46 protein-coding genes and 4 pseudogenes (2 of these 50 running past the window's edge) are annotated in these 57,671 nt (G+C 41.4%); 9 read left to right on the top strand and 41 right to left on the bottom strand.

Annotated elements, in window-relative coordinates:
- A protein-coding gene (locus tag GA520_RS09085; protein ID WP_304511313.1) for a discoidin domain-containing protein crosses the window boundary here: on the top strand, positions 1-7,109 show its 3' portion. 3,205 nt of this gene lie to the left of the window's left edge; only the last 7,109 of its 10,314 coding nucleotides appear in the window; the start codon falls outside the window, past its left edge; it ends in the stop codon at positions 7,107-7,109.
- Between the two features lie 115 nt (positions 7,110-7,224).
- Here the strand turns inward: GA520_RS09085 and GA520_RS09080 are convergent.
- Positions 7,225-7,378: pseudogene (locus tag GA520_RS09080) on the bottom strand (DDE-type integrase/transposase/recombinase); the annotation flags it as partial.
- Between the two features lie 69 nt (positions 7,379-7,447).
- Between GA520_RS09080 and GA520_RS09075 the strand changes: the two are divergent.
- Both GA520_RS09075 and GA520_RS09070 read left to right on the top strand, forming a co-directional pair.
- Positions 7,448-9,007 (top strand): annotated as a pseudogene (locus tag GA520_RS09075) (IS3 family transposase).
- A 37-nt stretch (positions 9,008-9,044) separates the two neighbouring features.
- On the top strand, positions 9,045-9,236 hold the full coding sequence (locus tag GA520_RS09070; RefSeq protein ID WP_163340988.1) for a hypothetical protein: 192 nt from the start codon (positions 9,045-9,047) through the stop codon (positions 9,234-9,236).
- A 304-nt stretch (positions 9,237-9,540) separates the two neighbouring features.
- Here GA520_RS09070 and GA520_RS09065 read toward each other — a convergent pair whose 3' ends face one another.
- The 11 genes from GA520_RS09065 to GA520_RS09015 all read right to left on the bottom strand — a co-directional run bounded on the left by GA520_RS09065 (position 9,541) and on the right by GA520_RS09015 (position 21,805).
- Positions 9,541-11,229: a hypothetical protein gene (locus GA520_RS09065; protein ID WP_163340990.1), complete on the bottom strand. Its 1,689-nt coding sequence runs from the start codon at positions 11,227-11,229 to the stop codon at positions 9,541-9,543.
- Between the two features lie 1,185 nt (positions 11,230-12,414).
- The gene (locus tag GA520_RS09060; RefSeq protein WP_163340991.1) at positions 12,415-13,383 is read right to left on the bottom strand and encodes a glycosyltransferase family 2 protein; all 969 of its coding nucleotides are present in this window, start codon (positions 13,381-13,383) and stop codon (positions 12,415-12,417) included.
- Positions 13,355-13,600, bottom strand: a complete 246-nt coding sequence (locus GA520_RS09055; protein ID WP_163340993.1) for a phosphopantetheine-binding protein — start codon at positions 13,598-13,600, stop codon at positions 13,355-13,357. The genes GA520_RS09060 and GA520_RS09055 overlap by 29 nt, the downstream gene beginning before the upstream one ends.
- Positions 13,600-14,550, bottom strand: coding sequence for a ketoacyl-ACP synthase III (locus GA520_RS09050; RefSeq protein WP_205749423.1), 951 nt, complete (start codon positions 14,548-14,550; stop codon positions 13,600-13,602). Before GA520_RS09050 ends, GA520_RS09055 begins: the two co-directional genes overlap by 1 nt.
- The gene (locus tag GA520_RS09045; protein ID WP_163340995.1) at positions 14,543-15,106 is read right to left on the bottom strand and encodes a hypothetical protein; all 564 of its coding nucleotides are present in this window, start codon (positions 15,104-15,106) and stop codon (positions 14,543-14,545) included. Before GA520_RS09045 ends, GA520_RS09050 begins: the two co-directional genes overlap by 8 nt.
- Complete coding sequence (locus tag GA520_RS09040; RefSeq protein WP_163340997.1) at positions 15,103-16,026, bottom strand: DapH/DapD/GlmU-related protein; 924 nt, start codon at positions 16,024-16,026, stop codon at positions 15,103-15,105. The genes GA520_RS09045 and GA520_RS09040 overlap by 4 nt, the downstream gene beginning before the upstream one ends.
- A 50-nt stretch (positions 16,027-16,076) precedes the next feature.
- A complete protein-coding gene (gene rffA / locus GA520_RS09035; RefSeq protein ID WP_163340999.1) occupies positions 16,077-17,219 on the bottom strand; it encodes a dTDP-4-amino-4,6-dideoxygalactose transaminase in 1,143 nt (380 codons plus the stop codon).
- 275 nt (positions 17,220-17,494) lie between these two features.
- On the bottom strand, positions 17,495-17,740 hold the full coding sequence (locus tag GA520_RS09030; protein WP_163341001.1) for a hypothetical protein: 246 nt from the start codon (positions 17,738-17,740) through the stop codon (positions 17,495-17,497).
- 464 nt (positions 17,741-18,204) lie between these two features.
- Positions 18,205-19,782: an IS66 family transposase gene (locus tag GA520_RS09025; protein ID WP_163341003.1), complete on the bottom strand. Its 1,578-nt coding sequence runs from the start codon at positions 19,780-19,782 to the stop codon at positions 18,205-18,207.
- Between the two features lie 73 nt (positions 19,783-19,855).
- The gene (locus GA520_RS09020) at positions 19,856-19,981 is read right to left on the bottom strand and encodes a transposase (protein WP_240910279.1); all 126 of its coding nucleotides are present in this window, start codon (positions 19,979-19,981) and stop codon (positions 19,856-19,858) included.
- Positions 19,982-20,666: 685 nt separating this feature from the next.
- A protein-coding gene (locus tag GA520_RS09015) for an IS630 family transposase (protein WP_370362736.1) occupies positions 20,667-21,805 on the bottom strand; the annotation gives its coding sequence in 2 pieces (ribosomal slippage) (positions 20,667-21,373 and positions 21,373-21,805; 1,140 coding nt in all).
- Between the two features lie 268 nt (positions 21,806-22,073).
- On the opposite strand from GA520_RS09015, the gene GA520_RS09010 reads away from it, so the two are divergent.
- From GA520_RS09010 to GA520_RS27125, 4 genes are read left to right on the top strand one after another with little or no spacing between them, the layout of a single operon-like run.
- Positions 22,074-22,613 (top strand): tyrosine-type recombinase/integrase, encoded by a 540-nt coding sequence (locus GA520_RS09010; RefSeq protein ID WP_163339168.1) that lies wholly within the window; start codon positions 22,074-22,076, stop codon positions 22,611-22,613.
- Positions 22,613-23,542 (top strand): tyrosine-type recombinase/integrase, encoded by a 930-nt coding sequence (locus tag GA520_RS09005; RefSeq protein ID WP_163339169.1) that lies wholly within the window; start codon positions 22,613-22,615, stop codon positions 23,540-23,542. The genes GA520_RS09010 and GA520_RS09005 overlap by 1 nt, the downstream gene beginning before the upstream one ends.
- Entirely contained in the window at positions 23,539-24,309 is a 771-nt protein-coding gene (locus tag GA520_RS09000) for a tyrosine-type recombinase/integrase (protein ID WP_205749327.1), read from the top strand. The genes GA520_RS09005 and GA520_RS09000 overlap by 4 nt, the downstream gene beginning before the upstream one ends.
- A complete protein-coding gene (locus GA520_RS27125) occupies positions 24,306-24,539 on the top strand; it encodes a tyrosine-type recombinase/integrase (protein WP_370362756.1) in 234 nt (77 codons plus the stop codon). Before GA520_RS09000 ends, GA520_RS27125 begins: the two co-directional genes overlap by 4 nt.
- A 91-nt stretch (positions 24,540-24,630) precedes the next feature.
- Here the strand turns inward: GA520_RS27125 and tnpB are convergent, their stop codons facing one another.
- Both tnpB and GA520_RS08990 read right to left on the bottom strand, forming a co-directional pair.
- On the bottom strand, positions 24,631-24,870 hold the full coding sequence (gene tnpB, locus GA520_RS08995) for an IS66 family insertion sequence element accessory protein TnpB (RefSeq protein ID WP_163339170.1): 240 nt from the start codon (positions 24,868-24,870) through the stop codon (positions 24,631-24,633).
- Complete coding sequence (locus tag GA520_RS08990; protein WP_163339171.1) at positions 24,867-25,211, bottom strand: hypothetical protein; 345 nt, start codon at positions 25,209-25,211, stop codon at positions 24,867-24,869. The genes tnpB and GA520_RS08990 overlap by 4 nt, the downstream gene beginning before the upstream one ends.
- A 116-nt stretch (positions 25,212-25,327) precedes the next feature.
- Here GA520_RS08990 and GA520_RS08985 point away from each other — a divergent pair.
- Positions 25,328-25,651, top strand: a pseudogene (locus tag GA520_RS08985) (transposase); the annotation flags it as partial.
- Positions 25,652-25,832: 181 nt separating this feature from the next.
- Positions 25,833-26,995: pseudogene (locus GA520_RS08980) on the top strand (IS4 family transposase).
- A gap of 11 nt (positions 26,996-27,006) precedes the next feature.
- Here the strand turns inward: GA520_RS08980 and GA520_RS08975 are convergent.
- The 27 genes from GA520_RS08975 to GA520_RS08845 form a co-directional block, all read right to left on the bottom strand.
- Positions 27,007-28,701: a DUF6044 family protein gene (locus GA520_RS08975; protein ID WP_240910204.1), complete on the bottom strand. Its 1,695-nt coding sequence runs from the start codon at positions 28,699-28,701 to the stop codon at positions 27,007-27,009.
- Between the two features lie 33 nt (positions 28,702-28,734).
- On the bottom strand, positions 28,735-30,600 hold the full coding sequence (locus GA520_RS08970; protein ID WP_163339173.1) for a hypothetical protein: 1,866 nt from the start codon (positions 30,598-30,600) through the stop codon (positions 28,735-28,737).
- A 255-nt stretch (positions 30,601-30,855) separates the two neighbouring features.
- Positions 30,856-32,931, bottom strand: a complete 2,076-nt coding sequence (locus GA520_RS08965; RefSeq protein WP_163339174.1) for an HAD family hydrolase — start codon at positions 32,929-32,931, stop codon at positions 30,856-30,858.
- A 6-nt stretch (positions 32,932-32,937) separates the two neighbouring features.
- Entirely contained in the window at positions 32,938-33,855 is a 918-nt protein-coding gene (locus tag GA520_RS08960; RefSeq protein WP_163339175.1) for a glycosyltransferase, read from the bottom strand.
- A 195-nt stretch (positions 33,856-34,050) separates the two neighbouring features.
- Positions 34,051-35,259: a glycosyltransferase family A protein gene (locus tag GA520_RS08955; protein ID WP_163339176.1), complete on the bottom strand. Its 1,209-nt coding sequence runs from the start codon at positions 35,257-35,259 to the stop codon at positions 34,051-34,053.
- 13 nt (positions 35,260-35,272) lie between these two features.
- Positions 35,273-35,992, bottom strand: coding sequence for a glycosyltransferase family 2 protein (locus GA520_RS08950; protein WP_163339177.1), 720 nt, complete (start codon positions 35,990-35,992; stop codon positions 35,273-35,275).
- Positions 35,950-36,528 carry an ElyC/SanA/YdcF family protein gene (locus GA520_RS08945; RefSeq protein ID WP_163339178.1) on the bottom strand — a complete coding sequence of 193 codons (579 nt, stop codon included), beginning with the start codon at positions 36,526-36,528 and terminating at the stop codon, positions 35,950-35,952. Before GA520_RS08945 ends, GA520_RS08950 begins: the two co-directional genes overlap by 43 nt.
- A gap of 234 nt (positions 36,529-36,762) precedes the next feature.
- Positions 36,763-37,134 (bottom strand): DUF2304 domain-containing protein, encoded by a 372-nt coding sequence (locus GA520_RS08940; RefSeq protein ID WP_163339179.1) that lies wholly within the window; start codon positions 37,132-37,134, stop codon positions 36,763-36,765.
- 42 nt (positions 37,135-37,176) lie between these two features.
- Positions 37,177-37,857, bottom strand: coding sequence for a glycosyltransferase family 2 protein (locus tag GA520_RS08935; protein ID WP_163339180.1), 681 nt, complete (start codon positions 37,855-37,857; stop codon positions 37,177-37,179).
- A 123-nt stretch (positions 37,858-37,980) separates the two neighbouring features.
- The gene (locus GA520_RS08930; RefSeq protein WP_163339181.1) at positions 37,981-39,081 is read right to left on the bottom strand and encodes a glycosyltransferase; all 1,101 of its coding nucleotides are present in this window, start codon (positions 39,079-39,081) and stop codon (positions 37,981-37,983) included.
- Positions 39,082-39,127: 46 nt separating this feature from the next.
- On the bottom strand, positions 39,128-40,159 hold the full coding sequence (locus GA520_RS08925; RefSeq protein WP_163339182.1) for a glycosyltransferase: 1,032 nt from the start codon (positions 40,157-40,159) through the stop codon (positions 39,128-39,130).
- Between the two features lie 118 nt (positions 40,160-40,277).
- Entirely contained in the window at positions 40,278-41,495 is a 1,218-nt protein-coding gene (locus GA520_RS08920) for a glycosyltransferase family 4 protein (RefSeq protein WP_163339183.1), read from the bottom strand.
- Positions 41,496-41,748: 253 nt separating this feature from the next.
- Positions 41,749-42,342, bottom strand: coding sequence for a serine O-acetyltransferase (locus GA520_RS08915; protein ID WP_163339184.1), 594 nt, complete (start codon positions 42,340-42,342; stop codon positions 41,749-41,751).
- Between the two features lie 37 nt (positions 42,343-42,379).
- Positions 42,380-44,206, bottom strand: a complete 1,827-nt coding sequence (gene asnB / locus GA520_RS08910; protein WP_240910205.1) for an asparagine synthase (glutamine-hydrolyzing) — start codon at positions 44,204-44,206, stop codon at positions 42,380-42,382.
- A gap of 64 nt (positions 44,207-44,270) precedes the next feature.
- Positions 44,271-45,227, bottom strand: a complete 957-nt coding sequence (locus GA520_RS08905) for a hypothetical protein (RefSeq protein ID WP_163339186.1) — start codon at positions 45,225-45,227, stop codon at positions 44,271-44,273.
- A gap of 410 nt (positions 45,228-45,637) precedes the next feature.
- A complete protein-coding gene (locus GA520_RS08900; RefSeq protein ID WP_163339187.1) occupies positions 45,638-46,882 on the bottom strand; it encodes a glycosyltransferase family 4 protein in 1,245 nt (414 codons plus the stop codon).
- A gap of 3 nt (positions 46,883-46,885) precedes the next feature.
- Positions 46,886-47,638 carry a hypothetical protein gene (locus GA520_RS08895; protein WP_163339188.1) on the bottom strand — a complete coding sequence of 251 codons (753 nt, stop codon included), beginning with the start codon at positions 47,636-47,638 and terminating at the stop codon, positions 46,886-46,888.
- Positions 47,639-47,641: 3 nt separating this feature from the next.
- Complete coding sequence (locus GA520_RS08890) at positions 47,642-48,370, bottom strand: class I SAM-dependent methyltransferase (RefSeq protein ID WP_163339189.1); 729 nt, start codon at positions 48,368-48,370, stop codon at positions 47,642-47,644.
- Between the two features lie 58 nt (positions 48,371-48,428).
- Positions 48,429-49,409, bottom strand: coding sequence for a glycosyltransferase family A protein (locus GA520_RS08885; protein WP_163339190.1), 981 nt, complete (start codon positions 49,407-49,409; stop codon positions 48,429-48,431).
- A 62-nt stretch (positions 49,410-49,471) separates the two neighbouring features.
- On the bottom strand, positions 49,472-50,836 hold the full coding sequence (locus GA520_RS08880; protein ID WP_163339191.1) for a surface carbohydrate biosynthesis protein: 1,365 nt from the start codon (positions 50,834-50,836) through the stop codon (positions 49,472-49,474).
- Complete coding sequence (locus tag GA520_RS08875; RefSeq protein WP_163339192.1) at positions 50,833-51,708, bottom strand: DUF6625 family protein; 876 nt, start codon at positions 51,706-51,708, stop codon at positions 50,833-50,835. Before GA520_RS08875 ends, GA520_RS08880 begins: the two co-directional genes overlap by 4 nt.
- Positions 51,705-52,460: a glycosyltransferase family 2 protein gene (locus tag GA520_RS08870; protein ID WP_163339193.1), complete on the bottom strand. Its 756-nt coding sequence runs from the start codon at positions 52,458-52,460 to the stop codon at positions 51,705-51,707. The genes GA520_RS08875 and GA520_RS08870 overlap by 4 nt, the downstream gene beginning before the upstream one ends.
- Positions 52,461-52,537: 77 nt before the next feature.
- Positions 52,538-54,787, bottom strand: coding sequence for an N-acetylneuraminate synthase family protein (locus tag GA520_RS08865; RefSeq protein WP_163339194.1), 2,250 nt, complete (start codon positions 54,785-54,787; stop codon positions 52,538-52,540).
- A gap of 19 nt (positions 54,788-54,806) precedes the next feature.
- Entirely contained in the window at positions 54,807-55,493 is a 687-nt protein-coding gene (locus tag GA520_RS08860; RefSeq protein ID WP_163339195.1) for a cytidylyltransferase domain-containing protein, read from the bottom strand.
- 9 nt (positions 55,494-55,502) lie between these two features.
- Positions 55,503-56,213, bottom strand: a complete 711-nt coding sequence (locus GA520_RS08855; protein WP_240910206.1) for a bifunctional 2-polyprenyl-6-hydroxyphenol methylase/3-demethylubiquinol 3-O-methyltransferase UbiG — start codon at positions 56,211-56,213, stop codon at positions 55,503-55,505.
- Positions 56,214-56,290: 77 nt separating this feature from the next.
- Positions 56,291-57,118, bottom strand: a complete 828-nt coding sequence (locus tag GA520_RS08850; protein WP_163339197.1) for a DUF5672 family protein — start codon at positions 57,116-57,118, stop codon at positions 56,291-56,293.
- A 6-nt stretch (positions 57,119-57,124) separates the two neighbouring features.
- On the bottom strand, positions 57,125-57,671 hold the 3' portion of the coding sequence (locus GA520_RS08845; protein WP_163339198.1) for an FkbM family methyltransferase. 245 nt of this gene lie beyond the right edge of the window; 547 of the gene's 792 nt are visible here — the last part of the coding sequence; its start codon lies off the right edge, out of view; the stop codon is at positions 57,125-57,127.

Raw genomic sequence — 57,671 nt, 5'->3', positions numbered from 1 at the left:
CCTACGATACCGGCTTCCGCAACTGGGGTCATATTACAACTGTTGAGCCCATCGATCTGCAGGGGCTTGAAAAAGCAGAACTCCGCTTCAACCATTACCTGAAAACAGAAAAGCTGTCTTACTACGACACTGCAAAAGTGCAGGTATCAGAAGACAACGTCAACTTTACCACTGTTTATCAATCTGTTTATTCAGCGACATTTTGGGAAAAAGTCAAAATCGATCTCAGCTCGTATATTGACAAATCAGTTTACGTACGCTTCTATTTTGACACTCAAGATGCTCTTTATAATAATTACTTGGGCTGGATTGTTGATAATATTGAAGTTGTGACATTTATCCCTGATGATGGCATAGCTCCCGTCTCCCCTACAGGTCTTTCAATCCTCGATCCAGGTGATAACACCCTGGACCTCTCATGGGCAGCGAACACTGAAAATGATCTTGCAGGCTACAACCTTTATCGGAACAGTAACAAACTCAACACCAGCCTCCTCACGGATAATTCCTACTCCGATTCCGATACTGTTCTGGGCGGAGATTACAGTTACCAGATTACCGCTGTCGATAAATCCGGCAAGGAAAGCACACGCAGTGACACTGCCACGGCTACAGCTGGTAAACCTGCACCACCCAGTGGCATTACAGCTTCAAGTGGTAATGGCGAAGTGCTCCTCTCCTGGAACACTAACTCGGAAACCGACCTTAAAGGATACAAGATATACCAGATCGACAATGCTGCTTCTCAGGAAGATGTCGCTCTGATCAGCAGTGGTGCGACTGCCTCAGCTGATGTCAATTCAGCGATGCTCATCGATGGCATAACAACAAACAATAAAAATTATGCGTATGGATTTTTCCCAACAAACATGGTCGTCGATCTTGGGAAAGTATACTCTTTAGGAGCCATCGGTATTCATTTATGGGACGGTGATGGGAGGTTTTATCGATATACCGTTGCAATTTCCACTGATGGCATAAACTATCAACAGGTTATCGATAGAAGTAGTGGACAACACTCAGGATATATTGAAGACACTATCGACGATGTACAGGGACGATATATCAAGATTAATGGACTATACAACTCTGCTAATGCTGGATTTTATGTCAAAGAAATTAAAGCATTCCCGGTCAGTCCTTTAAAACTCATCGATTCACTGATTACAAACACCACATATAACGTTACAGGGCTCAATAATGGCGATGAATATCAATTCGTCCTCCGTGCATTCGACTCATTTGGAAATACGAGTCATAAATCCGGTATCGTTGTCGGTATCCCTGATGATGGCATAGCTCCCGTCTCCCCTACAGGTCTTTCAATCCTCGATCCAGGTGATAACACCCTGGACCTCTCATGGGCAGCGAACACTGAAAATGATCTTGCAGGCTACAACCTTTATCGGAACAGTAACAAACTCAACACCAGCCTCCTCACGGATAATTCCTACTCCGATTCCGATACTGTTCTGGGCGGAGATTACAGTTACCAGATTACCGCTGTCGATAAATCCGGCAAGGAAAGCACACGCAGTGACACTGCCACGGCTACAGCTGGTAAACCTGCACCACCCAGTGGCATTACAGCTTCAAGTGGTAATGGCGAAGTGCTCCTCTCCTGGAACACTAACTCGGAAACCGACCTTAAAGGATACAAGATATACCAGATCGACAATGCTGCTTCTCAGGAAGATGTCGCTCTGATCAGCAGTGGTGCGACTGCCTCAGCTGATGTCAATTCAGCGATGCTCATCGATGGCATAACAACAAACAATAAAAATTATGCGTATGGATTTTTCCCAACAAACATGGTCGTCGATCTTGGGAAAGTATACTCTTTAGGAGCCATCGGTATTCATTTATGGGACGGTGATGGGAGGTTTTATCGATATACCGTTGCAATTTCCACTGATGGCATAAACTATCAACAGGTTATCGATAGAAGTAGTGGACAACACTCAGGATATATTGAAGACACTATCGACGATGTACAGGGACGATATATCAAGATTAATGGACTATACAACTCTGCTAATGCTGGATTTTATGTCAAAGAAATTAAAGCATTCCCGGTCAGTCCTTTAAAACTCATCGATTCACTGATTACAAACACCACATATAACGTTACAGGGCTCAATAATGGCGATGAATATCAATTCGTCCTCCGTGCATTCGACTCATTTGGAAATACGAGTCATAAATCCGGTATCGTTGTCGGTATCCCTGATGATGGCATAGCTCCCGTCTCCCCTACAGGTCTTTCAATCCTCGATCCAGGTGATAACACCCTGGACCTCTCATGGGCAGCGAACACTGAAAATGATCTTGCAGGCTACAACCTTTATCGGAACAGTAACAAACTCAACACCAGCCTCCTCACGGATAATTCCTACTCCGATTCCGATACTGTTCTGGGCGGAGATTACAGTTACCAGATTACCGCTGTCGATAAATCCGGCAAGGAAAGCACACGCAGTGACACTGCCACGGCTACAGCTGGTAAACCTGCACCACCCAGTGGCATTACAGCTTCAAGTGGTAATGGCGAAGTGCTCCTCTCCTGGAACACTAACTCGGAAACCGACCTTAAAGGATACAAGATATACCAGATCGACAATGCTGCTTCTCAGGAAGATGTCGCTCTGATCAGCAGTGGTGCGACTGCCTCAGCTGATGTCAATTCAGCGATGCTCATCGATGGCATAACAACAAACAATAAAAATTATGCGTATGGATTTTTCCCAACAAACATGGTCGTCGATCTTGGGAAAGTATACTCTTTAGGAGCCATCGGTATTCATTTATGGGACGGTGATGGGAGGTTTTATCGATATACCGTTGCAATTTCCACTGATGGCATAAACTATCAACAGGTTATCGATAGAAGTAGTGGACAACACTCAGGATATATTGAAGACACTATCGACGATGTACAGGGACGATATATCAAGATTAATGGACTATACAACTCTGCTAATGCTGGATTTTATGTCAAAGAAATTAAAGCATTCCCGGTCAGTCCTTTAAAACTCATCGATTCACTGATTACAAACACCACATATAACGTTACAGGGCTCAATAATGGCGATGAATATCAATTCGTCCTCCGTGCATTCGACTCATTTGGAAATACGAGTCATAAATCCGGTATCGTTGTCGGTATCCCTGATGATGGCATAGCTCCCGTCTCCCCTACAGGTCTTTCAATCCTCGATCCAGGTGATAACACCCTGGACCTCTCATGGGCAGCGAACACTGAAAATGATCTTGCAGGCTACAACCTTTATCGGAACAGTAACAAACTCAACACCAGCCTCCTCACGGATAATTCCTACTCCGATTCCGATACTGTTCTGGGCGGAGATTACAGTTACCAGATTACCGCTGTCGATAAATCCGGCAAGGAAAGCACACGCAGTGACACTGCCACGGCTACAGCTGGTAAACCTGCACCACCCAGTGGCATTACAGCTTCAAGTGGTAATGGCGAAGTGCTCCTCTCCTGGAACACTAACTCGGAAACCGACCTTAAAGGATACAAGATATACCAGATCGACAATGCTGCTTCTCAGGAAGATGTCGCTCTGATCAGCAGTGGTGCGACTGCCTCAGCTGATGTCAATTCAGCGATGCTCATCGATGGCATAACAACAAACAATAAAAATTATGCGTATGGATTTTTCCCAACAAACATGGTCGTCGATCTTGGGAAAGTATACTCTTTAGGAGCCATCGGTATTCATTTATGGGACGGTGATGGGAGGTTTTATCGATATACCGTTGCAATTTCCACTGATGGCATAAACTATCAACAGGTTATCGATAGAAGTAGTGGACAACACTCAGGATATATTGAAGACACTATCGACGATGTACAGGGACGATATATCAAGATTAATGGACTATACAACTCTGCTAATGCTGGATTTTATGTCAAAGAAATTAAAGCATTCCCGGTCAGTCCTTTAAAACTCATCGATTCACTGATTACAAACACCACATATAACGTTACAGGGCTCAATAATGGCGATGAATATCAATTCGTCCTCCGTGCATTCGACTCATTTGGAAATACGAGTCATAAATCCGGTATCGTTGTCGGTATCCCTGATGATGGCATAGCTCCCGTCTCCCCTACAGGTCTTTCAATCCTCGATCCAGGTGATAACACCCTGGACCTCTCATGGGCAGCGAACACTGAAAATGATCTTGCAGGCTACAACCTTTATCGGAACAGTAACAAACTCAACACCAGCCTCCTCACGGATAATTCCTACTCCGATTCCGATACTGTTCTGGGCGGAGATTACAGTTACCAGATTACCGCTGTCGATAAATCCGGCAAGGAAAGCACACGCAGTGACACTGCCACGGCTACAGCTGGTAAACCTGCACCACCCAGTGGCATTACAGCTTCAAGTGGTAATGGCGAAGTGCTCCTCTCCTGGAACACTAACTCGGAAACCGACCTTAAAGGATACAAGATATACCAGATCGACAATGCTGCTTCTCAGGAAGATGTCGCTCTGATCAGCAGTGGTGCGACTGCCTCAGCTGATGTCAATTCAGCGATGCTCATCGATGGCATAACAACAAACAATAAAAATTATGCGTATGGATTTTTCCCAACAAACATGGTCGTCGATCTTGGGAAAGTATACTCTTTAGGAGCCATCGGTATTCATTTATGGGACGGTGATGGGAGGTTTTATCGATATACCGTTGCAATTTCCACTGATGGCATAAACTATCAACAGGTTATCGATAGAAGTAGTGGACAACACTCAGGATATATTGAAGACACTATCGACGATGTACAGGGACGATATATCAAGATTAATGGACTATACAACTCTGCTAATGCTGGATTTTATGTCAAAGAAATTAAAGCTTTCTCAATCAATTCAGTAAAACTCAACGATTCACTTATCTCAAATCCTACATATAACGTATCAGGGCTCAATAACGGACAGGAGTATCAATTCGCGGTACGGGCCGTTGATTCTTTTAGCAATATGAGTCAGGAATCCGATATTGTTGTCGGGGTGCCTGATGACGGCATTGCTCCTGCGATTCCGACAAGTCTCTCTATTTCTGATCCAGGCGACAATACACTCAGCCTTACATGGTCTCCGAATAGTGAAACCGATCTCGCTGGCTACAACGTCTACAGAAACAGCACTCTTCTCAACACTACGCTTCCTACTGACACATCTTATGCGGACAGCGATACGGTCATAGGCGGTGACTACAGTTACCAGATCACAGCTGTTGATAAATCAGGCAAGGAAAGTGCGCTCAGTGACACCGTCACGGCAACTGCGGGTAAACCTGCCCCTCCTAATGGTATTCAAGTTTCTAGCGGCAATAGCGAAGTCCTCCTCTCATGGAACACCAACGTGGAAACCGATCTCAAAGGTTACAATATTTACCAGGTCGAAAACAATGGCATTCAAGAAGATATTGCCACAATGACCTCCGGAGCGAATGCCACAGCAGATTTCTATTCTGCGACTCTTATCGACGGCATAACAACGAACAACAATAGTTTTGCCTATGGATATGTCCCTACAAACATGGTTGTCGATCTTGGAAAAATCTACACTTTAGGGTCTATCGGAATTCATCTCTGGGACGGCGATGGAAGATTTTATCGCTATACCGTGGCTGTTTCCACGGACGGTATAGATTACGAGCAGGTAGTCGACCGAAGCAGTGGACAGCATAAAGGATATATCGAAGATACGGTGGCGGGTGTACAAGGCCGATTCATCAAGGTTACTGGGCTGTATAACTCTGCAAATACCAGATTCCATCTCAAAGAAATTACAGCTTTCTCAATCAATTCAGTAAAACTCAACGATTCACTTATCACAAATTCCACATATAACGTATCAGGGCTCAATAACGGACAGGAGTATCAATTCGTGGTACGGGCCGTTGATTCTTTTAGCAATATGAGTCAGGAATCCGATATTGTTGTCGGAATCCCCGATGACGGATCAGAAAAAATAAAATCTACTGCAGGAATAGATACACAACAATCCATTGAAAAACCCTTATCTTTGTCAAGCGACACAGATGAAACAAAAACAGACAATACCATCTCGAACGATGAAACTGGCTCACTAGACCCATTATTTAATCATATAACCTTGACATTACCAGAAAACGCCTCACAAAATCGTTTGGAACTTCCTGCTGAAATAGACAGGTTTTTGTTCACTTCAGAAGCAGGAATATCGGGATTTGGAACACATTACAAAGATCAACCAGCTGGACTATATTACGTTTGGGTTGATCTTACAAAAGATACCCCGATTCAAAGTTGGGGAGAAGGAACAGTATTGGAAATTACCCATAGTGAAGACCAGCTTTTCAGTGTACTGATTGAATACAATGAGGGACTATTTGGATGGCATGCTGGTATTGCTTCGACAGAGTTACTTGTTGGGCAACGTATTGAAAAAGGAACAATGATTGGCTTCGGTCAAACAGTTGAGTCAGGAACGCACGAGACTTCCGCGTTCGGGCTAATAGACCTTAATAGAACAGACGGACGAATATCAGAAATCGGGGGGGTTTACGTATCCCCGTTCGATTACTTAACTGATTCTGCTAAACAGATCTTAGTAGAAACCTATAAACTTCAGGTTCTTGATAAATATAATCCAGAAGATCCTTCTACAATAACTTGGGGATTTACACCATACCAACCCTACTTGACAAACCGGCTCATGCTCCATGAAGGTAATGATGACAAACTGACAGGCGTTTGGACATTGACAGATACATCTACCTCACCAGTCAAACCTCTCAACTCAACCCTGACCTTTATAGAATCTGAGACACCAATTTATAAGGAGAATGTGGTTTTTGGTTTTGAGACAGATAAAACGAACTCCACCGAAAAGACTCTTGATGGCACATTTGAGGTCAATTATCAAACAAATACTATGTCTATAAAGGATAATGACGGTACAGGCTACTCATGCTCTTTCAACATTGATGAAAGTTTATCGAAAATAATATTACTTATTAGCTGCAGTCAGCAAACAATAGCACCAGAATCAGCGACCGTCTTTCAATACGAGTTGATGGAATAACTATTACGCCGGCAAATCAATTCTGAAAACTACTTATTAACCATCTTCCTCAGCAACCTTGAAAGACTCTGAGGCAAGAAGCTTCTTCAAGGGCTGCGACACAGAAGTCGCTTTACATCGTGTTCGATAGCCGCCAGGAAAGTACTGATCGGCTATACCAGTCCATGACGGAAACGAGATACAAGTGCCCTCGTTTCATGGCAAGTACTATAGGTGTTATCAGCGCACCATACATGATTAGGCCTGTCGATCTTCAGCCCTCTCAAGATATCCCCCAGTGTCAGGGAAGTTGCCGTATGAACTGAAACCCATTATAAAAGGGGGCAGGAGGTTCATGCATGAAGTATTCAACAGAACGAAAAGAGGCGGTGTTGAGGAAGATGATGCCACCGCACAACAAATCGATCAGCCAACTGGCCAAAGAGGAAGGCATCAGCGAGCCGACCTTATACAACTGGCGCAATGAAGCCCGCCGCAAAGGCATCCTCTTGCCAGATGGAGACAGTAGCCCTGAAGGCTGGACAGCCAGGGATAAGTTCGCGGCGGTGCTGGAGAGCGCCTCCTTGAACGAAGAGGAAACCGCTGAGTACTGCAGACGAAAAGGCATTTATCCCGAGCAACTCACAGTGTGGCGCGAGGCCTGCGAGGCCGCCAATGACTGGGACAAGCAAGCCAGTATTAAGCTGAAATCGGAGCAGAAAACCAACCGCAAGCGCATCAAGGATCTGGAAAAGGAACTTCATCGCAAAGAAAAGGCTCTTGCTGAAGCAGCGGCGTTACTGGTGTTGCAAAAAAAGGTTCAGGCGATCTGGGAGGACCCCGAGGACGAATGATCAGCACCCCTGATCGCCGTAGAATAGTTGCGCTGATAAATACTGCTCGCCAAAATGGTGCCCGCCTGGCGCCTGCCTGCAAGGTGGCGCACATTGACCCGCGCACCTACCAGCGCTGGATCAAGAATGGCAGAGTGCAGTCTGACAAGCGCCCACTGATTGCGCGGGCGGAACCGGCAAACAAATTGACACCGGAAGAACGGCAAAGCGTTCTGGATACCTGCCATAAGCCGGCATACGCCAGTATGGCACCAGGACAGATAGGTTCCCCGACTCGCTGATGAGGGGTTCTATCTTGCCTCAGAATCAAGATTTTACCGCATTCTTCACGAGGCAGACGAACAGCATCATCGCGGTCGGAATGCAAAGCCACGGCGCCATTATCCGCCACAAGGCTATTGTGCGACAGGCCCCAACCAGGTTTGGAGCTGGGATATCACCTGGCTATCGTCTCCGATCCGAGGAATGTTTTACTATCTGTACATGATCGTAGACATATTCAGTCGCAAAATAGTTGGCTGGGAAGTTCATCCAGTTGAGAGTGCAGAATTTGGAGCAAAGCTCCTGCACAAGGCGATCCTTGCCGAGGGTTGCCTGTTGGAGCCGCCAGTGCTGCATGCGGACAACGGTGGCCCGCAAAAAGGTTTTACCATGAAGGCCAAACTGGAGGCCCTCGGCGTCACGCCGTCCTACAGTCGGCCGCGGGTTAGCAATGACAATCCATTTTCGGAGTCGTTGTTTCGGACTTGTAAATATCGCCCTGAATATCCGACTCATGGCTTTGACAGCATTGATACAGCCAGGAAATGGGTCAGAAAGTTCGTATGCTGGTACAACGAAGAGCATCTCCACAGTGCGATTCGCTTTGTGACCCCGGGTCAGCGGCATCGTGGTGAAGATGCAAACATCCTGGCAAACCGCCATAAGGTGTATCGGCAGGCACAGCAAAAGCAGCCCAATCGGTGGAGCGGCAAAAGTCGCAACTGGCAACCGGTCCAGGAGGTGTGGCTCAACTGCCCACACGAGGCTGAAACTAACGTGGATCAAATTCTGAAGACCGCGTGATTATGCGATCGTTGTCAAAGAACAGATGAAAATCAAGATGATTTTCTGTGAAAAATCATCGTATGACGACTCTGCAGCCGGAAGCATTGGTGGTGTCAAGGGCGCGAAGCAGAGCGGAGCGTTTATCTTGACCCTTGACAGTACCAATGCTGGAGGCTACTTCCCACACGAATCAGGCGAAAGCGTCACCGGGTTAGAGTTTTTTGATAGAGAAAATGGGGATGGCTGAGACCTCAGATTTTGTTTGATTAGATACCAAACAAATTGTCTCATGCCATGTCTCTTTGCTGCAACACTTTCTTTAGGTACGCGTTTCGGGGATGAACCAAATTTATTATACGTTATCCTGGGTGCTAAAACACCTTTTCACCCTTGCAGGCATTTTCTGTAGCATCCTCATATGATCAAACTCGGCCATATGCTCATTATGAGCTGTACATCATTTAGATGCTTCCTTTTTTTATTAATTCATTCAAACAGCAGTGGGTGTAAACAGTAATCGCTGGAAAAAGATGATATATTATTTCATTCTGTTAATTGTTCTTTTTTGTAACACATCTTACATATGAGAAACGTTTTGAATTAAATATTTCTTCAAAATGAACTTCTTGCCCATAGTGTTCTTTCATAAATGTTTTAAATATAAACATTCGGTCATACTCATTTTCGTAATAGCTACGGCCTTTTAAATAAACAGAATCGTTGTCACACAGTGATTTTTCGTAATCAACCAAACCATATTTTTTAAAAGAATCCTGAATTTGTGGAATTAAGCCATTTGTGCCAACATTAATAAACTTGAACTCAGATAATATTTGTCGATCATTAAAAGGCCTAACCAATAAAGTCGCATAATTAAGCCCACCAAAATTTACATAGACAGCCTCTTTATCCAAAGCATCCAACTCACCCAATGCTTCTAATCTATAATAACCATCAAACCTGTTTTGAACGTAATCCGAGAAAGTAATACATGCAAAAAACAATACGAAAAATGCAATATTTAAATATTTTTTGCAATTATTATATTCACATTCAGGTTCCTTTTTTCTCTCATTTGAAAAATATATCACAAACCAAAATGTGACTAAAAAAAGAATATACCACACCCTTATTGGTAGCACCTTAATCCAAATCGACAAAAGAAAAAATTCCACAACAACTATTCCAATTGTAATGGCATTATATTTTGTTATAAAACCTTGCCCATAAACAAATATAAAAAAAACAATGGAGAAAATGTAAAGAATATATTTATCATAGCTTTGAGATAATAAAAAAACAGTACTATAGATTGATTCTTTAAGATTATATTTCTTTGTAACTTTATCACTTATAACTGCTAAATTTTCATTAAAACTGGAAATGTTATATATTTCTGGATTGACCATCATCCATGTCCTAATCATCAAATAATCATTAACTGACCAACCGTTTCTATTTTCCAATTCATGCTTCAAATCGCCTTTCAAATGGTCATCTAATGTGAACGCTCCATCATGTATAAGTGCTCTCATTGCATTAAGCTTTATAAGATCATATTTTTTTTGATTTTCGATATTAAAATTGTAATAGTTTTTTTCAGCAAAAAGCAATGAACATGCCAACAACAAAAATGTAATTACATACTGAATAAATGTGTGTATTATGTGTTTGTTAATTTTATGATTAATTACTATTTGCAAGAGCAACAAAACAATCCCTGTCACCATTATTAAATATAACATTTTACTTCTTATCAACAATGACAACGCAACAACAAAACAATAACTCATATACATCAAATATTTTACCAGTTTACTCCTTGCCTCAGCTATCAATGCCTCACTAATGATAACAACAGCAGCTAGTGCTAAAGAACCAGATACGAATGTAAACTGAGGAGAATATAGTATCTTAGAAAAGAAGCATACGATAAATATATATACTACAATAAACTTATTCAGTGAATTGACATATGAAGAAACACATAATAAAAAAATCAACAAGGACAGCAAACTACTAAAAGAAAACATTAGATCATACCAATATATATCTGGAAAAATAAGATACAAATTATGTAAAAGTAATCCATATATTGGTGAAGTAAACATTAAAAAATCAGAGGGAGTGAATTGCATATTTGCATAATTTCCCTCAGCCAAGAATCTCATATTAAGACCATCGTTAGTTAAATAATATGGCGTAAATATAATATAACCAACAGCAACTACAGATATCATTGTTATGATCACAAATATTAATCTTTTCGATGTTGTCATAGCTCAAATATGTATAAATTTTAATCTAATTACCCCTCTTCCATAGCAAACTTCAAAAGACGCTGCGGCAAGGGTTTAGTAACTGCTGCATGACCATTAAGAGAACTGAGGACGAGCAAGGTCAATTCATTATCCTCAACGTCAGTTAGTAGATGGTCATTAAAGCACCTTCATCATCAATGTTATCATATTTCAGGATGGTTCGGCCCACTACGAGGAGTTGCTGATACCGTTTTCATCTATGGTTCCCAGAAAACACAAGGTATCTTTGACAATCAAAAAACACATTGGTTCGGAAGATGATTAAGTGTGAATTTAATCATTTAGCGGTCGCTTTCGGAATAAAGTGCCGTCCTTACGATATTAAAAGAGGGCCGATCAACACTCAGATAAACGTCATAATATTTTAATTGGAATGTTGAAAATGATAGAGCCTATAATTATTAACAAAGTTCCTTTCACTTTGCTGTATGTCATTCTTTCTTTTAAGAAGATAGCAGACAACATTGGAACAAGGACGTAGATAAATGGCAGAATAAAAGCTAAATCTCTCAGGGGTACATGTCGTAACCCACGAATATTCATTACAACAGCTAGTATCATCAGAATATAACCTGAGATTATATATGGATGACAGTATTTTTTTAATCCAGTAACAGTAGGATCTACACTTACACCAATTTTTAAAAGAAGATGGGCAAATGCAGTAAGGACTAATGAGAAATAAATGATGAGATATTCTACTAACATTTCTTTTTTATATGCGTATTATATCATTACGTCTATCCGTTTTCATGATCGGTGGCAATGACTAGAGCTCCGTAAATTATTATGGCTGCACCTATAAGGTGACCAACGTCAATTGGTTCTCCAAAAAAAAAGTTCCCACTAAATAGAATGAATATAAAGATGAGAGCAGTGAAAGGGTATGCGACAGCTAGGGAGACTGACCTCAAAACTTTGACCCAGATAATTGCTTGGAGCAAAAATAACATGCAGCTCAGGTAAAATATGGGTTTGAAAAGAATATCACTATAGCTGGTTGAGCTTGTAGCAACCAATTTAAACAGTACTTGATTGGAAGCTCTCGTAACCAAATACAGTGCAATTAAGCCCAATGCACCCGGATTAATTGCACTAAATCTATTAATTTTGACCATCGCCGCCAATAAAAGTAGATTCTTTTACAGCCCAAGTTCTTTGCTTCTCAACAGCTGCCAGAAGCCTAGCGATGTACTCCCCCAAGAGACCCAAACAAAAAATAATAGATCCTGTTGATACTAGAGTAACGACTATAAGAGATGTCCATCCGGGCACGGCCTGATTAGACATCACCTTTTTAAGAACGAGAAATCCCCCAAGACCAATACTTATTAAAAAGAGACAGAAACCGAAATAGCTCATGAGGCGGAGCATCAGTGAAGAGTTGTTAAACAACATGTTCGAAAACAGAGAGAACGATTTTCTCAAATTGTAATTACTCTTACCGTACTTCCTCACTTCATGAGGAACGTCAATATTTACGATATCTGAAGTAACCGAAAGCAACATTGCTATCGGAAAAGGTCTAGAGGTCTGGATTTTAAGAATCTCTGACACAACTCTTCGCTTTATCAATCTAAAAGGCGAGGTTGCCAGTTCCTTAGGCTTTCCAAGCAAAAAGATATCAAAGTAGCTTTTTATATTACTTGACATCTTTTTCACTGTGCTACATCTCTTTTCAGTAAACTTACCAATTACAACGTCATGATCACGTTTGCTTAGCAGTCGGGGAATATCCTCAGGCCGGTGTTGCAAATCATCATCCATTGTTACAATCCATTTACCCCTCGAATGAGCCATACCTGCAATAATGGCTGCCGGTTGCCCAAAATTCTTGCTCAACTGCAGGGCATGCACAAACGAATGCTCTCTACTCAATTTAACAAGAGTACTCCAAGTACCTGCATTTATTGAACAGTCATCCACAAAAACAATTTCGAAGCTTTCTCGGCAAACAGTTCTGAAAACTTGATCTAAACGATTACAGAGCTCAATTAACGAGTCTTTTGAGTTGAATACGGGAATGACGACACTTATGCTCGGGTTACTGTTGTTCACTTGCGATAAAGTCATAAATTCTATTTGGCGTCAAAGTCTCATCATTATCAATATCATCTAAGTCTGTTTCCAACTCATCTTCAAGAAACAGCAATAGATTCATCATGTCGAGAGAATCAACGCCATATGAATGAAACGTATCATCTCCCTTTATCTTATCATCGGGTTTCTCATCCTGAATTTCACTCAACCCCTTATCCACTATTGCGTAAAACTCTTCTTTACTAATCATCACCCCTCACTCATATTCTTTATTAAGATACTAGTTGCCCAAGACAATCCTACTCCAAAGCCAGATAGCAGTATATGTTTGTGCTGATCCAGTATTTGATCTGCAAGCATCATTGGGATTGTTGAAGATACAGTATTACCTGTTTTTTGCGAGATAAAGGGCACCTTATCTGCGGGAAATTTGAGTTTCTTCGTCATGTTATCAACAATATACCTTGACGCCTGATGAAGTAAAACAAGATCGATGTCTTCTTTAGATAACCCATTCGCCTCAAGGCATGCTGCTATCTGCTTGGGCACAACTTTCATCGTAAACTTAAATACATCCTGTCCACTCATACCAAGTTGACCGGTTTCTCCATCAACAGCGATCGCTCGATGTTTAGTGCCATCTGTGGCAAATAAAGTCTTTCCAGCTTTATAAACGGGATCGTCTGAAATGTAAGTACAGGTAGCCCCATCTCCAAAGATCAGGTCAGTTACATAATCTTTTGGATCAATAACTTTTGAATAGGGATCAGCTGTAAACAATAAACCTTTGTGCATTCCATTTGCAGCCATGAAACTTGTAACCACATTCAGGCTGTAAACATAGCCAGAGCACCCAAGTGATATGTCAAAAACTGCCATATTGGTATGAGCAGCTATTTTTTCATGAATTATTGCAGAGGTATGGGGTAGACCATAATTGTCAGGGTTCTGTGTGCATAAAACAAGGCACTCAATGTCTGCTAAATCCACGCAGACCCTTTTCTGAAGATCTTCCCAAGCTTTAACACACATGTCTGATGTAGTCTCTAGATTGTCAATTCGGGGAAGAGACACGAAGCCAACCTTCTCTCGAATAAAATCCTCCGATCGGTCAAACTCCTTTGCCCTTGCAACATTATCTATCCTGTTTTCAGGCAGGTAAATTCCAATACTTTTTATACCAAGCATATTCTTACTCATCGATGAAATATATTTTTCCTATTTGAACTTCTTTACAGAAAATCTCTCCCTCAAGAAACTTCTTTCCAAAGCGACGTTTGAATAATACAGTCACACTCTCATCAGGAATGTATTTTAGTGTGACTCTCATAAAAAGATATTTCTTCATCGTTTCCTTGTATACTTCATTTTGCAACAGTAATTTAAATCCTGATACAATTCCCTCAATTGCAGTACAACCAATTGAACCAAATGGTATCGATATCGATGCTGCTTCAATCATAGACGCATCTAGGATGGACTGTTCCTTATCCACTACCCTACGAGAGACAGGATTTGTGGTTTCTAGAATGTAGAATGTAGTTTTTGCCAGCTTAAAGTAACCGACAACTTGTACTTCACCCACAGGCTTTATTGAAGTCAACTCCCATTCATTTTTTAACTGTGTTGAGAGAGAAAAATCGATATTTTTCTGATCTCCATAGGCAAGTCCAAAAATAATTGAGTTAAAAATCTCGGTACTATGTACATAATTTCTAGCACCCTTGTAACAATAGTATGAGTTATCAACATTCATCTGTTTTTCCTCAGATATTTTCGCAAATTACACCTATGGTCGACAGCAAAGTTACCTGAAACATCGGAATCCGCTAATACATCTTTAACAACTATTGAACCAATTCGAACTTGGGCTCCATCACCAATCTTACACATATTAGAAACAATCGCACCAGCGCCTATCCAACAGTTTTCACCCACAATCACGCGACCACAAACCACTGCACCAACTGAAAGTGTACTGTCTCGACCGATCGTCACATCATGACCTACATTTGATCTGTGTCCTAAATGGACCGCCCTATTCACCGTTGTAAACTCACTATGATTGACAGAACGGGCAACAGTTACAGATGCATGGATTTTACAGTCTTGCCCGATTTTAACTCCTCCAAAATGCTTAATATGTGTATTTTTGCCTTGAATCTTTTTACCAAACAGCCCATCAACACCAATTACACAATTTGGACCAATCTCTACACCACCCTCAATAATGGTGTTCTCCCCTATATATGTCCCGTACCCAATACTTACATTATCTCCGATTGACACACTGTTGGAAATAACGGCAGTGTCTGCAATATTACAATTAGCCCCAACCCTAGATTTGACAAAAGAATCGGCCCGCCCCTTAAATCTGTGCACTCCGGCATTGTGTAAAGTATAAAAGAACTCAGCAGCATTAGCAGTTATGATAAACGATTTGTCACTCGCGATGTCAGTGATTAAACTGGGCAATGTCACTATGCAATAAACATTCTCATTTTGTAACGCCTGCACGAGATACTGCTTGTTCGCAGCTAGACATAGTGATTTTGGTGTTCTAGTCCATGTGAAAGAAGTGCTCTCTATATCTTGGAGTTTCTCAGCGTTTAGTGTTTCAGTCCCCACATACTGCTTTCCCAGGAGATCTACAAGTTCAACTATATTGGTTTCCATAAAAGCCTAAATACCATCTACATCTAGTAACGTTTAATAAATTGGTGGATTTACTGTTTCTGCAATGATTGTTTGAGAGTATCGATAACTCGATCTTGTTCATCATTTGACAAGTCAACCCATAGGGGTAATCTGAGTAATCGAGCTGATACAGAGTCAGTTTTCTCCATTCCTCCGGCCACCCTGCCATATTTCAAGCCAGCAGGAGATGAGTGTAAAGGTACGTAATGAAAAACTGAAACAATGCCATTGTTTTTAAACTCAGTTAGTATTCTGTCACGGTCAAGACTACCATCCAAAACAACGTAAAACATATGGGCATTATGATCACAACCTTCAGGAATGATTGGCAAGCGGATTTGTCCATTATCCTCTAGATCTTTTAAATTTGAATAGTATCGCTCCCATATCCTAATTCTTTTTTGTGTTATAGTGTTGAGTTCTTCGAATTGTGCCCATAAAAAGGCCGCAATCAACTCACCTGGCAGAAAGGAAGACCCCACCTCTTGCCAGGTATATTTGTCTACCTCTCCTCTAAAGAACCTGCTTCTGTCTGTTCCTTTTTCTCTTATAATTTCTGCCCTAAGGCAAAGCTCTTCATCATTAATGAGCAGTGCACCACCTTCTCCGGATATTACATTTTTGGTCTCATGAAAACTTAACGCACCAAGATCTCCAATACTACCAAGAGATTGACCTTTATAACTGGCCTGTATTCCCTGGGCTGCGTCCTCAACAACCTTTAGCTTCTCTAGGGAAGCTAAAGACATTATAGAATCCATCTCACAAGAGACCCCTGCGTAATGTACTGGTACGATAACCTTTGTATTTTTAGTAATCGCTCTCTCTATTAGTTTTTCATCTATATTTAAGGTGTCTTCTCTTACATCTACAAAAACAGGTGTAGCCCCCCTCAAAACAAAAGCATTGGCTGTAGAAACGAAAGTGTAGGATGGCATAATCACTTCATCTCCAGGCTGTACATCAAATAACATTGCACTCATTTCCAATGCAGCTGTACACGAATGTGTAAGCAGTGACTTTTTGCAACCAGATAAACTCTCAAGAAAATTATGGCAAAGAGAAGTATAAGGTCCATCACCAGCTAATTTCCCATTGAAGTGTGCTTCTGCTATATAGTAGAGCTCCTTTCCACACATGTAAGGTTTATTGAAAGGCGTTTTATAACTCATATTATTTCTTATAATTAAAGAATATTGGTATTATAGATAATGCTAATCCACTAAAGGAATAAATGAAATCAGAAAGATAAAAACAACCTGTCTGAGCTTGCTTAGAGATATCCTATAGTCTTTATAGGTTGGGGAATACATGCCTTTTCTCAAGCGTTTTATTTACGTTGTAGATCGGGATCGGCATCTCCCTCTCCATGGCGGCAATCCTTTAGGACCTGCCAGCACCGTTCACTTTGAAGTCGTTTACTTTTTTATCCTGTGTAAAGCAAAAGTCAAAAAGGTAAACACGGCAAGCGGGACCGCACATTACTTATAAATAGATAATCTTTTGCACCACTTAAAAAAGCAGTTGGCATGTCGCACACACCATCTGAAATGTTACAGATAGTACCACCTTTGGATCCCATGAATGCTTTGAAATCTTGGACAGTATTCACTTCTTTTCCAGAGGTTACGTTGAAAACAGGTTCAGATGTTTTATCCAAAAAAAAATAAAGATCTTTATAAATTTGTGTCAACGTTTACTTGCTGTCGCATCAAACACTATAGAGCCAACTTCAAATAGATATAACTGAGACAGAGCTTTTATAACATAATGAAAAAAACTCGCCAAAGTCTTTTTTCAGTGATACCAATTATTGTCGCAACAACATTTACAAGTATCTCTCGAACAAGGGACCATTTCATTGAACCTCAGCAAACGCTGTGTTGACAGAGCTATGGATAGCTCTTTGTATCTATCTAAGAAGTGCTGACGACAGTATTGAGCTTGAGTTAAGGAACTGCGGTTGCAGACCTCTATATGCCGTTGCCAAAAGTCAGCTTTTGATTCGGTCTCGTTTTCCCTGGTCTCTGGTAACATGGTATGCCTCCTTTGAATTGGTGGCGTAATGAACCATGTTGGCGGGAAGAAAAAAAGATGGTAAGCGTTGCGGGAAGTACACCCTACACAAACCGCTTCAACCAGGTAGGCTCTACTTTCCTAAACAAGACTGACTTTTGATACTTCTTCTAGCATCTCAGGTGTGAGATATCCAGGCATCAACTGTTTATAGTCTTCAACTGTCTGTGCGACTGGAACCCTTTCGAAGAGATAACGAAGATATCTGTAGGGCTCCAAGCTGTTTGCCTTTGCCGTCTCTACAAGGGAGTATATCGTGGCACTTGCCTCTGCCCCTGCTGGCGTTCCTGCAAAGAGCCAGTTCCTGCGGCCAACACAAAATGGTCGTATTGCATTTTCGGCAAGATTATTATCAGGCGTGGCAAAAGGAAAGTCGATGTAACATTTCAACCGATTCCACTGATTCAATGCATAGGCAACAGCTTTGCCAAGCAGACTCTTTGGGACAAGATGCATTGATTTTTTTATCAACCACGCATGCATCTTCTCGAGGATTGGCTTTGCCTCTTTCTGGCGTAGATCAGATAACGCATAGGCTGACAGATTCTGCTTTTGGGCTCTTCTCTCGATCCGATAAAGATCCTTGATAAATTGCAGGGCGACATCTGGGCCACCGGTCTTCTTGGAGTTTTTGCCTCTTGCCTTCTTGGCCTCCATAAATTTCCTGCGGGCATGTGCCCAGCAGCCGAGATGGGCCACATCTGTTTTCTCGTCTAGAAAGTCATAGCCTGCATAACCGTCAGTCTGCACGACACCCTTATATCCCTCCAGGAAATCAATAGCGACACCCTTCGCCCTGGTTTGGTGATATTGAAAGTAGAAGGAAGGTGCACGGACAGGTCCGCCTCGAAAGACCCACATATACGAGGTACTATTGGCAGGCTTACCCGGTTCCTTCAAAACCTGAACCGTGGTTTCGTCAGCATTGATCAACGGACCTGAGAGGATTTCCTGCCTGAGCAGTGCTTTCAGAGGAATACAGGCCTCAGCGACCCGCATCGCCCAGCGACACATTGTTGCACGGGAAATATCGGCCCCAAGCCGGTCAAATTGCCTTTCCTGTCGGTAAAATGGCAGGGAATCGACGAATTTGGCGGTAAGAATATGGGCCATGAGGCCGCCACTTGCAATAGCCTTGGGGATTAGCTGTAAAGGAGCAGGAGCAACCTTGACCGTCGGTCCTTTTTCGGCAACATTCTCACAGTTCTTGCAGCTGTATTTGGGCCTGATGTGGCGAACAACCTGGATAACGGCCGGGATAATGTCGAGCTTTTCGGAGACCTCTTCACCGATCCTGCTCAGTTCGGCGCCACAATGACAGATCTTCTCCTGCTCATCGATATCGTGAACGATTTCAACACGAGGCAAATTGTCGGGCAGGGGCTTTCTTCCTCTTTTCCGACGAGTATGCTGTTCCACTTCGACAGTTTCTTCTGCTTCTGCATCAGGATCCGGCTCAGGCATATCAAAAAGCGGAAGCTGGGGTGACTCTTCACCATACCGGCTTTTTTCGCTTTTTCTGCCGAAGAGTTTGTCGTAAAGATGCCGCACCTGCTCTTGGAGCAGGTGCACTTCCGCAGCGTGGGAATCCTGCAATTCGCAGATGATTCTTTTCAACTCATCAGGGTCATCCGGTAATGTGGAACTGTCTAAAATCATGGTAAATAATATACCATTTGACACCCCGGATTGCCAGTCATTTCAGCAATAAATATAAGTAATCACATTGCACTCACTCAATGGAGTTATAGGGCAGGCGCTGGTGGGCATGGTTCAAGTCAAGTCCATGCAATAACCACTCAAGTGCCACCTGATTTACCTCCATAACCTCCTCTTCGGAATCTGGCCAGCGGAACACATCTTCCTCTAACCTTTTCAACCAAATACAGTTATGCCGATACTCTGATTATGCCGAATGGATGACCCCTTTATCAGATAATCCCAAGCAATAACACATCTGTTTATCTCCCTTCCTGTCTTATCAATTCGGCATAATTTTGTCTTCATATCCTTACATTTTTTCAACTAAAAGGAGGGAAGACACTATGAACATAAATTCCTACTACACCAGACCATGGATTCTCAAACGCTATCTCGTAGGGCCTCTTGCGCCACATCTTATTCCGTTCTCCAAGTTTCTTGCAAAAAAGGGGTACTCATATGCAACCGGCCAACGACATGTTCGAGAAATTGGCCATTTGAGCCGATGGTTGGACAATAAAGGTATCGGCATTGTCGATTTGCGTGAAGAAACTATTCGGACTTATTTGTCTTTCCGCTACTCACGCCAACACCTTTCGATAAAGTGTGGATCTTATCGGCAACTGCTGGAGTACCTGCGACAAAATGGATCTATTTTAACACAGGTGCCTGAGGAAACACCTCTCAGCAAAAATATCATCAGGTATCAACAGCACATGGTGCAAAATGAAGGTTTGGTAAATGAAACTATCCGTTTGCGCATTCGAGTTGCTCGAAATTTTCTTTCTCTCCAATTCGGAGATAAAAGTATTGAACTTTCACGTTTGCTCCCTAGTGTTATGTCACGCCTCAAATGTTGGATAAAGTCGTTTCAGCTTTATTCGGGCATCTTCAGTAGTGAATTGCCAGTTAACTCCGGCTTTCATCCCGTTTCTTGCTGATTCCCACGCTTCAACTTCACTACGCATGACCTCAATGTCAGCAATCCGGCGATTCAAGCACTGCCCAATCAAAACGTTTAACTCGATTTCGGCCATATTTAGCCAACTTCCGTGTTTTGGTGTGAATACGAACTCAAAGCGATCCCAAAGCTCTTTGGCCTTTTCCGGCATGAATGCTTCATAAAGTGAACCGGGAGAATGGGTATTCAGATTATCCATTACCAATGTGATCTTTTCCGCACGCTCATATCTGGAAGCGATTTTTTTCACGAATAAAGCCCAATCTACTTTAGTCTTACGCTCGGTCACCTCAACCATCCGTGCTCCTGCCAGCGGCTCGTTGGCCATGAATATATTGCATGTCCCACACCGTTTGTATTCATAATCATATCGAGCTGGTTGGCCTGGTGATGCAGGGATTGGTACCTTTACCTCTGCAATCAATTGGCGGGGTGACTCATCCAAACAAACTACAGGAAATCGTTCATCATATGGTCGTTTATAGACATCCAACACCAGCTCCATTTGGGCTACAAAATTTGCATTGTGGCCTGGTGGGATTACCCAGCCGATTTTTTGCCAAGGCTTGATTTCGTTTTTTTTAACACTCGGCGGACTGTTTCATAGGATACATTTTCAATGTAGCCAAGCTCCACAACTTGATCTGCAAGCAGCCGCAGAGACCATTGTGCGTATCCTTCAGGCGGGTCACTGCAACTGAGTGCGACAAGATGAGCTTCAAAATCACCATCAGCCTTGCGTTTATAGATTCTTTCTCCCTTTCGGCCGTTAAGCGCCACATCGAAACCTTCTTCGACAAAGCGTTGTTTGGTCCGATGAATCTTCATTGCACTAACTTTCAGCACGTTGGCTATGTCCTGCTCTCCTAACGTTCTCGGTTTAAGTGCATCCTCGTCGTAATTAAGAAGTATTAGTGCATTCAGTACTTTCTGTGAGTTGTGCTTACCTTTGGCAACAATCGCTTCAAGTTTATCACGCTCATCTTGAGTTAATGAAAACCGGTACTTGATCTTGGGCATGGTCTACTCCGTTTCTTTTGACCATACCGACTTTTAACTAACATGTCAAATGTGACATGACACTAGTCATGTTGAGCAATATTTTCTAGATCGATCACATCGATGTAACACTGCCACCCTTAAAAATGAAGCATCTGCTCTCCGATGTTTTCTCCGTTTCCTGCAGTTTCGAGGTGACATTTCTTCGCACCTGGTAGAAAGCGTACCGACGATACCATCTTGGCGGCACACGAAAATTCCGGAGTTCCTTACCGCTGACGACATTAATTTGCTGGTTCGACATTGCGAGGAAAAGACACCACAAGGGCTGCGGGATAAAGCGATACTTTTGCTGCTTATCCGTCTGGGATTACGAGCTATCGAAATTTGCCGACTGACCTTAGACGACATTGAATGGGATGACGGATTTATCAGTATCCTTGGAAAAAATGGAAACCGGGATCGGCTCCCACTCCTTCAAGATGTTGGCGAGGCGATTAGTTCTTATCTATGCCGAGGCCGCCCCCAATGTTCAACCCGATATGTTTTTGTGCGGGTTATTGCTCCCTTTGAACCCTTATCGAGTTCATGCGCCATAGCCAATGTGGTTCGTAATGCTCTTCGACGTGCGAATTTAAATCCTTCACGAAAAGGTTCTCACCTACTGAGACGAAGTCTCGCTACCGCAATGCTTCAGGAAGGTGCATCCCTAGCCGAAATAGGGCAAATTCTTCGTCACCAAAAAGCTGATACGACGGCCATTTACGCAAAGGTTGACTTGGGCCGACTACGCTCCATAAGCCGCCCATGGCCAGAAGGAGGGGACTAATGAAAAAACTACATGATTATCTTGCAGGCTATTTGGAGTTACGGAGTGCATTGGGTTATAAACTTCGCACACACCGATCATCTCTAAAAAACTTTGTACAGTTCGCCTCTGAAAAAGAGGCCACGACCATAACTACACAATTAGCCCTGGAATGGGAAATGACGCCGGATGATGCAAATCCCAAATGGTGGGCTTACAAATTACGCATGGTTCACCATTTTGCCCTGTATGTGCAAGTTAGAGACCCTGCAACGGAAGTGCCTCCTTTGTCCTTGTTGCCCTATAGCCAGAAAAGGCCAACTCCTTACATCTACACAGATAACGAGATATCACGATTAATTGCTGCCACAAAAGCGTTGCCTTGTCGTAAGGGTCTCAGAGGATCAACATACTCCACATTGTTCGGCCTGATATGGGTGACAGGTCTTCGCATCTCTGAGGCCTTGTTTCTCAATAAAGAGGATGTCAACCATGACAATCAATTGCTTACAATTCGTAATGCCAAGTTCGGCAAATCTCGTCTTATTCCAATACGTGTGTCAACGGCAAATGCCCTGGCTCATTATGCTCACTGCCGCGATCAAATTTTTCCCGACAATCGATCGCCATCATTTTTTCTAAGCACCATCGGCACCCGACCAACCACCGCAGTTGCTCAACTGACTTTCAAGCAAATCTGCTCAGAAATCGGTATTCGGGATACTAACCATGGAAAAAGACCACGCATACATGACATGCGCCACAGCTTCGCTGTTAAAAGCCTGGTTGACATATACAAGCGAGGTAACGATGTAGAACAGGAAGTGTACTCTCTCTCGGTCTACATGGGTCACGTCGGTCCCTCTTCCACATACTGGTATTTCTCAGCAGTTCCCGAACTTCTAGAACTAGCTCGTGACCGTCTTGAGAGTAAGCGAGGTAATTTATGAAAAACTTATCCCCTGCTCTACCCAACATCTTAGAAGGATTTTTCATCGAAAGACTAATGAATCAAAAACGAGTCAGCAAGGAAACGATTTTATCTTATCGAGATACATTCCGCCTGCTGCTCCAATATGCCAAGCGTGAACTGGGTAAGACTCCGTCAAAGTTATCATTTGAGGATTTGGATGCCCCCTTCATTTGTAAATTCCTCAACCACTTGGAAGAAGAACGACACAATACAGCTCGTACCCGTAATCATCGTCTTGCGGCAATCCGTTCTTTTTTCCACTATGCATCATTCCAGGAACCACAGCTGTCTGCTCACATTCAACGCGTATTAGCGATTCCAACAAAGCGTTACCAAAAACGCGAGATCGATTTTCTAACCGCTGATGAAGTCGATGCCATCTTGGATGCTATCGATAGATCGTCTTGGATTGGGAGAAGGAATTACGCCCTTATTTCATTAGCTATCCATACAGGGTTGAGAGTCTCAGAACTCATCAATCTATGCTGCAGCGACGTTGTCTTAGGTGGAGGTGTTTATGTTCACTGTACCGGTAAAGGGCGAAAAGACCGCTCAATGCCTTTAGGCAAAACTGTTTCGAAAATAATTGACAATTGGCTCGACGAGCGGGATTCTAAACCTTCAGCTCCTCTATTTCCAACAAGGCATGGGAATAAACTCAGTCGAGACACGGTTGCATATACCCTCCGAAAATATGTACCTTGGCTAAACAGCATTGTTCATCTCTTTCAAGAAAGCGTGTGAGTCCCCACGTGCTGAGGCACACATCTGCCGTACATCTTCTCCAAGCCGGAGTGGATTTATCTGTAATTGCACTTTGGCTGGGGCATGAATCACTTGAAAGCACTCAAGCCTACATAAGTTCTGATCTTACACAAAAAATTAAAATTCTTGAAAAGACACTCCCTATTAATGCCAAACCGACAACCTTTAAACCTGATGATAGATTGATGGAATTCCTAAAAGCGCTCTGAAACTTTGGCTGCTAATGGCAAAATTATGCCGAGATGCGGGGCTGTGAATATTTTGTCTTACTATATGGTTCCCTGCTTCTACTCGGCATAATTAGATCATCGGCATAACTGTATTTATGCTTAGTTCCACATAAATGCAGAACCCGTTGTCTGCCCAATATAGGATCTTCACTAGATCACGTTTCCTGTTGCAAAACGCGAAAAAGCTACCGGAAAAAAGATCCAGGCCGAACTGCTCCTCAACCAGAAGAGAAAGTCCGTTTATCGATTTCCGCATATCAGTAGCCCCCAGGGCAATATAGACCTTTGTTTCGGATGGTTTGAAAATCATAATTGCTCAAGTGTCGAAACTAATTTCTTGAGCGTTGGTGCTGAAAATCCTTCTGACAGATCGATTCGAAATCTATCATTACAAAGGTACAACGATACGACGGCTGTAGATAGTCCCGGATTTTCTGCTTGAACAGGCTGCACGGTCAAAGGGTAAAATCGTGCTTTCTTCTGCCTGGTCATGTTCAACCGCCTCTTCCAATAACCAAATGTTGCCAATGCCAGGGAGTGCTGACGACAGTATTGGGTTTGAGTTAAGGAACTGCGGTTGCAGACCTCTATATGCCGTTGCCAAAAGTCAGCTTTTGATTCGGTCTCGTTTTCCCTGGTCTCTGGTAACATGGTATGCCTCCTTTGAATTGGTGGCTTAATGAACCATGTTGGCGGGATGAAAAAAAGATGGGGTTTGTAACTCGCTTACAAAAGATGGGGTTTGTAACTCGCTTACCTCAAAAAAGATAAAGGCTTCCGAAGTTGCGGCTATCTACAAGGAGCGTTGGCAGATCGAACTCTTTTTCAAATGGATCAAGCAAAACCTCAAGGTTAAAACCTTTCTTGGTACTTCACCAAATGCCGTACTCACTCAGCTGTGGATAGCATTGTGTGTATATTTACTGCTTTCCTATTTCAAGTTTATGGCAAATTTCAGAGGATCGATTTCAGATATCTTGAGAATATTGCAATTGAGTTTGTTTTAAAGAAGGCCCTTATCTGATCTCCTTAGGCCGCCTGACAAAGTTCACCAAGAGACTAATTCTCCGCAACTTTTATTGTGGAATTAACTGTGGGACAGCAGTGGATTATTTTGCTTGCTTTTCATTGAAGGGATTTCTCAAGTGTAATATTTTAAATCACTGCTGTCCCATAAATAGTTTTGTAAGTACAGATAAATAAAGGCCCGGAGAGCTTCTTGTGTTATAATGAAAGTGCAAATTAACATTTAAATACAAGGAGATCCGAGCCATGGCACATTATAACACAATTCTCAATCAAATAGCCTCATTTTTACCGAGACATGATTTTGAAAAGCTCGCCAAAAAGCATCATCAGGGACAAAAATTTCGCTCCTATATCCGTTGGAGCCAATTTATGGCAATGACCGTTGCTCAACTTACCGGCAGGAAGAGTCTGCGAGATCTGGTTAGTAACTTAACTGCAAAGGGTAAGCGCATCTATCACCTCGGCATGAAGCAAACAAGTAGGACTACACTTGCGCGGGTGAATGAACAACAACCACATGAACTTTATCAGGAGATGTTCTTTAAACTTTTACGGACGTGTGAGGATCATGCTCCTAAACATCAGTTTAAATTTAAAGGGAAAATTCTCCTCTTGGATGCTACCACCATCAATCTCTGCCTTTCTGTATTTCCATGGGCTACTTATCGCAAAACCAAGGGAGCAATCAAGTTGAATTTTGGCCTTGATGCAGACGGCTACTTGCCAGTGTTCATGGATATGACCGAGGGTAAAAGACATGAAATTGAATTGGCCAGAGCACTCAAACTTCCAGCTGGTTCATGTGTCGTTTTTGATCGCGGCTATACAGACTACAGTTGGTATGGTGAACTCGACAAAAGCAACATCACATTTGTTACAAGGCTAAAGAGTAATTCCGGTGCCTATCAATTTGGAAATCGACGGAAGCCTGATACCGAAGATGTCGTCTTGGATTGCAAAGTTAAACTCCCGGGTCATCAATTCACCTTTCGCCAAGTAAATTATGTTGATCCGGAGACAGGTAAGGAATATCAATTCCTTACCAACTCAAAAAAGATAAAGGCTTCCGAAGTTGCAGCTATCTACAAAGAGCGTTGGCAGATCGAACTCTTTTTCACATGGATCAAGCAAAACCTCAAGGTTAAAGCCTTTCTTGGTACTTCACCAAATGCTGTACTCACTCAGTTGTGGATAGCCCTGTGTGTATATTTACTGCTTTCCTATTTCAAGTTATGGCAAAGTTCAGAGGATCGATTTCAGATATCTTGAGAATATTGCAATTGAGTTTGTTTGAAAGAAGGCCTTTATCTGATCTGCTTAGGCCGCCTGACAAAGTTCACCAAGGGCCTATTTCTCCGCAACTTTTATTATGGAATCAACTGTGGGACAGCAGTGATTTTAAATGAAATCATAATAATTATTGAATTTCATTAACACCATATAAATATATATCCCAAGCAGATTCTGGGTTTATAAAGATTTGCAATAAAGTAATTCCGGGATTATTTTCTTCATTAATTTTTACAGCTGAAATTATATATCTACCCCCCATTTCCCTAAACGCTTGTGTCGATATATCTAACCTTGAAATTTCAAATTCATTACCAGAATTATTAGCAAGGTAATCACCATTTTCTCTCAGTTCGCTTGAAAATAAATAAACTCGTGAACCCCAATTGTCATAATATTCTTTTAATGATTCATTCTTTTTTAACTCACCAGCTATGATTTCTCTAAATTGGTGTTTATAATAAAGTGGATAATTTACAACATATCCATCTAAAGTGAAAAAATTGTTATATTGGGCAATAGAAGGGTGGATTCCTAAAGAGACAACGCGAAAATCATTTTCATTTTCACCAATAAATTTCGATATTTCATGAAATTGATCCTCAGCATAAAACGCCCTAAAACTTATTCTATTTGTTCGGTACTCGGACCAAAAATTACTATTATAAAATAGCCACGATATTTGAAATAAAATTAGAATTGAAACAAGGGGTGGGCCGATGATACGTATTTTTGATAAAACACTAAGTGATAGTGCTAACAACAAATACCATATAACAGGGTGGAGCCAATGAAATCGCGAAAAGTTAACTGACCTTAAAATAAAAATATTTTCTTTAATTACGTTAAGTCCTTCCCAACGCCACAATCCATAAATCATTGAAATTGAAAATGCCATCATAAGTAGCAGTACAATAGATTTTAAATGGTCTCGATATGCAAAAGAAGCTATGAGTCCAACAGCAACTGCAGGGAGAATATATTTATTGTGAAGACTATGAGCGTGATACTGTCCATTTAAGAAATTTTTCAAGCCGTCAGATATTGCAGCTGAAAAGTTATAAGATGAAATTACAAACTCAGATCGATGTGAAATAAAATGCGAATCAAAAAGTAACATCTGAAATAATCGATATTGAACCAACACAAAAATCAACGACATAATTATCATTGAGAAGAGAAAATGAAAATTTCTTTTGCCACGAATAAAATCATAGATCAAAATACATGATAAAACGATTAAAAAGAATAAATAGGATGCAAGCAAGGAACTATAAAATGGAAGAAGGCATATAACCAACCAGTCAGAATAGTGATCTTTTCGATGCCTTATATTCAAAAAGGCATATAATGCTATTGGTAAGCCTGCAACAGATAAGCCTCCAGATGGCCAGAAGGGTAACAACGAGAAGCAAAGCGCAACCCCTGACCTGATTAACGGAAAGTGTTTATCGGTGTCGTTTAGGAAATACCTACCCAACAAAATGTACATTCCTAAAAAAGCCAGTTGATGTATCGCAAATAAATTTATGACATAAGCTATATAGGGTGGAAACAATATATATAGCCAGAGATTCAGATTAAATTCAGTCCCAAGGGAGACTCTCGGTAATCCTCCAAAAATATTAGGAATGTGTTTTTCTGACGGCGCAAAAATCAAATCACTTTCAGCTAGAACTTTAAACCATGCTATATTTGAATCTAGGTTATCATGTATAAGAATGTATGCATCTTGACCTAGTAAAATTAGAGGTGAGAGATATATTAGTAATATTAGTATTGGAAATCCAACTTTAACCAAGTGTTGTGAGTACAAATTCATAATGAGTAATAGTGACAATTTCAAACAAGATTTCTAATGATTCAGGAGTCTCGGGATTGCAGATAAAGCTACACCACTAAAAGAATAAAAAGAAATAGAAAAGATAAAAGCAACCTGAAGACTCAAAAACCTCTTATCAAGTATTTCCCTATTATTCCCAAACAGCAAAGCCATCATACTGAGTATAGGAAAAAGATACCTCCCCTGGGTCTGGAAATCATCGGTCCATGAGTGTTCCAGTGATGCACCGACTAAAACTGCAGATATGACAAGTACGATGACCGCTGTCATGCTGTCCCACCTATCCCCGTGCAAAAAGATGGCACCATACAAAAAGAGCATCAGGACCACCAGACTCCAACGCATACAATCATAAAAAATACGGGGAGCCGAGATGGTAAAGTAACTATAGACCCCAACTCCACTCCGAAAGGTTTTTTCAAACCATCTGTCAACAAGAATGAGTTTACTAAGAGGTATGCCACGGTCTTTCAGGTTCAGGAATACATGCTTTTTCTCAAGCGGTGTATTCTCGTTGTATATAGGAATTGCCATTTCCCTCTCCATGGCAGCTATTCTTTCAGACCTGTCCAGTCCGTTTACTTTGTAGTCGATAGCTTTTTTCCCCCCGAAAACTGCAAGGGCTGAAAAGGCAATTACGGTAAGCTTAACCGCCCATTGCTTGCGGATATTCCAATCTGCAATCCTTAACCACCTGACGACAACGACGACAGCCAGAATCAACCCGTAGGCAAGGTAATTCTGCTTGACCAGAAACAACAGGCCGAAAAGAGTACCTACCGGAATCGCAGTTACCAGCCATTCGAAAATGCTGAAGCTACGTAATGACCGGTTAAACATGGAGTTGCCAAGAACAACCTGACAACCGAGAAAAAAGGCCAATGTCAGCGCGAAAGCATCCGAATTGCAGTAACTGAACAGATACCAGACCTGAGGTGTAACTAAGAAAGGCAGGGCGAGAAGCCTACTACTTTCATACTGCAGAACCCAAATCAGGATAAGAGCCAGAAGGAATACATTGAACATCCGGTATTGCACATACCGTTCCAGCTTAAGTGGCTCAAGCAGTTTGGCAAATTTACCACACAGCAGATAATAAATTTCATCGGTATGTAGTCTTGACGCACCGTAAGGACTGAACGTATGCCTTATGTCAGGATTCTCTATCACTGGCGGCAACCAATGGTTTGAATAATACTCGGCAGCAGGCATGTGCACAAACTCATCCGGATGCGAGTTGTCCCCGCTGATAAGGGACATAGTCATTACAAGACCAAGTACAACCGCAATACACAAGGGTATAAAACGAAAACCGGTAACTAGTGGAGAAAGCCCCCAGTAAAAAAAACCGACAAAAAGGCCGATTGCAACAATCCGGACCGCTTCTTCCCAACCGGAATACGGGCGGGGTTCCACGCTCATGGTAAAAAGAAAATTCGGATCAATACCTGTGGAAAGGACCTCCAAGCCTTTTTCAGTGACCTTATACTCTTCAATCTGATCAAGGGGCGCGAGCTGGTTAAAATCCTGGTTTGTTACAAACTCAATCGGTTGTACCGCTTTCTGCGACAGAATGAGCTTGTGCAGTACAGCTTTTCCCACATATTGATGGGTATCAACCCTCAACTTGGCTACTTTTGATAGATCTGTGGCAAAAAATGTATAGTCGGTCTGGTCCGGTTGTACCCTGACCCGCGCCATCCGCTTCTCGGAAAAAGGTTGATTCTCGGCTGCCCAGTATATTTTGAACCATGTGCGTTCACTCACCTCAATATTGAGTTCGACATGGGCTCTCGAAAAGAAAACAGCGTAATACGCGATGGAGGCAACCAGCCACAACAGCAGAGGAAACCATGTCAATTCGAAAATTCTGCGCACTAAAGTCCCCTTTACCTGCCAGCCAAACTCTTCAGTTTATGGTACACCCTTCTCATTTCGTCTTCCCTTCTTACAAGCAACCAATAAACCGGCATAGAAAAATAGTGCAGCAATGTAAGCACGATCAAACAGCGTGGGCCAGGGCCTGAGCCAAAACTCCCCATGGGAAGTATCTTTGATTTTACATAGGTCGACGCAACTCGGGAAAATTCATTCCCTTCAAGATCGAAATTTCTGTTACATATTTTTCTCATACTAATCCTTTATCCGATTCCGTAAGTGTCGTAGAAACAGGCGCAGCCGAAGAAACGGGCTAAAACGTAATTTAAAAAGCGAATACTCCCAGAGACTGAGACGGGCGCCCCCCCTTTTTACATTCGGATTATGCTGCCCATGAAAGTCATCGAGATGGTGTTTATGCCGTATCGCCTTAATCTCACTCGTCCTGGGAAAAGCCAGCTTTGCGAGCATCATATAGTTAAACCAAGGCCGATAATCATGGAGCCTATAGCCAAGTAGGGCAGATGCCGCGCCGTATCTAGGTGCGGCGTCAAGCATCCCCTGCTGAAGCGGGGCAAAATACTCGTCTTGCTCTTTCTCGGCTTTGCCTATTGTGTCATCCACATGACGAAACTCCAACTCATACCCCTCATCCGTCAATTTGTACCCGTTCAGGGTCGGATGCGGAGCTCTGCATGCCTCCTCAAACAGATCGCGTGCATAAAGGATCGAGCTCGACGCCATATTAAAGCGGTTCTTATCGTAGATTACACCTTCAACGATATTCTCAGGACTCTCAGGGTACGGGATCCCCCTGGTAGCCCCAAACAGGTAACCAAAGAAGCGTGGGCTGTCGTCTCTGTGCGACACGGCATCGTAAAGAAATCGCTGGATGGTGCCCAGCCAACCTATATCGACAACAGCGACCTGCGAATGATCAAAAAAACCGACGTTCTCAAGGTATTTCATCAGTGCATCGTTTGCAGTCCTCGCCTGGCGTTTCACCTCCTCCTGAAAGGCAGTGTCTTTCAATAATCGCAAAAACGACTTACTGTTCTCGGGAGAATAGCCATCATGGACAGGACTTAAGGCGGTATCTGCTGCCAGGCCAAAGCGCGTAAGATGGTCGGCAAACGGCTCGGAATCGAACTTAAAGATCCTGCACAAATCCCTGAAGTCCTTATTACCAGGGGGTAAAAAAGCGATATCTGCACTCGACTGCAGCAAGCCTTTGTAGGCACAGCTTGCACCTGCAAGCGCCATCCTGCTTACATAGAGGTATTCGATCTCGGGTAAACCACCGTCTGGATAAAGGGCCGGCATACACTTTTCCCAATATTTCTTGAAAGTGTACCCCTCTCTGGCAAGGAAAAAGATCTTGGTTATGCCCCTGTCTATACACTGCTCTGCCAGATACTGAACAAATCCGCCGACGAGGGGACCAAGAAAGCTATATCCTTCTCGATAGAGGGCAGGCTGCTCGACATTTTCACACTCATGGGGCTGCATGAGCTGCTGCAGGGCTCGTCCACGCCAGAAAGGACGCCCCAGGCTGTAATTAAGATACCTCTTGGTAATTCCCTTACGCCGCTTTTCAGAAGGATCACTAAGAACCAATGCGTCGATACCGAACTCGGCAGGCCGAAGTCCGTCTGATATGGGGTTGTCACCAATATGCAGCCACTTAGACTTGAATAGGGAATACTTCTCCATCAGCAGTGGAAACGCCCTGCCGGAGGCCTTGGCAAGAAAGGTATCGGCGGAAGAGATGACATCCTCTACATAGTCAAGGAATCCTGCATTCTCGACAAGTATCCTGAGATGATCGGACGGTAGATAAATATCCGAGACGATAAAAACCCGTTTTCCTTGTTTATGTAACTCCTTCAACCAATCAACCAGCTCTCCACGAGGGACAAGCATCTGGTTTTCCATGAAAAGCTCATAAGCGGTGACCTGACTCAAAAGCTCTTCGACATCTTCCTTCTGAAAAACCTGGCGAAGCAGCTCCGTCATGTAGTTCGGGTAACATGCTTCGTGGTCATCGAAAGATTTTCCGGTCTCCTTGCGCTCTGCGGCCTCTATACTATCTCTCAGATCCTGGACATGCTCCCATTCAATATGTATCCCTTCTCTTTTAGCCATGGCTGCAATAAAGCGGGCAACCGGGAGCTTGACCAGATCCGGGTCGTGAACCCTGCGAATGACAAGTGTGTCAAAAAGATCGAAGGAAACGGTTTCCAGGTTCTGCTCTCGCCTCTTTCCTTCTGCAATCAGGGAAGACAAGGAATAATATTTTTCAAAGCCCATATTGGTATTGCCAGTATCCAAAACTATTTATCCGCCGATTTTCTTTTTAACCCAGACATTCAAACTATTAATCAGTTCCCTGCCGGCTGGCCGAACACCTATGCTCTTATGCTCCGGTTCCAGGAGCTGGCGGACCTCATTGAGTTCCCGTTCCAGTTCAACCAATCTTGCGGAACCAGTCTCAACATAGCTCTTTAACTCTTCAGGGATTCGAGCCAACATATATTTCAAGATCAGATCCTGGTCCTGCAGCCGCCCCTTTATTGCAGCCTCCCCAAGAGTATTGCCCGAATGAATACGATAATAGAGCAGTTTGTCATTAACCATATAGTGCACACCTTGGGGATGAGCGAGTAGCATGCGGAACATATAGTCGTAATCGTGCAAGTACCTGAGTGAACAAAAGTTCCCGACCTTCTTCATTGCCTCGGCCGTCATAAACAGGTTTGAGGTTGTTACCATGAAGTTGCCATGCAAAAACGACGTATACAGATCACCGCACTCCTGATACACTTTTCTGTTCCCCTGATGCCACAGATTCCAGCCGAAATTTGGATCGGAAAAATCTTCTCCCTCATCAGATATAGGTGTTACATCAGTAAATATACACTCGGCACCGGTATCGCCCTGATGGGCAAGAATCTTCTCCAACCGATCTGTTGTATACACATCGTCCGAGTTGAGGATCGCAATGAATTTGCCCTTTGCCTCACCCATCCCCCTGTTGATGGTGTTAAAAGCATCCTGGTTCTCCTGCCAGGTATAGGAAAGCCGGCTATCAGTATAACTCTTAACAATTTCACCCGTCTTGTCGGTTGACCCATCATCAATCACGATAAGTTCCAGATCGGAACAAGTCTGCTGCAAAACACTCTCAATAGCAGCACCGATAAATTTTTCGTGATTATAGGCAGGGATTACAACAGAAACTAATGGGTTCGTCATTATTTTTACCCGGGAGGTGAGATATTCCCAGCATAACGGGAAGAGTTAACAGTTGTTATAAACAGGTCAGAGAAAAGATAATCTAAATGCGGAAATCTACCTAATGAAATTGGCATAGTAAGTCAAGTCATTCTTCCCCATCGATAACAGTCGCTTTCCTGAAAAAGACATCATTACAGCAAGGAGTGGTTCTGTTTAACGAGTTAGAGAGCGAAACTTTCGTGCCAGATTTTTAAGATTGCCACTCGGTCCATGGCCGGCTGTTTTCTGACCTCTCAGTTTTATTATTATCGCATCCAGGGCATCCATCCCTAACGCTTTAAAACTCAATTGTATCGTCACCGATTTGAGCGATTCCAACTTAATTCCGTCCAAGTCGAAAAAACATTGGGGATCATTGGTCTCAAAGTACCGGTCTTTACCTTCTGCAAAAATCGAATTGTCTGTAACCTCAGTAATCTCTTTCTGTATGCCATCTGATAAAAAGAAGATGCATTTTCGCAATTCAACAACTGCCGGGGTATCAATCGGGTCAAATCGAATACTTTGTATATTCGTATACCCGTCTATCTTAAAATGAACAGAGCTGGTTCCTTTATCAACTTTGAGCGCTATACTGCGGTCATCGCTGACACCTGCTCCACAATCGATGTAAAGCCTGCTCGTATAATACTGTCCCCCTGTTTCAAGAATTGATTCTATCCAAACATTGATGTGCTCGCTGAATAGCTCTTTGTGCCGATTATAAATCCGCTTGAACATTTCAACTTTCTGCCATCGCTCCTTGCTACGTACCATAGAATCCGGTGCAACACGATAATCAAACAGTATCTCCGGAATTTTAAGGACACCGCGCCCCACCTCAATCAGGGATAACCAGAGATCATAATCTTCCCAACCGTAGACCATGCCAGTGTCGTAACCACCGACGCGCTCCCAGTCTCTCCTTCGATACATCGCCGCACAAAAAATGATATTGTCCAGGAGCATCTGTTCAATCGAATACTCCGGCAACAGCCATTCTGTATCAACAGCACCGAAAAGCTGGGCCCTGCAATAGACAATACCAAGATCAGGATCCTTATCCAAATTGTCTACAGCCAGCCGGAGATATTCTGGTTTAATACGATCATCCGCATCAAGAGGTAAGATATACTCTCCTTGTGCTATACGGATTCCGTTGTTTCTGGCAGAAGCAAGACCTTGATTGTCGGTATGGACGATTGTAATCCGACCATCAGCTTGAAAAACAGAAAGGACCCGGACAGTCTCTGCATCACTGGAACCATCATTTACAATGATAATTTCAAAATCGTCATATGTCTGCCGAACAACAGAGTGAACACATTCAGTAAGGAACGATCCCTGGTTGTAACAGGGTATTATTACGCTGACTTTCGGCATAACTGATGAAGGATTATTTCACAAACACGTTGTATTTCAGGATACACCACATCGCGCGAACACCGTCCCGCCAACCAATTTTCTTCCCTTCTTCGTAAGAGCGGCCACTATAGGATATTCCTACTTCATATATACGACAATTTTGTCTGGCGATCTTTGCTGTAATTTCAGGTTCAAACCCGAACCGATTCTCACATATTACAACCTGGTCGATAATGGACTTTTTAAAGACTTTGTAACAGGTTTCCATATCGGTTAAATTGATATTTGTAAACATATTGGAGACCAACGTTAAGACCTTGTTTCCAACCGAGTGCCAAAAATAAAGAACCCTGTGGGCATCCCCTCCCTGAAATCTCGATCCGTAAACGGCATCAGCCTTACCACTCAATATCGGTGCAAGCAGTTTCGGGTACTCGCTCGGGTCATATTCAAGATCTGCATCCTGGATAAGTACAATATCACCGGTTGCAGCAGCAAATCCCGTGCGTAAGGCTGCTCCCTTACCCTGATTTACCTCATGAAATTTCTTTACTATTGTCGGATCGTCGATTTTCTCTCGAATGAGATCCGTCGTCCCATCCTGTGATGCATCATCGACAAGAACTATCTCCTTTTCCATGCCGACTTCGACCGACTTTACAGCCCCCAGGATAACCTCAAGAGTCTCAATTTCGTTATAAACAGGGATTACGATTGATAATTTGCTAAATTCGTTTTGACGAGTTTCCATAAATATCCTAATTTTTCATACATCACCTGCTTTGAAAGTGATAGATTCCCTGCATTGGGGAGAATGTCTGCCGGAGATGCAGATTCATATTCCTTGATAATATAGTTTGTTGGCGCGGGAATCGGATGCAGCCCTGCGTCTTCAAAAATTCCCATTGCTCTCGGCATCTGATAAGCAGAAGTTACAAGAATAAATGGTGTGCCACCAACTTTTTCCCTAATGATCTCTGCCTCCTGTATCGTATCCCGCGGTCTTTCCTCAATGATCATATCATTCTGATCAACACCGAGAATCCCGGCCACCTCAGCGACCACACGGGCGTTTGGCACAGGGTCGTAACCAACACCCCCTGAAATAATGAGGGTACTGTTTTCCAGCTCATTATGTAACCTTATTCCTTCCACTAATCGAAACAACGACGAACTGCCTATCTGACTTGTTGACGGCAATCTCGGGTCTGAAACATGTCCGCTCCCTAGTACTGCGATATACTGGACTTTTTGCTTCCTGTACTCAGCAATTTTTTTCTCATCCACCGGAGTGTAAAGACTCTCCTTACTGGCAACCTCATCCTTTGTTCCAATACCGTATCCACACACCACAAGCACGCATAGCCCGAATACGATAAAGAATCCTGAAGACTTAGTCCTATAACAAACAAGCAGAATAAGCGCTAACAAAAAACAGATGATACTCAAGTTAAGCGGAGAGAAGAGTTCAACGAGGAAACGTGAGAAAAAAAACATAGCTATTGTGAAATGGATATTTGGTTATTCATCCTTTTTCTCTATCTGCTTATAATCGATCTCAAGATGCGACAATGCCTCTTTCCTGGTCAACTCCGAGATGTTTTGTTCAATCTTCTCAATGGCTGATAACAGCTTGAAAATGAGCATAAAAACAAGAAGAAACCCCAAAATGATCACTGCATTCATATTCTCCTTGAAACCAAGAACTTTCGACACCATTTCAGTAGCGTTGGGGTAAACAGCAATGATGGCCATACCACCCCACACAATCACGCGCACCATAAATTTAAGGAAGGTTTGACCGGCTTCCCGCTTTACGAACTCTTTGGTTCCCTGAAACAACATAACCGAGGATATTGCCAGTATAATTATCTGATAAAGACTAATTTTCATTTCTATCTCAATAGTATTTGCTTAAGCCAGCCTTGTGGCAAATTAAACGATCATATCCCACACCATTCTAACCAACGTCTTAATGCCATTTACAAACCCTTGCTTTTGTGGCTTACCCTGAGAGTAGTCAGTATAAACGACCTTTATAGGTACCTCGACAAAACTCAATCTGTTATGATTAATCTCCCGGATAACTTTACTGTCATACTCATACTTATCAGCCCGGGTATCAATTTTACTCGCAGCAAACCTTGAATAGGCGCGAAACCCGGATTGACTGTCAGAAACTTTAATACCATAGAAAAGCCACGTCACAAAATTACCAAACTGGTTAGCAAGGATTTTAAAAAGGGGCATGCCCTCAACTTTTAATAAACGTGTGCCCAACACAACATCAATACCATCGCAACATATTGGTTGAACCAATGATTCAATATCATCGGGACAGTGTTGCCCATCACCATCCATTGTAACGACAACATCAGCCCCAAGCAAACATGCAGCTGCAACACCGGTTTTCACCGCAGCACCTTTGCCCCTGTTTATTTTGTGTCTGAGAGCAATAACACCGTTACTTCTCGCCTGCGCAAAAGTGGTATCACTACTACCATCATCAATGACTATTATGTTTTTATAGCCTTTCTCTCGCAGCCCTTTAATAACAGCAGCAACGACACTGGCTTCATTAAAAACAGGAATCACTATGAATATGTTCTTTTCCATCAAGAGAATTGATTTAAGAATATCACGTTTGCCAAAACAAGTACTGTTTGGCTTCTGTATTGAAAACAGTTTTTTGATTGTTGCATCTATTTTAAGAAACCGTCTGTATACATAGACAAGCTGTTAAATGCAACGCAATTTCTCGTACTTTTGCTTGATTGAATTCATTATCAAGTCACGATGTAGATGTTTCCGATAATAGGTTCTGGCCCGCTCCATAGCGGCTCGACGTGCTATGGTATCATTCTGAAGTTCTTTAAGCACTCTACACATATCAACCACTGTATCAACCTCAATCCATCCAGCAGGGTCGGTCGGAAGTCCTCTCATTGCACCTTTCCTGGCAACCACAGCCCTTCCACTCGCCAGGGCTTCCACACCTTTTATCTGTACACCGGTCCCCCCAGTCGTGAGCATTAATACAATGCCACATTTTTCATATGGATCGTACAAATCCTTATACCGTCCCAGACTGAGAAACCTTTGATCAGTTTGAACAATTTTACCGATTTCTCCATAGCATTTTACACTACCACCTACGCCATTGTTCAACCCCTTCCGCAACCATTGCAAGCCTTCAATATTGTGCCTGTTTGCTGAACCTACAACGCAGACATCACTAGTATCAGGAAATTGTTTTTCTGCAACACATGGAGGACTCCAATGAACGTTCTTTAATCCCCTGGCAACCAGTTTTTTCAAATCATCATATGATACAGTAACAAGCAGGTCAGCCTCTGCTAATTCTTTTGTTTCCTGGGTAGGCCCTTCCCACATAATATCCGACCACAAGTCATGAACGATGACGACCTTGGGACATGCAGTTCGGAATCTTGCCCAATACGAATAGTGAATTTCACAAAGATCTTTGCCCATAGTATTGTCGTAGAGCCACTCGGGGTCAAATGCATATCGGTGATATGGATTCGAGTGTCCAAACGCTCTCTCAAACTTCAATAACTTAAAAAAAGAAGCATATAGCAATCCGTAATACCTTTGTATTACATTACGCAGCCCTCTCTCTGTAAACGAGACAGAATAACCCTGGCCGATTAACTCCTGTATCGCACTCTGACTCCATCCGAAACCGACCGGGCGAGCTTTTGCCGACAGGATGGAACAGTCACCCATCTGTTTGAGCAGATCTAAATGCTTTCTAAAAATTGAGCGGGCTCCGCTGTTAACAGGGGTTGGGCAATATGGAAGTAGACAGGTTGATTTCATTCTCACACAGAGAGATAATCGTCATAGTGGATAATATGCTACCCCGCTATACGGATTGTTGGTATGCGTTGATTATATTTTCTTTAAAGGATTTCTTGTACGCCTCACGATTCAGCTGCGTACAGATAATGTTGTAATTGTCGTTGATAAATGCCGTTTGGTCATTCTCTAATATCTTTTCAATCACTTTATTCATACCTAAACCATCCCCCTCAGGGAAAAGCCAATGTTCGGGTAGAACCTCCTTCATGCCATCCACCTTAGAGGCAGCAATAGGCACTCCGTAAAGCATTGCCTCCAGTATAACAAGTGGAAATCCTTCAAACCTGGATGGCATGACAATCAAGTCAAGCTTCCTGTACCAATCCCTGATATCACTAATCCAACCATGAAACGTTACCTGATCTTGAATTCCCTGACGGATAGCGAGTTCACGACATGCATCCAGATCGGGTCCATCACCTAGTATGTGAATGTCAAAGTTTTTTACCAGAGGGTGTTGGGTAATAAGTTGAAAGAACAAATCATGACGTTTCTGATAAAATTCGACCCTGCCGATAATTCCCAGCTGTATTCTTTTGTTTTTGCCCTTTTCAAACATGTAACAAGGCGGTGACACATCTTCACTTTTGACACCGTAATATGAAACAAGAATACGTTCATCTCGTACATGATATCTATGATGAAGATAATCCGATGATGTTTTATTTGTCGTAAGAAAAAAATCAGGAAGAGAATACAACCATCGGTATAATGACTCCTGCACAAAAACATCAAAAGAGCTTTTCCCTCTGACAAGAGATACCGGATGTGCCATCGGAATAAAACTCATGGTTTTTACGCCAAGCATCTTGGCTGCCCTCAAACCGCAATTGGAAAGACCTATAGCGCCTTGTGATACGAGTATCATTTCTGGCTCTAAATCTCTCATTAAGTTGGAGATCTCTTGAACTGTCTTAGTCTTGAAAAGAGCCCTAAAAATATCACCCGGTCTAGTCTCAAACTTCGTCGCAATGACTGAGAGGCCTGAATCGATTAAGGACAACTCATTAATAAATCGATCATTTTTCTCAGACACAATTATTGATACAACGATATCTTCGTCTTCAATCAGAGCCTGGATTCCTTCACAGAGGGTCCTTTCATGGCCTCCAAAGACGACGGGGTCACTATAAATGAGAATTCGCATATAGGTACTATTGCACTTTTTTACTGCTCCCTTCACGTATCATTCCCGTGTAGAGCTCTTCCAATAAATTTACAACATGCTCGATACTATACTCTGAAACGATTGTATTTCGTCCTTCAATCGCCAACGAAACGGATAATTGGTCATTATCGTACAAATCAACTATCGCTCTTGCTAAAGCATTGCTGTCACCTACGGGCACGGCAATGCCATTCACACCGCTCTGAACAAGGCTTTGATGAGTCGGTATGTCCGAGACGATAACAGGAACAGCCCAACTCATAGCTTCCAGAAGTGCATTGGACAGCCCTTCGACTCTTGATGGTAGAACAAATAGCCTCGCTTTTTGCAGATATGAACCGACATCACTGACTGAACCTCTGAAATCAACGGACCCCACACATTGTTTCTCTTTGAGGTAGTTTTCCCAGACAGAAGAATCGCCCCCACCCAGAACAATGAGCTTCAAATCAGGTCGCTGTTTCTGGACCTCTACCCAGGATTCAAATAAAATATCAAATGCCTTGCGATGAGTTCCCTGCGTCAGGTTGCCTATGTATACAATTGCTTTAGACTCAAGTACAGAAGCTCTTTTTTCAGGTATTTCAACACCATTCGGTATCAGGCTGACTCTACTACGACCTATACCAGTGGCCAGCATACTCTGCCGAATAGCTTCCGTTATAGCAATAAAGCTTGATTCTTTCCTCAAACCTGACAGTTTCTCTCTCATCGGAGTATCATAACTGATTGTTTTTTTATGAGGATAATCTGCCTCCTTACATATAATCGGTACATCCAACCCCTGACATGCCCACTCTACAGCACCTGCTATCCAGTGCGCTTCATGAACATGTATAACATCATACCCAGAATGATTCTTGCAAAAGTAATTTTTCGCAGACCACATAAATGACAGCCTGGAGAGCCATGTGAATGGTAATGACAACCAGAAAAGCATACTCGCAGGTATTTTCCTTGAAGGTGAGAGTATCTTGATAACCGACGTTAATAGATTCTGAAACTCAATGACCACCCAGGCAAAGTCACCTAGCCTTATAACTCTTTCACCACTCAGCCCTTTTCCATCACGATCTAGATTCTTCTCATTATATGCTGTGATGACTGTACACTCATGTCCTCGTCCGGTTAACTCATGTACCAGTTTCCTGCATTGACGCTCAGCCCCACCCTCTAGAGAGGGGTAGTACTTCCAGATTACCATGCATATTTTCATAATAAATAAGAACAGGTATAAAGGAGGCAGAACAGATTCATAAGTACACTCTCAAATTCTTAACTGGGTAAACCAAAGCCTACTAATCACATCTTTAAGGTTATCCGGTCTTCGATTGACTCCAGCCCTTTACCTTTTCATTTCCCGCATATCAAGTCTATTCTTTGATGAAGTGTAATATATTTACGTTCATCAATTCGCATACGAATTCTGCAAAAGAGGTCATAACGTATTAATGTAATCACAAATTCTCTCCAGCATGCTCGATTATTTTGGAAATATCATATTCCTTGATTTTTTTTGCTGGTGATCCCGCAATTAAAATATTGTTTTCATCAAATGTTTTATTCACGGTAGAGTTAGCACTTATGGCGACATTATTTCCAATTTTTATATCTCCATAAATTACGCTTCCTGGTCCAATATATACATTATCACCAATTTGAGGCGCTTGAGGGCTTCCACCAGATGCACCTATATTTACATTTGCATGAATTCTGCAATTCTTACCAATTCTCGCTTTGTGATGGACGACTATTGTTCCATAGTGAACTATGGCCAAACCTGGGCCAAAAACATTCTCTGGTATTGAAAAACCTAAAGATATTGATTTGCGTCGAAACTTATGTAACAAGTAATAATAAAATAATTTACCAATAAAACCTTTCTTACAATTATAATAATATTCTAATTTTCTCAGATTTTTCTGGAAGCCCCAGATAGGATTGGGATAAACAAATTCATTGAGCTTCTCTCTGAAACTACTGATATTTATTCCCAATGCGACACTGTCTGCTGCCAAATATTTTAGATAATCTTTTTTAGATTGAATCATAGCTCATAGCTGTAAATATATTTTCCGTGATGCTCTGCTATAAAAAAGGTCGGTGCTTACCTGTCATTTCTTCAAAAAAATATCTTGTGCACAAAGAATTCCACTGACGAGCAGGCCAACCCGGCTTATTCTCTGGGAAAAGATAATAGGCTGCCTCTTTCTTGAACAATGGGGAGTTCATAGCAAACCATTCCTCTTGCAATGATTTTTTCATTCTACCGGTACACCAGTCTGACCAAGGGACGCTGAATCCCATTTTAGGCCTTTCTGTTATCGACTTGGGTACGTACCGTCCAAGCAGTTTGCGGAGGAGGTACTTTCTCTCTCCATGTGGATCTATTTTTAGGGAAAACGGTAGCTTTGCTGCATATTCTACTATTCTATAGTCAAGAAACGGGCTTCTGCATTCAAGTGCGTGATACATACTCATCCGATCGACTTTCACAAGAACATCATCGGGCAAATACGTCTTTATACTTAAGTATTGAAATGCACTTAATAAATCATATTCACTTACACGTGAAAACCATTTCTGTCGCTCACTGAACACCTCATCCAGCTCTACTTTTGAAAGTAGTTTTTCATTAAACACATGCTTTAGATGTGAAATAGGCATCACTCTTTCAAGGGAAAGAAAACGTTCATCACCTCTTTTAAAACCCAATTGCGCAAAATCAACTATTGATTGAAAAAGAGATGTCCTCTTACGCATCAACCATTTTTGCTTAGGGCTACCCCACAGACTCATAGCTTTTGTATAACTGTCATAACCTGCAAAGAGTTCATCACCGGCATCGCCTGTTAAAACGACTGTTACGTGTTTCCTCGCTTCACGGCATACAAAAAATGTGGGTATAGCAGATGAATCTCCGAACAATTCATCAAAATGAGTGGCGATAGGCTTAAAATATGGTGCGAAATCCACATTGACCATGAGTCGTGTATTTCTCATACCAATGTGATTGGCTATTTCATGTGCTACCTTGGATTCATCAAATGTGTCGTTATCAAATCCAATTGAAAAAGAATCTACCGAGCCTCCAGTCAATTTGGCTGTTAGGGCTGAAATAAGGCTTGAATCAATACCACTGGACAAAAAGACACCCACTGGAACGTCTGAAATCAACCGAAGCCGTATCGAATCGGTCAAGAGTTCTTCTAACTCATCGCAATAATCATCGATACTTCGCTGCCCGTCCTCCTCTGGAGTAAAAATGCAATCCCAATATTCTGTCTTCGTAAACCTTCCATCCTGAAAAACAGCAAAATGCCCGGGCTCTAAACGCTTTACCTGCTTAAAGACGGTTCGTTCACCGGAAGTGTAGCCATACAACCAGAATTCGGCCAGTGCCGCGTAATCGAGAGCACCTGTATCGACAAAACCGCCTGCAATCAGCGCCTTAATTTCAGAAGCAAAAACAAGAGTTCCTTCATCAGTTAGAATATAATAAAGCGGCTTCTTACCCAGCCTGTCACGTGCAAGGACCATACATCGTTTTTTCTGGTCCCACAGGGCAAAAGCAAACATGCCATTCAAACAGGGGAGCAATTTCTCTACTCCCCACTCTTCGTAACCATGAATAAGGGCCTCAGTGTCACTGCAGGAACGTACTGCATGGCCTTCACGCACGAGTTCATCAACCAGCGATTGATAATTATAACACTCCCCATTAAAAACGATCCATATTGCCTCATCCTCATTCGGCATTGGTTGCCGGCCGGCATCTGTCAGGTCAATAATGCTTAAACGGCGGTGAGCCAATCCCATGAACGCAGTATCTCCGGGAGAACACCTCTTGCCATCACTTCGTAATTGGAGCATTCCAGCAGCATCAGGCCCCCGATGTGACAAGCTCGTACACATCGCTTGAAGCTTTGTTTCAGTATCACCGGAAACATAACCGGAAAAACCTGCAATTCCACACATTTCAATGTAATCCTAATTTGGGGAACCTAGTGCCAGGCCCTTTTGGTAAATAGTATAACCTGCGACAAATCTCGATAACAGCGAGGTCAATTATCAAAGGCTCTGCATATAATCGCATGCGGGCGCCCTGCCCATTGAGCAGAGAAGCACAGAGGGGAAGTGAGAATATGACAAGACCTCCAAGCAACATCCAGTCGCCTCGGACAACGGCACGAAGAAGAGCAAGAAAGACCAACAAGTAAGCTAAAATATATATCAGCCAGAAAGGCAAATTTTTTAAAATACCAAAATTAACCTTACCCTCAGTAGTAAAGATGTTGTTTAAATAAAATCCTTGGCCGAAAACGTTCAGTACATACTCCCAGTGCGGCTCAAAGAGATTCCATACAACATGATACGTCATTCTTTTTGCTGTCTCAATCGGGTATTCTCGAACAACCGAAACAGCGAACTCCCTTTGGATTCTGATTTTTGTTACACCACGGGCTTCTTTAAATGTTTTAAGTTCTTTTTCATACTCAGCGCCTCTATCTTTTGCTATCAGAACCGGACCCGCTAAGTACCGGGCAAGATTATCAGAAAGAATTGAAGTAGGAGTAAATGTACCATGGTGTATATAGTTACGAAAAGCAGGTGCGTTCCCGGTTATGGCCATAACAGCCACTGAAAAAACAACTATCGCCTTCACACGTCCTGAGATCTTGTCTCGATACAGTTGGGAAGAATAGAGCAATAGAAAAAAAACAGCTGGGAAAAATAATCCAAGAGTAGGACGGATTTGCGCTGCCGCCCCGAGCAATACAACCTGTAATAGTGTATATCCCCACGATTCGTTTCGTACGGCCAACGCACCGCATGCTAATCCGGCATACAGAAGACTCGTAAACATCTGATCAGATATCAACAGACCGGTATATGCCGTTCCCACACCTAAAAATAGCAAAAGAGCGATGATCACCGTTGTATTTTTCCCGGATTCAGGAAACCAGCATCGAACAAGTATACTATTGCAAGGAAAGAGTAACGCAAAAGCAAACAGTTGACATATGTATGCGGCCAGTATCCAATGATCATGAAAGACATACATCATTACGGCCAGGAATGCTGGATACCCAATGGTACGATGCAGGTCGGGCTCTCCCTGTCGACTAAACGTTCCTGTGTCCAGAAAATTTCGTGCCGGCTCCACATAGCTCATGATATCACTACCATTCCATGGATGCCAACCTCCGTTAATCTGATCGGGAAGGGTTAAACTGAGCCTTCCTTCTGGCAAACAGTAGAGAGACAGAAAGACAATAGTTAGGCAAAACAAAGCCCACAAGTATTGTTTGAGGAAGTCTTCTAAAGATATGTCTGAATAGTATTTCACATCAGAAACCTGGAGTAGACCGCCTCAACCCTTTCCGCAACAGATTGGATTGAGAAGTTTGTTTCTATTCTTTCCCTGGCTGCCAGGCCATAGGCTCCACGCATTGTAGCATCCCTGTACATAGTTAGAATCGCATCACTTAATGCGCTGCTGCTATTAACCGGGACTATAACACCTGTTTTCCCGCTGATTACAACTTCACGATTACCTGGCAAGTCTGACACGATCGCTGGCAGGCCAAAGCTCTGCGCTTCCAATAGCGCATTTGAGATGCCTTCTTTTCTTGAGGGAAGCAAAAGGCAGCATGACTTCATAAAAAGACTTTGAATATCTGAGCAATATCCCGGAAAAGATATAGAGTCCTCGATTTTATACCGATAGGCCAGTTCCTGCCATTCGGCGTAGTCGCCACCACCAGCCATTATCAACCGAGCGTTAGGTTCCTGAGCTATAACGTTGCGCCAAGCTTTAACGATGATATCAAAGCCTTTATGAGCGGCAGTTTGTGAAAAGTTACCAAGAAAAAGGAAATTGGAGTTGCTCGAAGGATCAGCGATCGTTGTTGGAATCTTAACCCCGTTCGGTATGACAGTAATCTTATCTTCATAAACTCCATTTGCGCAAAGATCGTCAGCCATAGCATCTGTTAGTGCTATAAACTGAGGCCGCTTTCTGTATCTATCAATAAACGATCTGGCTGGGACACAAACCAATTCGGGGAACACCGGCGTATCAGCACCCTTACATATAACGGCTATACCAAATATTTTCCCTGCAAGAGTAGCGGTACCTGCTATCCAGTCTGCGGTATGAACATGTAATGTATCAAACTGATTTTTCCGCTTCTTTAAACAGAGAACAAGAGAACAATAAAAGACGAGAATATTCAGGTAACGAACACTATTGGCGGCAATTTGGCCGAGGAAAGACCGAACAAAACTTGGCTTGCCACCACCCTCGCTATCACCACCGACATTTCCTCCACTATATTCAAAGCAGTTATCGTGTTTACTGCTGGTTGATGCTTTCCGGCTTTTAAACCATGATTCAAATATGGGTAAACGGATGACATGTACTTCATCATCAAATTCCTCGCGTAGAAGGCTACTATCTCCTAACGAAGTAAGAACGGTGACCTGATGCCCCCTGTCCACCAACGCTTTGGAGAGCTTTCTACATTGGCTTTCTGCTCCACCCGCCTTCTCTGGCCAATAATAGTACACAAGCATACATATACGCATAACTCATTGACCTCGAACCGCTTCTGCACATTCATCCACAACATGTTGAACAGAGACACCATCATATTCTATTGTTTTTACTGAGAGTTTACTCAACTGCCGAGTCATGGATCGTAAATTCTGATACGATATTTCCAGATTCAGCACCATCTCCCTTTCAGAGAGGCCATCAATATATTCAGGAAACCTACTGCGACGACCCATTCTCGCGATACAGTCTCTCGGAGAAGTTGCAACAAAAATCGCTATATCCGGAAGTGGGATGGTCGTAAGGTATTTTTCAACGTCATCACTATTCACAGCACACTGACAATTCCCATGCACAGTATGCATCCGGTGGCAAAACCATTCGTCGGCAATAAACACACTGTTTTTAAAAGTCATTGATTTGAGCAATTGCGCTTCTACACATGTTTTTGCTACGGCACCAATTATCGACCGCGCATGAACTGCTGACACTTGTGATGTATGAATCGTATGCACTACCTGTTCTATAAATTCAGGCCACTCAGCAAAATGGTTCAGCAGTTCCTGCAGACAATAATCTTCGTGAATTATTCGTCGCCAGATCGTTTTAGGAACAAGGGTTTTAACCAGTGCAGTTGCCCATCCATCATCTCGCACTCTGAGACCTGTATCAACAACTTCCTTTCTGCTATAGACCCTAAAACCTTCTCTTCTTAAACCATTCTGCAGTTTTTCTTCGAGATACGTTTTACCTGAACCGGGGAGGCCGTAACATTCAATCACAGGCATTGTTCAAAAAGGGCCAGGTAATTGAGGAAAGTAAAGAAACTGATCGTTAAGGATCCCACCTTTTTCAGAAAAAAAATCAGCAATCTCCTGAGGGACATATCCCTTTTTTTCTTTCTCCTGTAATCGGTTTAACATAAAAAATATTTTGCCGTTCTCATTAAGAATATTTGATGCAAGATTATTGAGCAGATACTCCCACTCTTTTACACCCCAATGCTCCTCATAATCCTTCCCAGTCTCAAAGGTAAGTTTTGAGTGAAACCGTGTCCTAAATCCAGTGATGAGGTCGAATTTTTCACCATCTGTATCTACTGGCGTAAAAGGTTCGATCTTCAGGTCGAGAGAATCTACATTCAATAATTGGAGCAACTCTTTATTTGGAGATTTCTGCAGTACTCCCGGAATGTCGGAAACATAGGATTGGTGCCCATATTTTTTGCAAAAATAGGCAAACAAACCTCCTCTTCCTCCAATATCAAGTATCTTTAATGGTTTACTTTTTTCAATTCCTAACCAGTGAACCATTTCAACAAAAAGGATTTGATTTTCCAAACCTTTCCTTCGATCTTCAGTTGTTGGATACTTTGATAATAATCCCAGGTATTCTTCTTGAATTGAGGCCATCAGCTTCTCAGATTCGTGCTGGAAATAGCCAGATCTGTAGAGTTTCTTGTTGACAAGTCTTAGACCAAGAACGCTGAGCCCTTTACTGATAATTGGTGAAAATGCCACACTTACCTCAAATTGATTTATAAATATAAAATTAAATGTTTGTTGAGTAATACTATCTTTACTGTCGAAACGACAGTAAACCTCTCCTCAAAGAACCATACCACTCATTAGCAAGCCTGATAGTACAGAATAACCTACACGACTTAAGTATTAAAGAAAGCCGCTCTCCAATTCCACCATAAATAACATTTTTATGAAACGGTTGAATATAAGAGAACAGTTCCTTGGCTTTCTTTTTTGAACCGTTTTTCCATAACATAGTGGTTGTTCGTAACAGAATAGATTGAGCGACAGGGATATTGTCTGCCAGGTTGTTATTACGATAATAATCGAGAACACGTTTTCTGACTGCGATATGCGAGTCCATACCACTTGGCATATGACTCAATCTCAACCCATCATCGGTCTCCCGGATTTTTGTATAGGCCTCAGGTTCTAGACAAACCCCAACGTTGCCTTGATACAATACCCTGAAATTATAATCAACATCCTCCGCACATGAGATATTCTCATCCCACATAAAACTTTCTATAATAGACCTTCTATACATGAAAATCTGTGTGCCCCAATGCACTTGAGCAATTTCAACTGGGGTAAGTTTATCGTTATCATGAGCCTTTGGAGTATAGTGACTAATGATTTCATCACTACCTTTGAATCTCACTATACTGGCGGCACATAATTCACAATTGGTAGATTCTAATTTATCGACCTGCAGTTGAATTCTGTTTTCACCTAGCAAATCATCTGAATCATGAAACAATACATAGTCACCACTACTCTCTTTAAACCCATAATTTCTAGCGGCTGACACTCCCTTGTTCTCCTGTGTTAGCCATTTTAATGAGATTCCACTGTCCGAAGCAGATTTTGAGAATTTTTCAACATGATCTCTCGTAGAATCTTTTGAACCATCATCAACTACCACAAGTTCCAGAGGGCGATATCTTTGTTTCAGAACCGATTCTATGGAATCCTTTAAAACCCTGGAACGATTATATGTCGGTATAATAACAGAAACTTTTTTTGATAATTGCATCTTAAGATCTAGCACCACTATCTATAACAGTGGTTAAATTGAAGAGACTCATCGTAAAAGGGTTAAACAATTGGTTTTAACCAATAACAATTTTTTGCATATTTACTAACGCTGAACTGAGTTTCAATAGAAGATAATTGTTTCATTCTTTTCAAATCTTGCTCTATCTCACTTTTTCTCATCCCTGGAAATTTTTGGTCCGTATAACCATCAGGCGGATTGACAGTTTCTCTGTAGCAATGGAGATTGATACGCCAAAACCGTTTAATTTTTCTTAAAAACTTCACAAGCGAGCCTGTACCCTCCCCTTCGAAGTTTTCAGCAATCCCGGTAATTTCATTTGCGATTCTCTCTGCTGCACTTTCACCTGATTGGCTGATAATATGTTTTTCTATAATTCTTCTTCTCCCATCATTCCAAAATTCGTTTTTAAAGGATTGATCATTTCGACTTTCTAAGGCATCCCAAAGCTCATCAAGATTATAGACATTAGTACTTAGCGAGTTAGGAAGATCATTTTCATAACGAGGAAACTCCTCAGCTCTATATGCTATGGGTAGAATCCCTAGCAAGTATGACTCAACAGCTGTTGTGCAGTTAAAATGGATAACTGCTTCTGATGCAAGTATCCATTCGTGTACATTACCGGTAGCATCGACATGAAGTCTTTGATTATTTTCTGCCAGTTCCAACCATGGATTATGGCTCTCAGAAGGGTGTGGCCTTACCACAATAGTATAATCAGGATACCTGGATAATAGTTCAGGTACCATTTCAATAAATGAATTATGAGCAACCCTATGCATTTCAATCCAACCATCCAAATAACCCGGTTCATCGGCTAGTGGATAGTGGGCGAGCATTGTCTTTAATTCATCTTGTGTTTTGTAATGGTTGAAAAATGCAAAATTCGTATTGACCAGTAACATTTTTCCAAATTTGTTCTTTAACTCCTGAACCTTAGGCAAATAAAATTTACGTAGTTCTTCCCTTAAAAAATCAAATCTCGGATTTCCACAAATAACAATCTTACTGCTAAAATCCTGGTACTCTTCACATATTGCATCTTTTTGTACTGAGCCCCAGGCAAAGAATTTTTCTACTTGATTAAATGCTTGTGGATCTATGCGCAGCTTCCTAAACATCCAGGTATTGAAGAATACAAGCCCTTCTTCATCCCATGAAACAACTTTATGGCCCATAGACAGACATCGCTCAAACCAATCTTTTCTTGTAGCAGCAACACTTTTGTCGAGATATATTGATGGTTCAATTAAATCGCAATAATCCCATAAGCGAACCTGGTCTCCGAAAAGAACAGGGTGTCCACGTCGTAACAGTTCTAGTGCGAGAAAGAGTTTTCCATGGAACTCCCGAGATTTTGTCTCTACAGGGATAATTACTGGTATCTTTTGTGAATGATTCATGAAAGAAAAAGACCTTCTCTGTTGATGATAAATTCGTTTACGCTATCATTGTAGTCGAAATTAATTGTGTGCATATCTTTTTTCATTTTATGAAAATGGATATACATTAATTCAGTCTCATCAGCATCGAATACCTGTCCATTTTTCCACAAGAAATGTCTTTTCGTACCATCTCCTAACGCACGTTGGTGGGCACCGCTGGTGGTCAATACCTTGTTCCAATAGACATTGGGCTTAACAAAACCACCAAATTTATTGAAATACTTTAACCGTATTACCCAATTTGGTTTATGGACCATGTATAAATAATTCGTAATAAATTCCTCATCAATGGCGTAATTCCTTTCTGCTGCCATCATGGTTTTTACATTAGGAATGTCCTTATACATCTCATTAAATCTATTTTCATTCTTGAACAGGCAGAAATGTCCAGATATGCGGTCAATTCTGGAAGTTATCATTTCATATTTTAAAAGAATTTCAGGGGTGATGAATTTCTTGATATCACCCCAAACAACATCAAGATCACAGTAACCCCAAAAATCATAACCTTCGAATTCTTTTGAAAATATTTTTCCATATGCCACTTTGAAATCGTTAATCTTATAGGCATATTCCGGTTTAACATTTACCGGTATTTTCAAAGATGACGAAACCCTATCATTAAAATCTTTCAGATCTATATTCAAAAAACGAACATTAGATGGACCATCAGGCAAAGCAGATTGATCCATATTCGTAACGATGAGCCAATTGACATCAGGGTTTTTCCGACAAGATGCCATAAATGCTGGCATCCAATAAGGTAACGGCCCCATATAAGCACACATTAATATGATACTGCTTTTATCTTCGCGTGACTTGGTCTTCATATATTTCGTCCAATCAACCTGCTGATTAAGATATTAACGAATAATCTAATTCTAAACATTAAATTAAAGTATTTTTTTCTGATTTTTTTTGATTCTTCTTGATTAGCTAAACTGCCTTTAGTATGCGCACTCAAGCCATCAAAATAGAATACTGAAACTATGTAAGATAAATGTTTAACGGTTGATTGATTCTTAACGATAGCCTTTGAATAAAAGTCCCAATCTGAATTGACGACATAACTCTCATCATAACAGGCTAATTCTTCTAACAATTTTCTACTTATAAATGTTGACTGATGTGGCAAACAACGATGATACAGGTAGTATGCATAATCTTCAACTGGCTGTAAGAATTTAACTTTCACGTTATTCTTAACTTTATTGATTTCGTATATGCCCCCGTAATTTATATCTGCCTTTTCCTTTTCACATTCAAATTTCTCAATAGCATCTTTATCGTAAAACTTGTCCCCACCATTAATAAATATACAAAATTCCCCACTTGATGCTCGGATTCCTTTGTTCATAGCGTTGTAAACACCAGAATCCTTCTCGGATATCATCACATCAATTTTATCACCATATTCTTTTAAAACTTCCAGGGTATTGTCAGTGGACCCACCATCAACTATAATCCATTCGTAATTATTAGATATCTGAGATACAACTGATTCTGCAGTGTCTCTAATGCGATCTTCTTCGTTGAAACATACTGTAACTACGGAAACAAGTGGGCGGTTTTTTGGGAACATGTGAAGTGATGATGAGTCTTAGCTATATAATAATTTATACTGGAATAAATAACTGTTGGTCTTTTCTTAAATGTTATTTAACTATATTTTTCTAGATGATCTAATGCTATCCAGAATCCCTTGCCACCGTTCTTATGTCCCTGCCAAATTTCTGGAATAAAGGATGCATGTGGTATCTTTTCTTGAAGTACTTTCATCAACATACCAAAATCTATTTCTCCATCTCCTATCTGGAGCCCTTCTCCATCAAGGCCCTTTGCATCCGCAATATGCATGTGAGCAGTAACATGGGCAATATCTTCAATAAATCTAGAAAATGGGTATTTGGTAAAATTACATGCCAATTTTGAATGGGACAAGTCTAAACAAATTCGAAACCCGTGTGATGTACAAAAATCTAGTATTTCACTAGAATCAATAAACAAGTTATGAAATCTCTGTCCTCCGAAATGCCAAGGATACGGAGGCATGGTTTGCGGTATAATTTCAACTCCGTCCTGATCTACCTGGTTCAGACTATCAATAAGAATTTCGTAGTACTCTTTCCTCACTTCCTTTGCGATAAACCCATCAGCACTAAAACCACCTGGGTTTAGTACTATCAAAGGGCAATCAGAGCTAGGAAAATACGACTTCAATTTCCTAGTTATATCTACGACTCTTTGAAGTTCAGTTATCGATCTAGATCGATAATCATGATCAGGGGTACAAAGATCCAAAATATGATCACCTTCAAAAAGTTCTGGGCTATGTACCACTAAGTCATGAGAAAAAGCTTCACTGAAGAATTTTTCAAAATCTTCTTCCAAATCTTTATAACTAAGGTGAATTTCGAGTAAGTCTAAGGAACAACTGGAGGCAATTTGAACTGCATCATGATACCTGACAGGCACACCATATCTATGAGTAAATTTAAAATCTCTTGGTTCTACCTCCAAACCTTCAATATCCTCAGGATAGAAAAAATCACCTTTTTTAAAATCACGTGAGGCTTCTAATCCGATCAGTTCATTTTTTTTGTAGGGGGCCAGCCCCTTGCCAGGACTTTTAACCTCAACCATCCCCTCAAGAATACGTTCCCCCTTTTTCAATTCCTGATTAATAACAAGACTTTTTGCTAAACTTTCCCTGTTTATAAGTTCTCCTTGAGTAATATCACGATTGCCAGAGGTCCCTAAAGCCAACTCAATAGATCTGATTCCTTGAACCATTTCTTTAAATTCATGAGGAAGGAGGCTTATTTTATGATCATTTCCCTCCATTGATCTATCAAGAGTAAAGTGTTTTTCTATTACCTTAGCACCCTTAGCAACAGCAGCTTGCGCAATACTCCCTCCTCTTTCGTGACCTGAATAGCCAACAGGAAAAGGACTCAACTCACCTAGTCGGTCTAGGTAGTTAAGGTTTATGTCTTTAAAAGGAGCAGGATACGTTGAGTTACAGTGTAACAATATGAATTTAGCACCTATTCTTTTTAGAATATCAACACCTGCTTTTACCTCCTGTTCATTACACATACCGGTGGAACAAATCATCACTTTCCCTTTTTCTGCGATACTTTTCAAAAAGTCATGATTGGTGAAATCTGCAGATGCTATTTTAAAAGCCTGCATTCCATATTCATCAAGAAAATCTATAGATGGCTGATCCCACGGAGTGCATAAAGGAATTGTGCCTACCTGTTTACAATAATCAAATATTTCTATGAGTTCGTCATTGGATAACTGATATTTACTGAGTAGATCGAGGACATACTGAGAACCTAGGTCTTCCTTTGCATCATTAGCATTGCCGGTATTGCTATAGAGCTCAGTCAGGTCCCGCATTTGAAACTTTACACAGTCAGCACCAGCATCTACAGCAGCATCTACAAGTTTCTTTGCAAATGCAATGTCCCCATTATGGTTGTTGCCGATTTCAGCAATTATGAATGTATTACTTTCATTAGAGATTTCGGTAGAATCAATAATCAAAGATGGAACGCGTTTACTAGCTATAGCAATGAGATGAAATTTGTCATCAACAAGGGGGACATATTCAATCCTGCTTGAAAAACGTTTGCTTAAATCGGCAGGGTGTTCATTAACAGAAGAATATTCAAAGCTTTTATTGCAAATATCTATTATTGGCTTCTGGATATCTGTATTATTTTGCTTCTCTATCAACCATCTTCGAACATCTCCGTCTGAGACAATACCTTCTAGTACGCCAGTTTCAGACACAATAAAGATTATCCTCATGTTGTTCGCATCCATCTTCTCCAAGCCACGAACTATGGGGTCTTCACTAAAAACAATGTATTTTGAAATTTCTCTATCTATAATCATGCCCAGAACCTTAATACCATTATTTATTTTGTTGATGAAGCAATTGTTCTGCTATGAGCAAATCAGCCGGCACGTCGATTTCAAAACATCGTTCTTCAGGCATGACAGACATTACAACTTTTCCAAAAAAACGGTATTTACGTTGTAAGAACTCCTGTACTCTCATTACGTAAACCGCTCCAGTTTCTATGTACTGTTTTTCTCTCTCCTGCCTCATCGGACGATGGTATTTATCATGATTTATACCTACAAGTTCGCCGTTATGATCATTCTTCCATAAATAATAGTGAAAGGGGGCAACAGTCAGTGCTGAATCGCCATCTTCCTCTATAAGTTTACCTATAGTCTGGTCAATATCTTCCGTAGTGGTAAGTGGAGATGTGCATTGCAAAAAAACGAGTATATCTGGTTGATAATTCTCTGTTTTATACAACTCATCGAGTGTATATATCAGCGCGAGCTCAGAAGAAGCCAAATCACCACTTATATCAGAAGGTCTTATTACAACTTCAGCACCCTCTTTTAGCGCTACTTCCGAAATCTCATGATCATCTGTTGAAACAATAAGTCTCTCTATATATCGTGACTTCTGAGCAGCATGTATATTGTAATATATTAAAGGGTGTCCCCCTATTGGTATGATATTTTTACCAGGGATACCTTTGGAGCCACCGCGAGCAGGAATTATAGCTAAACATTTCAACATTAAGGTCTCTTATGATTTTTTTTTAAAACGATACGCTATTGTTGTTCCACTCCTATCATCATGCAAATGACATGGAGCGGCTTTCTCTAACCATTTAAGAAAACGATCAACCTTAGAGTTATCCAAATTTGCATCTCTAAGTGCGTTTCTTAATCTCTTTTCAAAATCAATTATTAACCTGTCTCCACTCGCCCAATCAAAATCTGTTGATTTATATTCCAATTCTAAATCATACCTTGATGCAAACTCTTCAAAATCAAAGGGACATAGAAAATGAAGATCTGTTAGTGACATTGGTACATCTAAAAGAAGTTGGAGTGCCATCCACACATACCCTCGTGGATTGATAAATGAAGGTGAGGAAGTGATCAGCCATCCTCCTTCATTCACACATGTGTAGAAAATATTTTTTAATTCTTCAAACGGATTATCTAAATGTTCAAGCACCCCTTGTAAAACAACAACATCATATTTTTGTTTAAAATCACGATAATCCGAACATTGATAAGTAACATTTTCAATATGAAAATTTGACCTAGCAATCTTTATTGCTTCTTCACTATAATCTGTTGCATCAACTGTTTTTGCACCTGCAAAACTTATCATCGCTGCAAGCCGTCCTTCTCCGCAACCAATCTCTAATACCTTTTTATTATTCCATGATGGAAGCATTTCCATTATCAATTTTGATTCAGGATATGAGTTGTAAGTGTAAAACATTTTGGAGTTATTTTTATATACACTATTATACTTATGAGTAAGGTCTTTATTTAACATATCATTTATTAAAAGTTGTTTTATACATCATGTCCATAAGAATTAATATATGGTTTCCAAAATTCCAGATCATATTTCCACCATGCATGACAGCCGAACGGCAGGGTTTCATCTCCCTTTATAAACCTTTCAGGTTGAAGTTCTACACTAAACTGTGAAGCTATTTCTGCGTTTGGCAGATTGTACCAAGTATTTCTTGAGCCAATTGTGCACCAGAATATATCTTCATTTTTTTTCCAATTATTAAAAAGAAAGAATGTATTATTTCTAAAAATAGTCATTTTCAAAAACAATAAGATCCTGCCTGGCAATGTTCCTTCAGTGTTGAGTATGTTATTTCTATATATGTGAACATCTTCGATATATTTAAATGTTAATAGTACTTTTAATTGGTCAGTCACATTTCTCAATGACAGACCACCATTACCTATACCAATAATTGATGACCGTTCATCGGCACTTTCGTAACATTCAAGCCAAGGAGCCCCTATATATGAATAACCGTTGTTAACCCAATAAACTAAATCATCTTTGAAAACAAATGTGTCAAGCTGGCATATCAATATATATTTAAAATTTACAAATTTTAAGTAAAATCTTAATGACAATAGCAATCTATTGTAACCTTCAATATTTGTGAAGTAATCCTTGTGAAAGTATTTTACTGAATAATTTACATTATTTTTACTTAAGATTGTTTCAACACGTTCTAGGTCAACATTCTTGTTTGTTGCAATTGTAAAGTGATGCTTGTTAAGTATGGTTGAATTTTGCTCTAGTGATATTTTTTCAAATTTGGACAAATTATCCTTCCATATAGGCACAACAACTGTTACTAATTCTTCCATAATCAGTTATTTATAAAAGAATAAATTAAGCTGCAAATCCATTCCTACCATACAGTTTCGATCCACAAAAGGTTGGTATCTAGTAAACGCCTCGTGAATGTGATAACGATAGTTCAACTTGTTTAATAAATATAATATTTCATGTAACCGTTGTTCAGAGCCATTCCTTGAATGATATTCAATAAAAATATGATCGCATCTTGATAATTCATTATCACAATCAAATATGACTTCATTTTCAGCTCCCTCTATATCAATTTTGAGCATATCAATTTTTTCATACTCACATAAAACATCTTTTAGTCGTATAGATTGAACCTTAACGGTATTATTATCATTTTGACCTTGCATATGAATAGCCCCAGAATGGCCACCTTCAACATCAAACAATACTCCATCATTGTGCACCCATAATGCTTTTTGAACTAATTCAATATCGTTAAACATAAAACTATCGATATTACAAGAAAGTATGTCGAAAAGGTTTGGGTCTGGTTCGAAAGCAATTATTTTGGCACCAGGATATAATCGTTTGAAGTAAACTATACTCATA

The organism is Desulfopila sp. IMCC35008, assembly GCF_010646885.2.
Lineage (GTDB): Bacteria > Desulfobacterota > Desulfobulbia > Desulfobulbales > Desulfocapsaceae > Desulfopila.
Note: the sequence above shows the minus strand (reverse complement) of the source record. Positions and strands in the feature narration are given on the sequence as shown.

Excerpts from the sequence above, each read along its gene's own strand:
- GA520_RS08885 (WP_163339190.1), bottom strand. The coding sequence starts at position 49,409 with ATGCAATTATCAAAAAAAGTTTCTGTTATTATACCGACATATAATCGT.
- GA520_RS09005 (WP_163339169.1), top strand. The coding sequence starts at position 22,613 with ATGAAAAAACTACATGATTATCTTGCAGGCTATTTGGAGTTACGGAGT.
- rffA (WP_163340999.1), bottom strand. The coding sequence starts at position 17,219 with ATGAGTTATAAAACGCCTTTCAATAAACCTTACATGTGTGGAAAGGAG.
- GA520_RS09065 (WP_163340990.1), bottom strand. The coding sequence starts at position 11,229 with ATGATATCTGTAGTTGCTGTTGGTTATATTATATTTACGCCATATTAT.
- GA520_RS09070 (WP_163340988.1), top strand. The coding sequence starts at position 9,045 with ATGATTTTCTGTGAAAAATCATCGTATGACGACTCTGCAGCCGGAAGC.
- GA520_RS09040 (WP_163340997.1), bottom strand. The coding sequence starts at position 16,026 with ATGGAAACCAATATAGTTGAACTTGTAGATCTCCTGGGAAAGCAGTAT.
- GA520_RS09060 (WP_163340991.1), bottom strand. The coding sequence starts at position 13,383 with ATGACTTTATCGCAAGTGAACAACAGTAACCCGAGCATAAGTGTCGTC.
- GA520_RS08955 (WP_163339176.1), bottom strand. The coding sequence starts at position 35,259 with ATGCCGAAAGTCAGCGTAATAATACCCTGTTACAACCAGGGATCGTTC.
- GA520_RS08875 (WP_163339192.1), bottom strand. The coding sequence starts at position 51,708 with ATGAAGACCAAGTCACGCGAAGATAAAAGCAGTATCATATTAATGTGT.
- GA520_RS08990 (WP_163339171.1), bottom strand. The coding sequence starts at position 25,211 with ATGTTACCAGAGACCAGGGAAAACGAGACCGAATCAAAAGCTGACTTT.
- GA520_RS08855 (WP_240910206.1), bottom strand. The coding sequence starts at position 56,213 with ATGTTTTACACTTACAACTCATATCCTGAATCAAAATTGATAATGGAA.
- GA520_RS08860 (WP_163339195.1), bottom strand. The coding sequence starts at position 55,493 with ATGTTGAAATGTTTAGCTATAATTCCTGCTCGCGGTGGCTCCAAAGGT.
- GA520_RS08960 (WP_163339175.1), bottom strand. The coding sequence starts at position 33,855 with ATGACGAACCCATTAGTTTCTGTTGTAATCCCTGCCTATAATCACGAA.
- GA520_RS08865 (WP_163339194.1), bottom strand. The coding sequence starts at position 54,787 with ATGATTATAGATAGAGAAATTTCAAAATACATTGTTTTTAGTGAAGAC.
- GA520_RS08935 (WP_163339180.1), bottom strand. The coding sequence starts at position 37,857 with ATGGAAAAGAACATATTCATAGTGATTCCTGTTTTTAATGAAGCCAGT.
- GA520_RS08975 (WP_240910204.1), bottom strand. The coding sequence starts at position 28,701 with ATGAATTTGTACTCACAACACTTGGTTAAAGTTGGATTTCCAATACTA.
- GA520_RS08880 (WP_163339191.1), bottom strand. The coding sequence starts at position 50,836 with ATGAATCATTCACAAAAGATACCAGTAATTATCCCTGTAGAGACAAAA.
- GA520_RS08870 (WP_163339193.1), bottom strand. The coding sequence starts at position 52,460 with ATGTTCCCAAAAAACCGCCCACTTGTTTCCGTAGTTACAGTATGTTTC.
- asnB (WP_240910205.1), bottom strand. The coding sequence starts at position 44,206 with ATGTGTACGAGCTTGTCACATCGGGGGCCTGATGCTGCTGGAATGCTC.
- GA520_RS08950 (WP_163339177.1), bottom strand. The coding sequence starts at position 35,992 with ATGGAAACTCGTCAAAACGAATTTAGCAAATTATCAATCGTAATCCCT.
- GA520_RS08900 (WP_163339187.1), bottom strand. The coding sequence starts at position 46,882 with ATGCGTATATGTATGCTTGTGTACTATTATTGGCCAGAGAAGGCGGGT.
- GA520_RS08930 (WP_163339181.1), bottom strand. The coding sequence starts at position 39,081 with ATGAAATCAACCTGTCTACTTCCATATTGCCCAACCCCTGTTAACAGC.
- GA520_RS09025 (WP_163341003.1), bottom strand. The coding sequence starts at position 19,782 with ATGATTTTAGACAGTTCCACATTACCGGATGACCCTGATGAGTTGAAA.
- GA520_RS09045 (WP_163340995.1), bottom strand. The coding sequence starts at position 15,106 with ATGAATGTTGATAACTCATACTATTGTTACAAGGGTGCTAGAAATTAT.
- GA520_RS08920 (WP_163339183.1), bottom strand. The coding sequence starts at position 41,495 with ATGGTAATCTGGAAGTACTACCCCTCTCTAGAGGGTGGGGCTGAGCGT.
- GA520_RS09055 (WP_163340993.1), bottom strand. The coding sequence starts at position 13,600 with ATGATTAGTAAAGAAGAGTTTTACGCAATAGTGGATAAGGGGTTGAGT.
- GA520_RS08850 (WP_163339197.1), bottom strand. The coding sequence starts at position 57,118 with ATGGAAGAATTAGTAACAGTTGTTGTGCCTATATGGAAGGATAATTTG.
- GA520_RS08940 (WP_163339179.1), bottom strand. The coding sequence starts at position 37,134 with ATGAAAATTAGTCTTTATCAGATAATTATACTGGCAATATCCTCGGTT.
- GA520_RS09050 (WP_205749423.1), bottom strand. The coding sequence starts at position 14,550 with ATGAGTAAGAATATGCTTGGTATAAAAAGTATTGGAATTTACCTGCCT.
- GA520_RS08895 (WP_163339188.1), bottom strand. The coding sequence starts at position 47,638 with ATGCCTGTGATTGAATGTTACGGCCTCCCCGGTTCAGGTAAAACGTAT.
- GA520_RS08915 (WP_163339184.1), bottom strand. The coding sequence starts at position 42,342 with ATGATTCAATCTAAAAAAGATTATCTAAAATATTTGGCAGCAGACAGT.
- tnpB (WP_163339170.1), bottom strand. The coding sequence starts at position 24,870 with ATGATTTTCAAACCATCCGAAACAAAGGTCTATATTGCCCTGGGGGCT.
- GA520_RS09000 (WP_205749327.1), top strand. The coding sequence starts at position 23,539 with ATGAAAAACTTATCCCCTGCTCTACCCAACATCTTAGAAGGATTTTTC.